Source organism: Pseudonocardia sediminis (genome assembly GCF_004217185.1).
GTDB lineage: Bacteria > Actinomycetota > Actinomycetes > Mycobacteriales > Pseudonocardiaceae > Pseudonocardia > Pseudonocardia sediminis.
In genome coordinates this window covers 2,025,576-2,083,246 of the sequence record NZ_SHKL01000001.1, presented here as the reverse complement: position 1 = coordinate 2,083,246, position 57,671 = coordinate 2,025,576, and the positions used below count along the sequence as shown (strand labels likewise).

Genomic DNA, 57,671 nt, shown 5'->3' with positions numbered 1-57,671 from the left:
GCGAGACGCCCGGCGAGCCCCGGCGGGGTGCCGACGGTGTGCCGGCGCGGGGTCATCGGCTCGCGCACCGGGTCGGCCGGGGCGAGCCGGGTCGGCTCGGCGAGGCCGTGGAGGTACCCGGCCCACGCCGTGCGTGCGCTGTCCCGGTCGCGCGCACCGAGCCAGGCCAGGTAGTCGCGGTAGGACGGTGCCGGTGCGAGCGCGGACGGGTCGCCGTCGTGGGCGTGCAGCGCGGAGAGGTCGGCCAGCAGTGGCGCGGTCGACCAGCCGTCGAGCAGCAGGTGGTGGTGCGAGACGAGCAGCCGGTGCCGCTGCGGGCCGAACCGGGCCAGCACCGCCCGGACGAGCGGGGCCGCGGCCGGGTCGATCCGGCGGCGCTCGGCCGCGGACTCGCGGTCCCAGCTCGCCTCCGGGTCCGGGTCGGCGGTCAGGTCCAGCTCCCGCCACGGCACCCCCACCGGCGGCCCGACGAGCGCCACCGGGCGACCGGAGGCGAGGAACCGGAACGCGCCGCGCAGCTGCGGGTGGCGCACCAGCAGCCCGTCGACGCTGCGGCGCAGCCGGTCCGGCGAGAGCGGGCCGTCCAGGTCGAGGGAGAACTGCACCGTGTAGACGTCGGTGTCGGCGCCGGTCTCGAGCAGGGCCTGGAACAGCAGACCGGCCTGCAGCGGCGCGAGCGGCAGCACGTCGGTCAGCTCGGGAGCGAGCGCGGCGACCTCGGCCGCCTCGCCCGGGTCCAGCCGCAGCGCGGTCAGCTCCACCGCGGCCGGGGTGTCCGGGACGATCCCGGCGACGGCGGCCAGCCCGGCCGCGCTGCGGTGCCGGAACACCTCCCGCGGCGTGATCACCAGGCCGGCCGCGCGGGCCCGCCCGACCAGCCGCATCGCGACGATGCTGTCCCCGCCGAGGGCGAAGAAGTCGTCGTCGACGCCGACGAGCTCCAGCCCGAGGACCTCGGCCAGCACCGCGCACAGGACACGCTCGCGCGGGGTGCGCCCGGCGCCGCCGGTCGTCGCCGCGGCGAGGTCCGGCGCGGGCAGCGCCGCCCGGTCGAGCTTGCCCGCGACCCCGCGCGGCAGCGCGGCGAGCACGACGACGACCGACGGCACCATCGCCGCGGGCAGGTGCGCCGCCGCGTGCCGGCGCACGGCCTCCGGGTCCGGCGCGGTCGATCCGGGGGGGCTCCCGGCAGGGCCCCGGCCAGGGGTGACGTAGCCGACCAGGCGACGCACACCGGGCACGTCCTCGCGCACCACCACCGCCGCCGAGCCGACACCCGGGACGTCGCCCAGCACGGCCTCCACCTCGCCCGGCTCTATCCGCACGCCGTGCAGGGAGAGCTGGTCGTCGGCGCGCCCGAGCAGGCGCAGCGACCCGTCGCGGTTCCAGGCGGCGAGGTCGCCGGTGCGGTACATGCGCTCCCCCGGCGCCGTCGGGTCGGCGACGAAGCGTTCCGCGGTGGCGCCGGGCCGGTCGCGGTAGCCGCGGGTCACGCCCGCGCCGCCGAGGTGGAGCTCGCCGGTGACGCCGGCGGGCACCGGCTGCAGGCGGTCGTCGAGGACCAGCACGCGGGTGCCGGGCAGGCGGTACGGCTCGCGCCCGCCGTCCGGAGTGGCGGTCCAGCCGTGGGAGTCGACCGTCGTCTCGGTCGGGCCGTAGAGGTCGAACAGCCGCACGCCGGTCGCTGCCAGCTGCGACCACAGCCGATCGTCGGTGGCCTCGCCGCCGAGCACGACCGTGCCCGGGCGGTGCCCGCCGGCGGCGAGCAGCCCGTGCCCGAGCAGCTCGCGCAGGTGCGTCGGGGTCATGTCCAGGACGTCGATCCGGCGCGCCGCGACCGCGGCGACGAACGCGACCGGGTCGGTGTGGTCGTCGAGCACGTGCAGCTCGTGCCCGGCGACGAGCCAGAGCAGCGGGTCCCAGGAGGCGTCGAACGTGAACGACGCGGCGTGCAGCACCCGCCGCGGCGTCGTGCCCGCCTCGGGGATCAGCCGCCCGCGGTGCGCGGCCAGCAGCGCGGCCAGCGCGCCGTGGGTGCCGGTGACGCCCTTCGGACGGCCGGTGGACCCGGATGTGTGGATCACGTACGCGGCCTGGGCGGGGTGGGGCGTCGGCGGTGCCGCGCCCGCGTGTCCGGCGGTATCGACGCCGGCCGGGTCGAGGCGTCCGGCGGTCGGCGGCATCCCGGCCGGGGCGGGCTCGCCGTCGGGTGCCAGCCACAGGACCGGGGCGACGTCGGAGAGCAGCCGGGCGGTGCGCTCCGGCGGGGCGGCCGGGTCCAGTGGCAGGTAGGCCGCCCCGGCGCGCAGCACGCCGAGGATCGCCGGCACCGTCGCGGACCGGGGCAGCGACAGCGCGACGACGGTCTCCGGCCCGGCGCCCCGGGCCCGCAGCGCCGCGGCCAGCGCGGCGGTGGACTCCTCCAGCTCGGCGAAGGTCCAGCTCCGGGCGCCGGTGACGAGCGCGGTCGCGGCGGGTGTCCGGGCGGCCGACGCCGCGAACGCCGTGGTCACCGGCTCGGGGGTCGTGGGGACGGGAGCGAGGGGCACGCCGCCCCACTCGTGCAGGACCCGCTCGCGCTCCCCGGGCGCGAACACGGGGATCGACCCGATCGGCGCGTCCGGGTCGGCGACGACGGCGGCCAGGATCCGGCGCAGCCGCTCGCCCAGCGACCGTGCGGTGGCCTCGTCGACCATGTCGGTGCGGTACTCCACGGCGCCGGTGAGCCCGTCCGGGCCCTCGACGACGTCGAAGGACAGGTCGAACTTCGCGGTCCGCTCGGACACCGGCTCGGGCCGGTCGGTGAGGCCGGGAAGGTCCAGCCGCGACACCGTCCCACCGGCCGGCAGGTGGACGACCATCACCTGGAACAGCGGGTGCCGGGCCAGCGACCGGGGCGGGTTCAGCGCCTCGACCACCTGCTCGAACGGGACCTCCTGGTGCGAGAACGCGGCCAGGTCGGTGTCGCGGACCCGGGCCAGCAGCGCGGCGAACGTCGGGTCACCGGAGGTGTCGGTGCGCAGCACCAGGGTGTTGAGGAAGAACCCGACGAGGTCGTCGACCCCGTCGCGCCCGCGCCCGGCGATCGGGCTGCCCAGCGGCAGGTCGGTCCCGGCACCCATGCGGGTGAGCAGGGTCGCCACCGCGGCCTGGACCAGCATGAACATGCTGACCCCGCGGTCACGGGCCAGTGCGGCCATCGCCGCGCCGAGCTCCGGTTCGAGCGTGAACCCGACGGTCGCGCCACGGTGGTCGGACTCGGCCGGGCGGGCCCGGTCGACCGGCAGCGCCAGCTCGGCCGGGGCGCCGGCGAGGGTCTCGCGCCAGAACGCGAGACCGCGCGCCAGCGGCGACGCCGCGTCCCGGGCGTCGCCGAGACGCTCCCGCTGCCACCGGGCGACGTCGGCGTACTGCACCGGCAACGGCGCGGCCGAGGGCGCCCGGCCGTCCCGGCGGGCGGTGTAGGCCTCGCGCAGGTCCCGGGTCAGCGGGCCGTCGGACCACTCGTCGGCGGCGATGTGGTGCACCAGCAGGAGCAGGACGTGGCTCGTGCCGGGCCTGCCGGTCGGCCTACTCGGCGGGCTGTCGGGCGGGCTGCCGGGCGAGCCGGTCCGGAGCAGGTGGGCCCGCACCGGGATCTCGGCGTCCAGGGCGAACGCGTACCCGGCCAGGTCGGCCAGGCGGGTGGGCAGCGCGGCGTCGGTGACGGTCTCGACGGCCAGTGGCACCGGGCCGGGCTCGCGCACGACCTGGTGCGCCTGTCCCTCGTGCTCGGCGATGACGGTGCGCAGCACCTCGTGCCGGGCGACGACGTCGGCCAGCGCGGCGGTCAGCGCGTCGACGTCGAGGTCGCCGTCGATCCGCCACGCCATCGGCACCGTGTAGGTCGCGCTCGGGCCCTCGACCCGGTGCAGCGCCCACAGCCGCTGCTGGGCGAACGAGAGCGGCGGGCGCTCCGGACGCGGGCCCGCGACCAGCGGCAGGCCCTCCGGGGCGGCACCGGCGGCGTCGACGGCCGCGGCGAGCCCGGCGACGGTCGGTGTGTCGAAGACCGCGCGCAGGCCCAGCTCCGCCCCGAGCACGGCGCGGATCCGCCCGACCAGGCGCATCACCAGCAGCGAGTGCCCGCCGAGGGCGAAGAAGTCGTCGCCGGCACCGACCCGCTCGCGCCCCAGGACGGCGGCGACGATCCCGGCCACCGCCCGCTCGGTGGCGGTCTCCGGTTCCCGCCCGGCCGTGCCGGACAGGGGGCCCGGCAGGGGGTCCGGCAGGGGGTCCGGCAGGGGGTCCGGCAGGGCGGCCCGGTCGAGCTTGCCCGCGGTAGTGCGCGGCAGCGCCGGCACGGCCACGACGACGCCGGGCACCAGGTGCCCGGGCAGAACCTCGGCCAGCGCGCGGCGGATGCCGGTGACCGGGGCGCCGTCGTCCGGCACGACGTGGGCGACGAGCCGGGTGCCGCGTACGAGCACCGCGGCGGCCACGACGCCCGGCAGCGCGAGCAGCGCCGCCTCCACCTCGCCCGGCTCGATCCGCAGGCCGCGCAGCGACACCTGGTCGTCGGTGCGGCCGAGGAGCTCGAGGGTGCCGTCGGCGAGGCGGCGGGCCCGGTCCCCGGTCCGGTAGAGACGCCCGCCCGGCGTCCACGGGTCGGCGACGAACCGCGCCGCGGTCTGCCCCGGGCGCCCGGCGTAGCCGCGGGCCAGGCCCGGGCCGGACAGGTACAGCTCGCCGGGCACCCCGACCCCGGCCGGGATCAGGGCGTCGTCGAGCACCGTGGCGCGGATCCCGGCGACCGGCCCCGGCCGGGCCGGGCGGCCCTCCGACGGGCCGTGCCATCCGTAGGCGTCGACCGCGCACTCGGTCGGCCCGTACAGGTCGTGCACGACCGTGCCGTCGCCCAGCGAGCACAGCCGCGCCCACAGCGACGGGGGGCACGCCTCGCCGCCGACCGCGACGACACCCGGACGGCGCCGTCCGTCGTCGAGGAAACCGAGCGACTCCAGCTCGGCGAGGTAGGTCGGGGTGAGGTCGACGAAGTCGATCGCGGCGTCGTCGAGCACGCGCAGCGCCGCCTCCGGGTCGAGTGCGGTCGTCTCGTCGGCGACGTGAAGCTCGTGCCCGGCGAGCAGCCACAGCAGCGGCTCCCAGGACCCGTCGAACGTGAACGGCGCCAGGTGCACCGCGCGCAGCCGCCCGCCACGTGACGACGCCGCGGCCCGGGAGGCGGCCGGTCCGATCAGGTCGCGCCGGTGCGAGGCGAGCAGGTTCGCCAGCCCGCGGTGGGTGCCGACGACGCCCTTGGGCGCCCCGGTGGAGCCGGAGGTGTAGATCAGGTAGGCGGCGCCGTCGGGGTGCACCGCGACCGGCCCGGCGGGGGCCGCCGGGGTGTCCACCGGGACCGACCGCGTGCCCGGCGACGTGCCCGGCGCGGTCAGCACCAGGACGGGCGCGGCGTCGTCGAGCAGCGCGGCGGTGCGGGCGGCCGGGCTGCGAGGGTCCAGCGGCAGGTAGGCCGCGCCCGCGGCGAGCACGCCGAGGATCGCCGGCACCATCGCCGCCCGCGGCAGCGCCAGGCCGACGACGTCGCCGGCACCGGCGCCGTGCGCGGCGACGAGACCGGCGATCCGGCCCACCTCGCGCTCCAGCTCGGCGAACGTGAGCGCGCCGGCGCCGGTGACCAGCGCCGTCCCGCCGGCGTGGGCGGCCGCGACGGCGGCGAACGCCTCCGGCACGCACGGCCCGGTGACCGGGTCCCCGGCCGGGGCCGGGTCGAGGTCGGACCCGGCGCGCACGTCGATCGTCCGCAGTGCGGCGTCCGGGTCGGCGGCGACGGCGTCGAGCAGCACGGCGAACCGCGCGGCCAGCCGGCGCGCGGTGGACCGGTCGGCGCGGTCGGCGGAGTACTCCAGGTGCAGCGTCAGCGAGCCGTCGTCGGCGCGGTCGACGACGGTGAAGTCCAGGTCGAACTTCGCCGTCGAGTGCGGCAGCGGGTACCAGCTCGCGTCCATCCCGAGCAGCGCGTCCTGCGCCCCGGTGCGGTGCTGGTAGCCGAGCATCACCTGGAACAGCGGGTTGCGCCCGGCCGCCCGCGGCGGCGCGACCGCCTCCACGACCTGCTCGAACGGCACGTCCTGGCGGGAGAACGCGGCCAGGTCCGCGGTCCGGACCCGGTCGAGCAGCGTGCGGAAGCCGGGCGTCCCGGACAGGTCGGTGCGCAGCACGACGGTGTTGACGAAGAACCCGACGAGGTCGTCGAGCGCCGGGTCGGTGCGCCCCGCGACCGGGGCGCCGAGCGGCATGTCGTCGCCCGCGCCGAGACGGTGCAGCAGTGCCGCCACCGCGGCCTGCACGACCATGAACATGCTGGTGCCGGTGGACGCGGCGAGCGCGCGCAGCCGGGTCACCGTGGCGGGGTCCAGCGCGGTCGTCACGATCCCGCCCCGCCCCGACGGGCGCGACGGCCGCGGACGGTCCAGCGGCAGCTCCACCTCCACCGGCAGCCCGGCCAGCGTCTCCCGCCAGTGGTCCAGCTGCTCCGGGGCCAGCGCGGTGAGCAGGTCGCGCTGCCACAGCGTGGCGTCGGCGTACTGCACCGGCAGCGGTGCGAGCTCGGGTGCGCGGCCGTGGCGTCGCGCGGTGTAGGCGGCGGTCAGGTCGGCCAGGAACGGCCGGTCCGACCACTCGTCGGTGGCGACGTGGTGCAGCACCAGGGCGAGGACGTGCTCGTCGGCACCCGTGCGCCAGACCGCGACCCGCAGCGGGATCTCCCGGGCCAGGTCGAACGGCGCCTCGATCAGCGCCGTCAGGTCACCGCCGGGCTCACCGTCGGCGACGGCGAAGGGCACCTGAGGCGCGTCGAGCACCAGCTGGTGGCGCTCCCCGCCGTCCTCCCCCGGGACCGCGCCGGACCACGGGAACACCGTGCGCAGCGACTCGTGGCGGGCGACGACATCGTGCACCGCCGCGCGCAGGGCGTCGACGTCGAACGCGCCGCGCAGCCGGTAGACCAGCGGGAACGTGTACGCGGTGCCGGGCGCGTCGATGCCCTCGACGAGCAGCAGCCGCTGCTGGGCGAACGAGAGCGGCAGCAGCGCCGGGCGCAGCGCCGGCACCAGCGGCGGGCGCACCGCGGCGCCCGGGGTGACCCGGCGGGCCAGCTGCTCCGGCGTCGGCGCCTCGAACAGGTCGCGGATGGCCAGCTCGGCGGCGAGCGCGGTCCGGGCCCGGCCGACGAGACGGGTGGCGAGCAGGGAGTGCCCGCCGAGGTCGAAGAAGTCGTCGGTCACGCCGACCCCGGGCACGCCCAGCACCTCGGAGAACAGCGCGCAGAGCACCTCCTCGGCCTCGCCCTCCGGCGGGCGGCTCGGGCCGCGGCGCAGCGCCGGCTCGGGGTCGGGCAGCGCGGCGGTGTCGAGCTTGCCGTTCGCGGTCAACGGCAGTCCGGGCAGCGCGACCAGCGACGACGGCACCATGTAGTCCGGGAGCCGCCGGGCCAGCTCCGCCCGCAGCGCGGCGACCAGCGCCCCGGCCGCGCGACCGGCCGACGGGTCGTTCGTGCGGGGCTCGCGCTCGGTCACCGGCCCGGCGGGCAGGTGCAGCGCCACCGGCGTCTCCGGTCCGCGGGTGAACACCGCATCCACCGCTCCGGGCACCGAGAACGTCACCGCGACCCGGTAGCCCAGCGACGCGCCCAGCTCGTGCAGCTCCTCCTGCTCCAGCGCCCCGGGCACGGGGGTGTCGAGCAGCCCGCGGGCGCGGGCGACCGGCTCACCGGCGTCCAGCGCCGCGGCGGCCGCGCACTCCCCGGCCAGGCGGGCGTCCGGGATCCGGGCGACGCGCAGCAGCGGCGGGCGCTGGGTGCCCAGGTGCTCGGCGAGGGCGTCCAGGTCGCCGACCGGCATCCCCCACAGCAGCGCGGGCGCGTCGTCGACGGCGACGGTGCCGTCTCCTCCCTTGCGGAACACCACGTCGTAGCGGTGCCGGGTCAGCTCGTCGTGCGAACGTCCGCGGCGGGTGCGCACCGACACCGTCACGTCGTCGCGCGCGGCGGCGAGGTCGGCGAAGAACTCGGGCGCGGCGAGGAGCTCCTTCTCCATCTCCACGGCCCGGGCGGCGGCGCGGGCGACCGCGTCCGGCCCGTCCGGGCCGGCGGCCCGGCGCAGCTCGATCGCGGCGCGGAAGGTGGGCAGCAGGCCCAGGTGCCGGACGTCGCCGACGAGCAGCGCTCCCCCGGGCACGAGCAGGTCCAGCGCGCCGTGCAGCACCCGGGCCAGGTAGTCCGCCCCCGGGAAGTACTGCACCACCGAGTTGATCACGACGGTGTCGAAGTAGTCCCGCGGCAGACCGTCGAGGTCGTGCGCGGGCCGCGCCAGCAGCTCGACGCCGGAGAACCGCTCCGGGTCCGCGGCGACGTCGGCGCGCAGCTTCGCGATCACCGGCGCGGCCAGGTCGGTGGCCCAGTAGGACTCGGCCTCCGGGGCGATCCGGCCCATCAGCAGGCCAGTGCCGACGCCGATCTCGAGCACCCGCCGCGGCGCGAGCTCGCGGATCCGGGCGACGGTCGCCTCCCGCCACTCCTGCATCTGCGCGAGCGGGATCGGGTCGCCGTCGTAGCTCGACGTCCACCCCGCGAAGTCGACGGCGGCGTCGCCGTCGGTGGCCGCCGCCGTCGGGATCCCGGTGTACTCCTCGGAGTAGACCTGTTCCCAATCCGCGACCTGCTCGGCCTCGAGGGCGGCGCGCGCGGCGTCGTCCGGCGGGACCGGGACGACGTAGCCGACCAGGCGCTTCGTGGCCGCGCCCGAGCGGGAGTCGTCGACGGCGACGACGGCGGAGCGGGCCACGCCGGGCTGGGCGTCGAGGACCGCGGCCACCTCGCCCGGCTCGACGCGGTAGCCGCGGATCTTCACCTGGTCGTCGGTGCGGCCCAGGAAGTCGATGATCCCGGCGTCCGGGCCGTCGGCCGGGCGGCGCCGGACCAGGTCGCCGGTGCGGTACATCCGCTGCCCCGGCGTCCACGGGTCGGCGACGAACCGCTCGGCGGTCGGGCCGGGGCGGCGCAGGTAGCCGCGCGCCAGGCCGGTGCCGGCGATGTAGAGCTCGCCGGGGACGCCGTCGGGGACCGGGCGCATCCAGGCGTCGAGCACGTGCGCGCGGGTGGCGCGGATCGGCCGTCCGACGGTCGGCGCGGCGCTGTCGGTGGTGCCGCCGCCGAGGGTGTTGATCGTGTACTCGGTCGGGCCGTAGAGGTTGTAGCCCAGGACGCCGTCGGTGTCGCGCAGCCGGTTCCACACCGCGTCGGAGACGGCCTCGCCGCCGAGCAGCACCAGCGGCGGGCGGTGCCGCCCCGGGCCGTCGTCGAGGAGACCGGCGTCGAACAGGTGGTGGGCGTAGGTCGGGGTCACGTTGACGACGTCGATCGCGTGGGCGTCGCAGTAGGCGACCAGCGCCTCGGCGTCGCGGCGCAGCTCCTCGTCGCAGACGTGCACCTCGTGGCCCTCGACGAGCCAGAGCAGCTCCTCCCAGGACATGTCGAACGCGAACGAGACGGTGTGCGCGATCCGCAGCCGCCGGTTCCCGGCCGCGGCGATCGCCGGGGCGAAGATCTCGGTGCGGTGGTTGATCTGCATGTTCGTCAGGCCCCGGTAGGGCGTGACGACGGCCTTGGGCCGCCCGGTCGAGCCGGAGGTGTAGATGACGTAGGCCGGGAACTCCAGACGGTCGGGGTTGCCCCGGGCGAAGCGGCCCAGCTCGTCGTCGGTGGGCGCGCCGGACGGCAGCGCGGCCAGCTCGGCGCGCACGTCCGCGTCGTCGAGGCACACGGCCGGGACCTGCGCCGCGGCGAGCGACGCCGCGGTCGCGGACACGGTGAGCAGGCAGGCCGGTTCGGCGTCGTCGAGCATCGAGACCAGGCGCGGGGCAGGGTGGTCGAGCTCCAGCGGCAGGTAGGCCGCGCCGGTGCGCAGCACCGCGAACAGCGCCACCACTATCTCCGCCGAGCGCGGCAGCGCCAGCGCCACCAGGCGCTCGGGCCCGGCGCCGCGGGCGAGCAGCAGCCGCGCGACGCGGTCGACGGCGGCGTCGAGCTCGGCGTAGGTCAAGACCGCGTCGCCGTCGACGAGCGCGGTCAGCTCCGGGGTGCGGGCGGCCTGCACGGCCAGCAGGTCGGCGACGGTGTCCGGGGTGGGCAACGCCGGCAGCGGCTCCGGGCGGGGGCGCTCACCGGGCAGCAGCGGGTCGAGGCGGGCGACCGGCCGGGTCACGTCGTCGAGGAGCTGCCCGACCAGCGCCACGGTGCGGGCGAGGTAGGCGTCGGCGACCGCGTCGCCGACGGCGTCCGGGCGGTGCCCGAGGGCCAGGGTGAACCGCTCGCCGGGGGTGACGACGAGGTTCAGCGGGTAGTGCGTGGCGTCGCGGTTGGCGGTGGCGGTGACGCCGAGGGCGCGCAGGGCCGCACGTTGCGGCTCGTCGGCGCCGCGCATCACGAACAGCGTGTCGAACAGGCGGCGGTGCCCGGACACGCGCTGGATCTCCCCCAGCCCGACGTACTCGTGCTCGGCCAGCGCGACGCGCTCGTCCTGCACCCGGGTCAGCAGCTCCAGCACGGTCTCGGCCGGGCGCGGGGTGACCCGGGCCGGCACGGTGTTGAGGAACAGCCCGATCGTGTCCTCGACGCCGGGGACCTGCGCCGGGCGCCCGGCCACGGCGGTGCCGAACACGACGTCGGTGCGCCCGAGCGCGGTGGCCAGGACCAGGCCCCACGCGGTGGAGAACACGGTGTTCGCGGTGAGCCCGTGCCGCTGCGCGAGGGTGCGCAGCCGGGCCCCGGTCGGGGCCGGCAGCGTCGCCTCGACCGTGCGGGTGGGGCGGATCGCGGGGACGGCGAGCGGGTCGACCAGCGTCGGCTCGGTGACCCCGGCCAGCGCGTCGCGCCAGGCGGCGGCCCCGGCCCCGGCCGGGCGCTCGGCCAGCCAGGCGAGGTAGCCGGTGTAGGAGCCGGGGACCTCCGACGCGGGCAGCTCGCCGTGGCGGTGGTGGGTGAGCAGGCCGATCAGGAACAGCCACGCCGACCAGCCGTCCCAGAGCAGCAGGTGCCGGTGCACCACCAGCCGGTCGGTCCCGCCCAGGTGCACGACGGTCAGGCGGAACAGCGGCGGCCGGTCCAGGTCGAAGCGGGTGGCGCGGTCGGTCGCCATCAGCTCCTCGAGACGCGCGTCGCGCTCGGGGGCGGGCAGCGTCGAGAGGTCGACCTCGGTGACCGGCGGCTCCAGCCGGGCCGGCACGAACTGGACGGGCCCGGGCAGGCCGTCGTCGGTGAACCCGGCGCGCACGCTCGGGTGCGCCGCCAGCACGGCCGCGCAGGCGGCGCGCAGCCGCTCGACGTCGATCCGGCCGTCGAGGTCGACGGCCTCCTGCACGGTGTAGGCGTCGGCCGCGCCCGTGGCGTCGAATCCGGCGTGGAAGAACAGTCCGTCCTGCAGCGGCGACAGCGGCCAGACGTGCGCGACCTCGCCGCCGGCGACGCGGGTGACCTGGGCCAGCACGGCCTCCGTCGGGGGCGCGAGCGCGGCCGGGGCCGCGGAGGCGGCGGTGCCGGTGTCGAGCGCGGCGTCGAGCAGGGCCGCCACCCCGGCCGGGGTGCGGCCGTCGAACACCTCGCGCACGCCGACCGCGAGACCGGCCCGCCGGGCCCGTCCGGACACCCCGATCGAGGTGATGCTGTCGCCGCCGAGGGCGAAGAAGTCGTCGTCGGGCCCGCAGCTCTCCCGGCCCAGGACCTCGGCGAACACCGTGCACAGGACGTGCTCGGCGGGCGAGGCCGGTTCCCGCGCCGGGGCTCCGGCGGTGTCGTGGCGCCCGGCGCGCGGCGCGGGCAGCGCGGCCCGGTCGAGCTTGCCCGACGACGTCACCGGCAGGTCGTCGAGGACGACGAACGCACCCGGCACCATCGCCGCAGGCAGGGTCGCCGACAGGTGCTCGGACAGCACCTCGGGCGACGGCTGCGACCCGGCCGCGGCGACCACGTAGGCCACCAGGACCGGGGCGGGCCCGTCGGTGCGCAGGACGACCGCGGCGCGCGCCAGGTCCGGGTGCGCGCCCAGCGTGGCCTCGATCTCGCCCGGCTCGACCCGGTTGCCGCGGATCTTGACCTGGAAGTCGCTGCGGCCCAGGTACTCCAGCTCCCCCGCGGCCGGGCCGTCCGGGATCGTGCGCACCAGGTCGCCGGTGCGGTACATCCGTTCCCCCGGCGACCACGGGTCGGCCACGAACCGGTCCGCGGTCAGCCCCGGGCGGGACAGGTAGCCGCGCGCGAGCTGGACCCCGGCCAGGTAGAGCTCGCCGGTGACGCCGTCGGGCACCGGGCGCAGGGCGCCGTCGAGCACGCGCAGCGTCGTGTTCCACACCGGGGCGCCGATCGGGACCGACGCGCCCGTCTCCCCGGCGCACCGGTGGGCGGTGACGTCGACGGCGGCCTCGGTCGGTCCGTAGAGGTTGTGCAGCGCGACGCCGGTGAGGGCGTCGAAGCGGCGGGCCGCTGAGGCGGGCAGCGCCTCGCCGCTGGAGAACACCCGGCGCAGGCTCGCCGACCAGCCCGGTTCCAGGCCGGGGGCCGCGTCGAGGAACGCGCCGAGCATCGACGGGACGAAGTGCAGCGTGGTGATCGCCCGTTCGCGGACGACCTCGGCCAGGTAGGCGGGGTCGCGGTGCCCGCCGGGGCGGGCCATCACGACCGCGGCGCCCTCGCACAGCGCCCAGAAGAACTCCCACACCGACACGTCAAACGTGGCCGGGGTCTTCTGCAGCACCCGGTCCCCCGGGCCGAGCGGGAACGTGTCCTGCATCCACGCCAGCCGGTTCACGATCGCGCGGTGGCCGACCACGACGCCCTTGGGCCGCCCGGTCGAGCCGGACGTGTAGATCACGTAGGCGGCGTCGTCCGGGCCGGCCGCGCGGACCGGGACCGGCGGAGCGGGCGGGTGCCCGCCGTCGGCCCCTCCGTCGACCCCTCCGTCGACCCCTCCGTCGACGTCGACGACGGTGACCCCGTCCAGACCGTCCGGGACCGGGCCGGACACGACCACGAGGTCGACGCCGGCGTCGGCGAGCACGGCCGCGGTGCGTTCGGCCGGGTGCTCGGGGTCCAGCGGCAGGTAGGCCGCGCCGGAGCCCAGCACGCCGAGCAGGGCGACCATCAGCCCGACCGAGCGCGGCACGGCCACCCCGACCACCCGGTCCGGCCCGGCGCCGAGCGCGGCGAGGCGCCCGGCCAGCAGGTCGGCGCGCCGGGACAGCGCAGCGTGGTCGAGCTCGGAGTGCTCGTCGGCGACGGCGAGGGCGTGCGGGTCGCGCGCGGCGCCGGCCCGGATCCGGTCGAGCAGCGTCTGCGCGGGCAGCTCGCGGGTCTCCCCGGACACGCCGGGCGCGGCGCCGAACCCGACCGAGGCCACGGTCGCGGCCGGGTCCGCCGCGACGGCGTCGAGCACCCGGACCAGGTCGTCGAGCACCAGGCGGGCGGCGGCGTCCGGGAGCAGCGCGGCGTCGTGCTTGAGGGTCAGCCCGAGGCGCGCGCCGGGGTCGGCGAGCACGGCGACCGGGTAGTGCACCGCGTCGAGGACCTCGACGTGGCGCACCCGCAGCCCGGTCCCGGGTCCACCGTCGCGCGGGTAGTTCTCCACCACCAGCAGCGTGTCGAACAGCTCGGCGCCACCCGCGTCGCGCTGGACGTCGGCGAGCGGGGCCTGCTGGTGGTCCAGCAGCGCGGTGCGGGCGTCCTGCAGCCGGCGGGCCACCGCGGCGAGCGTGTCGCCCGGCGCCCAGCGCGCCCGGACCGGCAGCGTGTTGATGAACAGCCCGACCGCGGACTCGATGCCGGTGACCGGCGCGTCGCGGCCGGAGACGCTGAGCCCGAACACGACGTCGTCGCGCCCGGTCATCCGGCCCAGCACCAGCCCCCACGCCGCCTGCAGCAGCGCGCTCACGGTGACCCCGGCCTCCCGGGCCGCCGCGTGCAGACCGGCGGTGCGGGCGTCGTCCAGCTCGGCGCGCAGCGCGGCGTGCACCTCGCCGGACCCCGAGGACACCGCGGGCCGAGCCCCCGCCACCGGGACGAGGGCGGGGACCAGCAGGGTCGGCTCGTCGAACCCGGCCAGCTCCGCCCGCCACGCCGCCCGGGCGGCATCGGTGTCGCGACCGTCGAGCCAGCCGAACCAGTCCCGCAGGGCCGCGGTGTCGGCGTCGGGTGCGACCGGGCCGGCGGTGCCGTCGCGGTGTGCCTCGTGGCGCTCGAGCAGCTCGTCGATCACCAGCACCACCGACCAGCCGTCCAGCACGATGTGCGGGAACGTCAGGACGAGCCGGTCGCCGTCGTCGAGACGCGCCAGCGTGACGCGCAGCAGCGGGGGCTCGGCGAGGTCGAATCGCCGCTCACGGTCGGCGCGCAGCAGCGCCGCCAGCCGCTCCGGGCCGTCCGCGCCGGTCAGGTCGTGCTCCGCCACGTCCGCACCGGAGGCGGCGAGGGGGCGCGGGGACCAGACGACGCGGCCGTCGTCGTGCGCGGTGAACGACGCCCGCAGCTGCGGGTGCGCGGACAGGACGTCGGTCACGGCGGCGCGCAGCGGCGCGGTACCCACCCGGTCCGGGCCCAGCGTGAGGACCTCCTGGAGCAGGTAGACATCCGGGCCGCCGGCGTCGAGCGCGGCGTGGAAGTAGAAGCCCTGCTGCAGCGGCGAGACCGGATGGGTCCCGGCGTCGCCGGTGGCCCGGCGCCGCCCCGATCTGCGGCCGGCCGCGCTCTCGGTCACGACCCCGGCCAGCTCCTGCACCGTCGGGTGCTCGAAGAGCCGGCGCGGGGTGAACCGCAGGCCCGACTCCCGGGCGCGCCGGGCGAGCGCGATCGAGCTGATCGAGTCGCCGCCGAGGGCGAAGAAGTCGTCGTCGACACCGATCCCCGGCAGGTCCAGCACCTCGGCGAACAGCGCCGTCAGCAGCTCCTCGCGCGGCGTCGACGGGCGGCGGCCGGAGACCTGCGCGGCCAGGTCGGGCGCGGGCAGCGCGGCGCGGTCGATCTTGCCCGAGGGCAGGACGGGCAGCGCGGGCAGCGCCACCAGCGCGGGCATCATGTAGTCGGGCAGGCGATGCGTCAGGTGGGCCCGCACGTCCGCGACGAGCCCCGCCCCGCCGGCGCCGGGGACCAGGTACGCGACGAGCGTGCGGCGGCCCGGCCGGTCCTCGCGCACCTGCACCGTCGCCTGGGCGACGCCCGGGTGGGCGCGCACCGCCGCCTCCACCTCGCCGGGCTCCACCCGGTACCCGCGGATCTTGACCTGGTCGTCGACCCGGCCGAGGAAGTGCAGGTCGCCGTGCTCGTCGCGGCGCACGACGTCACCGGTGCGGTAGAGCCGTCCGCCCCGGCCCCACGGGTCGGCGACGAACCGCTGCGCGGTCAGCCCGGGCAGCCCCAGGTAGCCGCGGGCCAGGCCGTCGCCGCCCAGGTACAGCTCCCCCGCCGTGCCGTCGGCGACCGGCTGCAGGCGGTCGTCGAGGACGTGGGCGGTGGTCATCGGGTCCGCGACGCCGATCGGGACCGACGAGCCGCGCAGCCGGTCCGGGTGCGCCTCGCCGAGGGTCGAGTTCACGGTCGCCTCGGTGGGCCCGTAGGCGTTGAACATCCGCCGCCCGCGGCCCCAGCGGCGCACCAGCTCCGGGTCCACCCGCTCGGTGCCGGCCAGCAGCGTCGCCGGGGGCAGGGTCAGCCCGGCCGGGATCGCCGCCAGCAGCGCCGGCGGCAGGATCATGAACGTGACCCCGTGCCGGTGCGCGTACTCGGTCAGCTCCGGCCCGGGGACCCGCCGCTCCGAGGGCACCACGACCAGGCGGCCACCCGAGAGCAGGCCCAGGCACAGGTCCCAGAACGCGACGTCGAACCCGGGCGAGGCGAACTGCAGGACCCGGCTGTGCGGGCCCACCCCGAACCGCTCGACCTGCGTGGCGATCAGCTTCGCCACGCCGGAGTGGGTGACGACGACGCCCTTGGGACGCCCGGTCGAGCCGGACGTGTAGATCACGTACGCGGCGTCGCGGACGTCCGGGCCCGGCTCCGGCGTCCCGGGGTCCGGCTCCCGGTCGGGCACGCCCGGCTCGTCGAGGGCCAGCACCGGGAGTCCCGCCGGCACGTGCCCGGCCAGCGCCGCGGTCTCCGCGGCGGTGGAGACGACCACGACGGGACGGGCGTCGTCGAGCATCGCCGCGATCCGCGGGCCCGGGTGGTCCAGGTCGACCGGCAGGTACGCCGCCCCCGACCGCAGCACCGCCACCTGCGCCACGATCATCTCCACCGAGCGCGGCAGCGCCAGCGCCACCACCCGGTCCGGGCCCGCGCCGCGCCCGCGCAGCACGTGCGCGAGCCGCGCCGACGCCGCGTCGAGCTCGGCGTAGGTGAGCTCGACGTCCTCCATCACCAGGGCGACAGCGCCGGGGTCGCGGCGCACCTGCTCGGCGAACAGGGCGGGCCAGGTGGCGGCGGACGAACGGTCGTGCGGCATGCGGGTACCCCGGGATGTCGTGGGAGGACGGCGTGGGTGGAGGTGGGCGGGGAGCGGGTCAGTCGACCGGGGCGGGCCCGTCGGCCGCCTCACCGCTGGCGACGACCAGGCTGCGCGGGCGCATGTCGGTCCAGTGGGTCTCGATGTGCTCCAGGCACTCCGCGCGCGGGGCGGGCCCGTGGGCGGTGGTCCAGCCCTCGGGGACCGGCACGAACTCCGGCCACAGCGAGTACTGGCCCTCGTCGTTGACCAGCGCGAGGAACGTGCCGTCCTCGTCGTCGAAGGGGTTGGTGGACATGGGTCGGCTCCTGTCGTCGAGGGGTGGTGCGGGGTGTCCGGGGAGGTCAGGCGGAGGCGGTGCTGTCGGCCAGCGGGGCGGGGTCGGCCCCGGGGCCCGCCGCGTGGCGGGCCAGCGCCGCGGCGATCCCGCCCGCCCGCACGGCCACGGTGGACAGACCCGTCGACGACGGTCCGTGGACGTGCTCGGTCGGGCCCTGCAGGTGGATCGCGGCCCGCAGGCCGGGCCCGGTGCGCAGCCGGTGGTCCGGCCCGATCACCCCGAGCCCCTCGGGGTCGCGCTCGCAGTGCGCGCCGAGGTCGCCGAGCAGGGCCCAGGGCGGTCCCGGCCGGTAGCCGGTGGCGTAGACGACCGCGTCCGCGGCGAGGACCTCGCACCGGCCGTCGCCCAGCGACTCCACCGACACCCGCAGCGGCCCGTCACCCGGGCCCCGGGCACCGTCGGGAGCCGGGGCGACGCCGGCGACGCGGCTCAGGTTGTGCAGCCGCAGACGCTCCCGCCCGGCGACCCGCTCGTGGTAGTGCCGCCGGTAGAGCCGCTCGATCAGCCCCGGGTCGACCACCGACCGGTGGGTGTTCGCGTGGTACCCGGTGATCATCTGCCGGACCTCGGGCGGGGCGAGCGTGAAGGCGTCCACACCGGACGGCGCGAACACCCCGTTCGAGAACGCGGTGGCGTCGGCCGGGCTGTAGCCGTAGCGGGTGAACACCGCGCAGACCTGGGCCGCGGGGAAGCGCCCGTGCAGGTACTCGGCCGCCTCCGCGGCGCTCTGACCGGCGCCCACCACGACGAGACGGCGCGGATCGGACAGCGTGTCCACCCGCTCGAGCAGCTCGTCGCTGTGCCAGACGCGGGGACCGGGGACGACACCGTCGGGCAGGTGCGGGACCGCGCCCGTCGCCAGCACGACCGCCCGCGTGCGCAGCGCGGCGCCCGTGGAGGTGTGCACGTCGAGCAGGCCCGGCTCGCCGGGCACCTCGGCCAGCGAGGTCACCGCGGTGCCGTAGTCGACCTGGTGCGCGAAGCGGGCCGCGGCCCACTCCAGGTAGTCGTGGAACTCGGCCCGGGTGGGGAACGCGGTGCCGTAGCGGACGAACTCCGCGAGCCGGCCCCGCTCCCCGAGATAGCTCAGGAACCCGAAGCGGCTCGCCGGGTCGCGCAGGGTGGCCAGGTCGTGGAAGTGCGAGACCTGCATGCGGGCGTCGTCGAGCAGCATCCCGCGATGCCACCCGAACCTCGCCTGGCGTTCCACGAACCGCACCGACAGGCCGTGCCCCTGCTCGTGCAACGCGACCGCCAGCGCCAGGTTCGACGGACCGAACCCGACCCCCACGACGTCGTGCACCGTGGACGAACCTCGCCCGGGCACACCGATGACACCCGATCCCGACCCCGACATCCCGACCCTCTCCGGGCTCGAGACCCGTGCTCGCGCCGTGCTTACCCTTACCCGAGGTAAGCCTCAGTTCAATACTGCGTTCGGCGTATCGATCTGCGGATCGGACCTGCGTAAGGTGAGGCGACCCTTCGGATGATCGTCGGCGTCGCACCACCCCGACGCAGTGAGCGGAGAACCCGGATGGCACGCGATCGGCCGGGTCGTCGCGTGCTGCGCGGTTCCGTTGCGGCGCAACGCGGGACGGTGTCCGCGGCCGCGGTGCTGTTCTGCGGCCACCAGGCCGGCGAGGCCCTGGTCCCGGTGCTGGTCGGCGTCGTGATCGACGAGGCGGTGACCACCGGCGACCCGGTGGCGCTGGCCCTGTGGCTGGGCGTGCTCGGCCTGGACTTCCTGATGCTCTCGTTCAGCTACCGGTGGGGCGCGCGACGGGCCTGGCTGGCCGACATCCGGGCCGACCAGCGTCTGCGCATGATGCTCACCGTCCGGGTCCTGGACCCGCGCGGCGGGGCCGAGGCCGGGCGCCCGCCGGGTGAGCTGGTCGCGATCGCGACGGCGGACGCCAAACGGGTCGGGGTGGTCAACTTCGTGCTGCCGCTGGGGATCGCATCGCTGGCCGCGCTCGGGGTGGCCGCGGTGTCGCTGCTGGTCATCTCGGTCCCGCTCGGGCTGTTGATCCTGCTCGGCACGCCGCCGCTGCTCTACCTGGTCGGGTTGCTCGGGCGACCGCTGGAGAGCCGGTCGGAGCGCGAGCAGGAGCGGGCCGCGGAGGCCTCCGGAGTGGCCGCGGACCTGGTCGCCGGGGTGCGGGTGCTGACCGGCCTGGGCGCCGGTCCGGCCGCCGTGGCCCGCTATTGCGCGACCAGCCGCGGCGCGCTGGCGGCGACGCTGCGCGCGACCCGGGCCCAGGCCGGCTACTCCGGTGCGGTGCTGGCCGCGAACGGGCTGTTCCTCGCCCTGGTCGCACTCGTCGGGGGCCGGCTGGCGCTCGACGGCGCGATCACCGTCGGCGGGCTGGTCGCCGCCGTCGGGCTGGCCCAGTTCCTGGTCGAGCCGATGGAGACCCTGGGCTGGGTGAACGCGAAGCTGGCCCAGGCCCGGGCCTCGGCCGGCCGGATCGCGGCCGTGCTCGCCGCCGAACCCGCCGTCGGCGACGGGGGCCGGCCCGTCCCGGCGGTGGTGCCCGGCGCGCTGACGGTGCGCGGGCTGACGCACGGACCGCTGCACGGGGTCGACCTCGACGTCGCCGCCGGCGAGCACGTGGGCGTGCTGGCGACGGACCCGGGCGACGCGGTGGCGCTGCTGGCCTGCCTGGGCCGGGAGGCCGACCCGGAGCACGGCACGGTCGAGCTGGACGGGACGGCCCTGGGCGAGCACCCGCCGCGGGCGGCCCGGGCCGCCGTCCTGGTGTGCGCGCACGACGCGGTCCTCTTCGCCGGCACGTTCGACGACAACGTCCGCGCCGCCGCCGCGCCGGGGGCCGACCCGGCACCGGCACTGGCCGCCGCGGCCGCCGACCAGGTCGCCGCCGCGCTGCCCGAGGGCGGGCACACCGCCGTCGCCGAGCAGGGGGCGTCGCTCTCGGGCGGGCAGCGCCAGCGGGTCGCGCTGGCCCGCGCGCTCGCCGCCGGCCCGCCGGTGCTGGTGCTGCACGACCCGACGACGGCGCTGGACCCGGTGACCGAGGCGCTGGTCGCCGACGGGGTCCGCGCGCTGCGGGACGGGCGCACGACCGTCGTCGTCACCAGCAGCCCGGCGCTGCTGGCCCGCACCGACCGGGTCGTGGTGCTCTCCGGGGGCCGGGTCACCGTCAGCGGCCGCCACGACGAGCTGATGGGCCGCGAGGACTACCGGACGGCGGTGACGACGTGAGCGCCCCCGCGCCCGGTACCCCCGCCCCGCGGGACTTGCTCCCGACCGCGGACCGCCGCCGGATCCTCGGCGTGCTGGGCGCGCTGCTGCGCACGCGGCGGGGCACCGCGGTCGCCGCCGTCGCCGCGCTCGTCGCCGACGCCGCGGTCAGCCTCGTCGTCGCGCCGCTGCTCGGGCGGATCGTCGACCTGGTCGCCGAGCGCGCCCCGGCGTCGGCGGTGACCGGGCCGGTGCTGCTCCTCGCCGCGGCCGCCCTGGTGCAGGGCGCGCTGGCGGTGCTGGGCCTGGCCCTGGTCGCCCGCGTCGGCGAGAGCATGCTCGCCGACCTGCGGGAGACCTTCGTGCAGCGCGCCCTGGGTCTGCCGCTGGAACGCGTCGAGCGGGCCGGGGCGGGCGACCTGACCTCGCGGGTCACCGAGGACGTCGCGGTGGTCGGCGAGGCGGCGCGCGAGGCGGTCCCGGAGATCGCCCGCGCCGGGCTGCTGATCTGCCTGACCCTCGTCGGCCTCGCCGCGCTGGACCGGCGGTTCCTGCTCGCCGCGCTGTGCGCGGCGCCGGTCCAGGTGCTGACCGCGCGCTGGTACCTGCGCCGGTCGACCTCGCTCTACGCCCGCGAGCGGACCGCCGCCGGCGCCCAGCAGCAGCAGCTGCTCGACACCGTCGGCGGGGTCGCCACGGTGCGCGCGCTCGGCCTCGACCCGGAGCACACCCGGCGGGTGCACGCCCGCTCCGAGGACGTCGTGCAGGTCGCGCTCGGGGTGGTGCGGCTGCAGACCGGTTTCTTCGGGCGGCTCAACGGGGCCGAGTTCATCGGGATCGCGGCCGTGCTCGGCGCGGGGTTCGCCCTCGTCGGGTCGGGGACGGTCACCGTCGGCACGGCCACCGCGGCGGCGCTGTACTTCGTCGGGCTGTTCGGACCGGTCAACCAGGTGCTGTTCCTGCTCGACACCGCGCAGTCCGCGGCGGCCGGGCTGGCCCGGATCGTCGGCGTCGCCGACCTGCCCGAGCCGCCGGCCCCGGAGCACCCGCGGCACCCCGACGGCGCGCGGATCGGGGCCGACGGGCTCGGGCACGCCTACCGCCCCGGGCACGACGTGCTCGACGGCGTCGACCTCGAGGTGCCCGACGGCTCCACGGTCGTCCTCGTCGGGGCCAGCGGCGCGGGCAAGACGACGCTGGCCCGGCTCGTGGCCGGTGTGCACACCCCCACCCGCGGGCGGGTCCGGATCGGTGGGGTCACCCCCGCCGAGCAGGGCCCCGACGTGCTGCGGGCCACCGTCGCGATGGTCACCCAGGACGTGCACGTGTTCGCCGGCACCCTGGCCCAGGACCTGCGCCTGGCCCGCCCCGCCGCGACCGACGACGAGCTCCTCGACGCACTCGACGCCGTCGGCGCCCGGGAGTGGGCGCTGGCCCTGCCCGACGGCACCGCGACCGTCGTCGGCGCGGGTGGGCAGACGCTGACCGCGCAGCAGTCCCAGCAGCTCGCCCTGGCCCGGCTGATCCTCACCGACGCGCCGGTCGTCGTCCTGGACGAGGCCACCGCCGAGGCCGGCAGCGCCGGCGCCCGGGTGCTCGACGCCGCCGCCCGCCGGGCCACCCGCGGGCGGACCGCCGTCGTGGTGGCGCACCGGCTGACCCAGGCGGTCGACGCGGACGCGGTCGTCGTCCTCGACGGCGGCCGGGTCGTCGAGCGGGGCACGCACGACGAGCTGGTCGCCGCGGGTGGCCGCTACGCGCAGCTGTGGTCGGCGTGGACCGGCGCCCGGGTGGCGCCGTGACCGCGGCCCCGCCCCGCCCTGCCGCACCGCGGACGGGGAGCCTGCGCGCGCGCCGGGTCGGGCTCGTCGCCGCGCTCGTGGTCGCGATCGTGGCGCTGTGCCTGCTCAGTCTCGCCGTGGGCGCGAACCCGATCCCGTTGCGGCTGGTCTGGACCGCGATCGTCTCCCCCACCGACTCCGACGCCGACACCGTCGTCCGGACGCTGCGGATGCCGCGGACGTTCCTCGGCGTGGTGGTCGGGATCGCGCTGGGCATGGCCGGGGCGCTGATCCAGGGCCACACCCGCAACCCGCTCGCCGACCCGGGCCTGCTCGGCGTCGAGGCGGGGGCGGCGTTCCTGGTCGTGCTCGGCATCTCCGTGCTGGGCGTCACGAACCTGTACGGCTACGTCTGGTTCTCCTTCGTCGGCGCGTTCGCCGCGAGCGCGGTCGTGTTCGCCGTCGGGGCGGCCGGCCGGGGCGGGGCGACGCCGGTGACGCTCGCCCTGGCCGGGGTCGCGATCAGCGCCCTGCTCGGCTCGTTCACCTCGGCGATGGTGCTCAGCGACGCCGCGACGCTGGACGCGTTCCGGTTCTGGGCGGTCGGCTCGCTGGCCGGGCGGGACGCCACGATCGCCGTCGACGTCGCGCCGTTCCTGGCCGCCGGGGTGCTGCTGGGGCTCATCAACGCGCCGGGGCTCAATCTGCTGGCGCTCGGCGAGGACGTCGCGCGCGGGCTCGGGACGAACCTCACCCGGGTCCGCTGGACCGGTCTGGCCGCGATCACGCTGCTCACCGGGTCGGCGGTCGCGGCGTGCGGGCCGATCGCGTTCGTCGGTCTGATCGTGCCGCACGTCTGCCGCGCCGTCACCGGGCCGGACCAGCGCTGGCTGGTGCCCGCGTCCGGGCTGGCGGGCGCGGTGCTGCTGCTGACCGCGGACGTCATCGGGCGGGTCGTGGTGCGCCCCGGAGAGCTGGAGGTCGGGATCGTGCTCGCTCTGGTCGGCGCGCCGTTCTTCGTCGCGCTGGTGCGGCGACGGCGGATGGCGTCGCTGTGAGCGCCCCGGCTCCCGCCGCGTCCGCCGTGACCGTGGCGGGACGCCCCGCGCTGCGCTGGCGCGGCCTGTCCGGGGTCTGGCGCCCGCGGATGCTGGCGGTGACCGCGGCCGGGCTCGTGCTGCTGGTGCTGGCCGTCGCGGTGAACGTCGGGCGCGGCGACTTCCCCATCCCGCTGGGCGACGTGCTGGCCGCGCTGGCCGGGGGCGGCACCCGCGGGCAGCAGTTCGTCGTCTGGCAGCTGCGGCTGCCCCGGTCGCTGACCGGGGCGCTGGTCGGGGCCGCGCTCGGGATCGGCGGGGCGATCACCCAGACCGTCGCCCGCAACCCGCTGGCCAGCCCGGACATCCTCGGCGTCACCGCAGGCGCCGGCACCGCGGCGGTGGTGGTGATCGTCCTCGGCGGCGGTTCGTCCACCGTCGCGCTGTCCGCGGCCGGGCTGCCGCTCGCCTCGCTGGCCGGCGGGCTGCTCACCGCCGGGCTGGTCTACGGCCTGGCGTGGCGGCGCGGCATCGACGGCTACCGCCTCGTGCTGGTCGGGGTGGGGGTGGGGGCGGCCGCGACGGCGGTGACGTCCTGGCTGCTCATCGCCGCCCGGATCGGTGACGCCGCCCGCGCCACGGTGTGGCTCACCGGCAGCCTCAACGCCCGCGGCTGGGAGAACGTCGTCCCGGTGTCGATCGCGCTGCTGGTGCTGGTGCCGGTCGCGCTGCTGCTGGCGTTCGGGCTCGGCGCGCTGCAGTTCGGCGACGACACCGCGACCGCCCTCGGCGTGCGGGTGAACGTGGCACGGTCCGCGCTGATCGTGCTGGCCGTCGCGCTGACGGCGGTGGCCACCGCCAGCGCCGGCCCGATCGCGTTCGTCGCGCTGGTCGTGCCGCAGATCTGCCTGCGGCTGGTCGGGGCGCCGCGCCCGCCGCTGCTCGCCTCCGCCGTCTACGGCGGGCTGCTGGTGGTGGTCTCCGACCTGATCGCGCGCACCGTGCTCCCCGCGGAGCTTCCGGTCGGGATCGTCACCGCCGCGATCGGCGCCCCGTACCTGATCTGGCTGCTGGTCCGCGGGCGGTCCGCCCGCGTCTGAGCGGGGTCAGGACCCGAGCGGCACCCGGCGCGGGGGCAGCAGCGCGACCGCGCCGGTGTCCCGGACCCGGATCCCGGGAGCCGTGTGCCGCAGGCCGTCCAGCGCGGCGGTCATGGCGGTGTCGGCGGACGGCGGCCCGGCCGTCACCAGCACCGCGACCCGCCCCGGGGCGCCGTCGAGCACCTCGGCGATCCGCCGTGCCGCCTCGCCCGGGCGGACCGGCTCGACCCGCCAGGCCTCGACGTAGAACAGCACCGTCGACTCGGGATCGGCGCCGGGCCCGGCCGGACCGGTGAACACGACGTCGGCCGCGGCGAGCAGGTCGGCGGCCCGCTCGGGGCCGGACGGCCCGGCGTCGGAGGATCCGCCGTCGGAGGATCCGGCCGGACCGGTCGCGCCGAGCACGACGAGCGTGCCCGCGCGGGCAGGGGTGGTAGCAGGACCGTCGCCGGTCATCGTGGCCTCCTCGAGGGTCCGCGCCCTCTGCCGTCGGATCCGCGGCTCCGCGGGCCTCGCGCCCACCGATACCGCGCGACGACGGCCAGTCTCCTGGCTTCCCGGATCCGCACGGCCCGGTCTTCCCACCGGTGGGTACCGGCAGTGACCGTCCACGACGTCCCGTCCCCGGAGGAACGGGGCCGCGGTGGGACGTGCTCCCCGATGACAGTGGCGGGACCGCGCCGGATTCGCACCGGCTTCCTGCACCGTCGTCGCCGACGACATCACCACGGCGGGGCGCGGTGGTCAACCCGGACCCGGTCCCGACCGGCCTACCGGCGCAACGTCACAGCGGGGTCGGTGCGACCGCCCACTCCGTCTCCGGGATCTCCCCGGCCGCGGCGGCGAACGACCGCAGGGCCTCCACGACGGCGAGACGGCCGCTCTCGGGCATCGCGCCGAGCAGGGTGCCGAGCTCCTTGCGGCGGCGGCCGGTGACGTCACGCACCAGGTCCTCCCCCGCCCTGGTCAGCGCGACCCCGACGGCCCGCCGGTCGTCGTCGGACCGCTCGCGGTCGATCAGGCCCTTCGCCACCAGGCGGTCGCACATCCGGGTCGCGGTGGACGGGGTCACCGACAGCGAGGCGGCCAGGTCCGCGGGACGGCGGGCCCCGTACTGGGCGAGCACGACCAGCGTCCGGTACTGCGGCAACGTGACGTCCTCGTCGACCGCCGCCACCGACCGCGCGGCGACCGCCAGCAGCGCACGGCTGGCCGTCATCACGGCGTCGACGAGGGCGTCCCCGTCGGGCGGGGCGGGCGATGGGCTCACCCGTCGATGGTCGCACTCGGTAATCGGCTTCGCACGACTCGCGTGCATGACCGGCCGCGGGCGGGGTAGGCGGGAAGTCCGACGGTCACGGCCGGACGACGTCCGTCCCGTGACCCGCCATCACTTCGAGAGGACACCACGTGTCGACCGACACCGTCCAGTACACCGTTCCCGGCATCGAGCGCGACCAGGCCGGTGAGGTCGTCCGCATCCTGCAGGACCGCCTCAACGCCCTCAACGACCTCGCGCTGACGCTCAAGCACGTCCACTGGAACGTCGTGGGCCCGCACTTCATCGCCGTGCACACCATGCTCGACCCGCAGGTCGACGGCGTGCGCGAGATGGTCGACGCCGTCGCCGAGCGCATCGCGACCCTCGGCGGCTCGCCGACCGGCACGCCCGGCGCCCTCGTCGCCGCCCGCAGCTGGGACGACTACTCGATCGGCCGCGGCGCCGCGATCAAGCACCTGGGCGCGCTCGACCTCGTCTACTCCGGCGTCGTCGGCGACCACCGGGCCGCGATCGACAGCACCGGCAAGATCGACCACGTGACCGAGGACATGCTGACCGGGCAGTCGGCGGACCTCGAGCAGTACCAGTGGTTCGTCCGCGCGCACCTGGAGAGCGCCGACGGCACGCTGAGCCAGGCCGGGGCCTCCACCGAGAACGACGCCGCCGCGGCGTCCTGACACCCGGCACCGCCACGCCGGGCCGGTGCGGCGCGGGGGCTACGCGGCTCCCGCACCGCCGGGCCCGGGCGCGTCCAGCCCGGCCACCGGCCCGATCACCACGATCGCGGGTGGGCTGACCTCCTCGTCCTTCGCGACGCGGCCGGCCGTGGCGAGGGTGGCCCGCACGGTGCGCTGTATGCGCGTCGTCCCGTCCTGGACGATCACGACGGGGGTGTCGGCCGGGCGCCCGTTCGCGACGAGCACGTCGGCGAACACCCCGATCCGCTCCACCGCCATCATCAGCACTACGGTGCCGGTCATCCGGCCCAGTGCCTCCCAGTCGGTGAGGCTGCGCGGGTCGTCCGGGGCGACGTGCCCGGAGACGACGACGATCTCGTGCGCCACCCCGCGGTGGCTCACCGGGACCCCGGCCAGCGCCGGGGCGGCGAACGCGCTGGTGATGCCGGGAACGACCGTCACCGGGACCCCGGCCTCGGCGCACGCCTGCACCTCCTCGAACCCGCGCCCGTAGACGAACGGGTCGCCGCCCTTGAGGCGCACCACGAACCGTCCCGCCTTCGCGTGCTCGACCAGCAGCTCGTTGATCCGCTGCTGGGCCATCGCGCGGCCGTAGGGGATCTTCGAGGCGTCGATCACCTCGACGTCCGGGGAGAGCTCGTCGATCAGGTCGCGCGGGCCGAGCCGGTCGGCCACGACGACCTGGGCGCGGGAGAGCAGCCGCCGCCCGCGCACGGTGATCAGCTCCGGGTCGCCGGGGCCGCCGCCGACCAGCGCGACGCCGGGCAGCGGGTCCTCCGCGGAGTCGTCGACGACGCCGGCCTGCAGCGCCTCGACCAGGGCGGTCCGGACCGCGGCCGAGCGCCGGTGCGCGCCGCGGGCCAGCACGCCGACGGTGAGCCCGTCGAACTCGCCGGTCGCGGGCGTGACCGCGGTGCCGGCCTGGCCGTCGTCGGCGCGGACGCAGAAGATGCGGTGACGGTCGGCCTCGGAGGTGACCTGCTGGTTCACGGCCGGGTCGTCGGTCGCCGCGATCGCGTACCAGGCGCCCTCGAGGTCGCCGTCGTCGAAGCGACGCGGCGTCCAGGCGATCTCGCGGGCCGCGGCCATGCCCTCGACGGCCGGGGTCACCTCGGGCGAGACGACCTCGACCACCGCTCCGGAGGCGATGAGCTTCGCGACCCGGCGCTGGGCGACCTGCCCTCCCCCGACCACGACGACCCGCCGTCCGGCCAGGTCGAGACCGACCAGGTACTGCTCGTGCGCGCGGTTCACGGCGCTCCTTCCCCGGGTGTCCACGCCCGGCAGCGGTGCGTACGCCGTGGGTGAGGTCTGGCTCCCGGTCGCGCCCGGTGAGGGGCGTGCCCGGTGACAGTGGCGGGACCGCCCCGGACTCGCACCGGGTTCCCACACGACGGCTGAAGGGGTGAGCATAACGACCGATGCATGCTCCGACCGAGCCCGCGAGGTACTCGACACACCTGCCCGGCCCCTCTTGTGCCGGTGTCGCCGCTGTTCAGGGACCGTTCCGGCGGTGTCGGCGGTAGCTCGCGACGGCGACCGTCACACCGTCGCCGGCGGTCTTGGGCACGACGAGCGTCACCACTGCCCCGTCCCCGGCCGACCGCCCCGCCGCGTGCAGCGCCGCCGCCTCGGCGACGCTCGGAGTGCCGACGGCCCGCTCGGCCCGATCATTCGGGTGCGGCACCGTGACGCCGGCCAGCACCTCGGCGGGGAGGCCGAGGAGCGTGGACCCCGTCACCGCGTCCCGCAGGCCCGGCTCGTCGAGCTTGGTCTCCAGGGTCGCGACCACCGCCCCGGCGAGGTCGAGCCCGTGCTCGGCGGCGACCCGGTCCAGCAGCGCGCGCACCGCCCCGGCCGTGACCCCGCGCCGCGCCCCGATCCCGACCACGAGGCCCGACCCGGGCTCCGGCCCCGGGCCCGGCTCCGGGTGCGGTCCGGTCACGCGGGGGCGGCCGCGTCCGCCCGGCTCGCGGCGGTGACGAACCGGGCGACCGCGTCCGGGTTGCCGGCCGGATGGGTGTGCAGGAACGAGGCGTGCACGCCGCCCTGCACGAAGCCCTCCGGCTCGGCCGCGCGCCAGGCCCAGGCCGGGCCTCCGTCCCCGGTCCCGTGCCCGGCCCGCGGCGTCACCGCGCACCGGTGGAACTCGTGCCCGGAGACCCGGCTCCCCTCGTCGAACACCGACGACCCCGTCACGGCGACGGCCTCGCGGTAGCCCAGCGTCAGCCGCTCGGTCATCGCGCCGGTCGCCGGCAGCACCCCGCACATCTCCACGCCGTCGAGCTCGCGACACAGGTAGAGAAGCCCGCCGCACTCGGCGTGCACCGGCGCGCCGGTCCCGGCCAGCGCCGCGATCGCGGTCCGCAACGGCGCGTTCGCCCCGAGCGCGGCGACGTGCTCCTCGGGGAACCCGCCGGGCAGGACCAGCCCGGCGGTGCCCTCGGGCAGCGACCCGTCGCGCAGCGGGTCGACGAGCGCCACCTCGGCACCGGCGGCACGCAGCAGCTCGGCGTGCTCGGTGTAACCGAACCCGAACGCCGGCCCCCCGGCGACAGCGATCACCGGTCCCCGGGCGGCCGGCCCGTCTCCGGAGGCGGCCCGCACCCGGGCGATCTCGGCACCGGGGTCCCAGACCGGGCCCTCCGGCAGCGGCCGCGCCGTCGCCACGACGGCGTCGAGGTCGACGTGGGTCGCGACGAGCTCGGCCATCGCGTCGACCGCCGCCCGCGCGGCCGCGCCGTGCTCGGCCGCGGTGACCAGACCGAGATGCCGCGACGGCACGACCAGCTCCGCGCGGCGCGGCACCGCCCCGAGCACCGGCAGCCCGGCCTCGTCGGCCGCCGCGGTCAGCACCTCGACGTGCCGCGGGCTGCCGACCCGGTTGAGGATCACCCCGGCCACGTCGATGTCGGCGTCGAACGAGCGGAAGCCGTGCAGCAGCGCCGCCAGGCTGCGCGACTGCCCGCGCACATCCACCACCAGCACGACCGGGGCCCCGAGCAGCGCCGCGACCTGCGCCGTCGACCCCGCCCCGTCGGCGATCCGGCCGTCGAACAGCCCCATCACGCCCTCGACGACGGCGACGTCCGCACCGGCGGACCCGTGCCGGGCCAGCGGCGCGATCCGGTCGGTGCCGACCAGCACCGGGTCGAGGTTCCGGCCGGGCAGCCCGGCGGCGAGGGTGTGGTAGCCGGGGTCGATGTAGTCGGGCCCGACCTTGAACGGCGCCACCCGGGTCCCGCGCCGCGCGAGCGCGGCCATCAGCCCCGTCGAGACGGTGGTCTTCCCGCTGCCCGACGACGGCGCCGCCAGCACGACGGTCCGTGCCGTACTCACGGCGTCACCACTCGATCCCCCGCTGACCCTTCTGACCGGCGTCCATCGGGTGCTTGACCTTGGAGGTCTCCATCACCAGGTCCGCGGCCTCGACCAGCTCCGGGGCGGCGTCGCGGCCGGTGACGATCACGTGCTGGCGTCCCTCGCGGGCGGCGAGCACCTCGACGACCTCGTGCACGTCGACCCAGCCCCACTTGATCGGGTAGGTGAACTCGTCGAGGACGTAGACCTGGTGGGTCTGGGCCTCGATCCGGCGCCGGATCTCGGCCCAGCCCTCGGCGGCGGCCGCGGCGTGGTCGTCCTCGGTGCCGGACTTGCGCGACCAGCTCCAGCCGGCGCCCATCTTGTGCCACTCGACGGGCCCGCCCTCGCCGGTCTGCTCGTGCACCCGGCCCAGCGCGCGGAACGCCTCCTCCTCGCCGACCTTCCACTTCGCCGACTTCACGAACTGGAACACCCCGATCGACCAGCCCTGCGTCCAGCCGCGCAGCGCGAGGCCGAACGCGGCCGTCGACTTCCCCTTCATGACGCCGGTGTGCACCACCAGCAACGGACGGTTGCGGCGCTGGCGGGTGGTCAGCCCGTCGGCGGGAACCGACGTCACCTGTCCCTGGGGCATGGTCGCTCCTCCTCGTGGTCGCGGGCGGCGGTGTACGGCGTGGCGGTGTGCTGGGTGGCGGTGTGCGGCGGGATCACGCGGCGCGCCCGGTCCCGTCGGGGCCAGAGCGGGCCGCCCGGACGACGTCGCCGACCCCGTCCGCGGACAGCTCGTCGAGCGTGACGACCGTGCCCCCGGCCGCGGCCGCGAGCGGTCCGGCGAGCCCGAGCCGCACGTGCCCGGACTCGCAGTCGACGACGACGGTGTGCGTCCCGTCCGCGCCGAGCAGTGCGGCGGCGCGGCGGGCGTCGGCGACCGGGTCCCCACCGGGACGGGCGGGCACGGTGGCCCGGCCGTCGGTGAGCAGCACCAGCAGCGGGCGACGCCGGGGGTCGCGCAGGCGTTCCGTGGCGAGCACCGTGCGTGCCTTGAGCAGACCCTCGGCCAGCGGGGTCCGGCCCCCGGTGCGCAGCCGCGCGAGGCGGGCCTGCGCGGTCGGCACGGACGAGGTCGGCGGCAGCGCCAGCTCGGCGGTGCGAGCCCGGAACGTCACCAGCCCGACCTTGTCCCGGCGCTGGTAGGCGTCGCGCAGCAGGCCCAGGACGGCACCGGAGACGGCCTCCATCCGGCGCCGTGCGGCCATCGACCCGGACGCGTCGACGACGAAGAGCACCAGGTTGCCCTCGCGGCCCTCCCGCTCGGCGCGGCGCAGGTCGTCGCGGGCCAGGAGCAGGCCGGGGCCGCTGCGCCCGCGGGCGCGCTGGTGCGGGGCAGCGGCCAGCACGGTCGCGGGGACGTGCAGGTCGGCGGCCCGGGTGGTGGCGGCGTCGGAGGGACGGACCACGCGGCCGGTGTCGGTCCGGGCCCGGGAGCGACGCCCGGGTGCTCCGGCGCCGAGGCCGGGGACCTGGAACCGGCGCGCGGTGGACGGCCTGAGGCGGGACGCGGCGCCGAGGGTCACGGCGCGGCCGTCCCCGTCGCCGCCGGGGCGGGGGTCGCCGTCCTCGCCGGGGCCGGGCTCCCCGTCGGGCCGGGCGTCGGGCTCGGCGGGTCCGTCCGTGGCCGGCTCCGGCGGTGTCCCGAGGGGACCACTCGCGTCGTCGGCGGTCCCGGACGGCCCGTTCGAGGCGTCGTTCCGCGGCTTCTGCGGCCCGGGCGGGGTTGCGTCGGTGCCGGGGTCGGGCTCCCCCGCGTCGGCCTCGGGGTCCCCGTCCTCCGGCTTCCCACCCTCCGGCGGCTCCGGGTCCGGTTCGGGGTCGTCGTCGAGCTGGTCGGCGGCGTCGCGCAGGGCGTCGTCGAGGTCGGACTCGTCGATGCCGGGCTCGTCGAACGGGTCCCGGCGACGGCGGTGCGGCAGCGCGAGCCGGGCCGCGACACGCACGTCGTCCTCGGTCACCGCGTCCGCGCCGCGCCAGGCCGCGTGCGCCGCGGCCGCGCGGGTGATCACCAGGTCGGCGCGCATGCCGTCGACGTCGAAGGAGGCGCAGACCGAGGCGATCCGGCGCAGCTCCCGGTCGTCGACGACCACGTCCGCGACCCTCGCGCGTGCCTCGACCAGACGCTGCGCGGTCTCCGCCTCGGCGTCGGCCCAGTGGTCGGCGAACCCGGCCGGGTCGTCCTCGAACGCGATCCGGCGGCGCATCACCTCGACCCGGGTGTCCACCTCCCGCGACGCGCGGACCTCGACGGTCAGCCCGAACCGGTCCAGCAGCTGGGGCCGGAGCTCGCCCTCCTCCGGGTTCATCGTCCCGACCAGCAGGAACCGCGCCGCGTGCGAGATCGACACCCCGTCGCGCTCGACGTGCGCGCGGCCCATGGCGGCGGCGTCGAGGAGCAGGTCGACGAGGTGGTCGTGCAGGAGGTTGACCTCGTCGACGTAGAGCACCCCGCGGTGGGCGTCGGCGAGCAGGCCGGGCTGGTAGGCGCGGGTGCCCTCGGACAGCGCCTTCTCCAGGTCCAGCGAGCCGATCAGCCGGTCCTCGGTCGCGCCGACCGGGAGCTCGACCAGGCGCGCGGGCCGGGTCGCGCGGGCGGAGCCGGTGGTGTGCGGGCCGTCCGGGCAGGCCGGGTCGGGGACGTCCGGGTCACAGCCGAACCGGCACCCGGTCACCACCACCAGATCCGGCAGCAGCGCCGCGAGCGCGCGCACCGCCGTCGACTTCGCGGTGCCCTTCTCCCCCCGTACCAGCACGCCGCCGACGCCCGGGTGCACGGCGTTGAGCAGCAGCGCCAGGCGCAGGTCGTCGTGCCCGACGACGGCCGAGAACGGGAACCGGGGCGCTGACGGGGGCGTGACGGGGACGGCGGGGGCACTCACGCCCGCGACACTGCCATGCCGGAGGCCAGCACCGGGAGATCACGCGGCGCCCCATCTCGGATCACCTGTTCAAGTGCGGCGGTGTCCGTGTGCTGTTCCACCAGGTCACCGAGCAGGTCCAGCTGCCGGGTGCGCTCGTACGCGAACGACGTGTCGTCGGCCACCGCGAAGCCGTCGCGGCCGGCGTGCGCGGCGAGGCGGGTCAGCAGCAGGCGACGGAACGCGTCGTTCTCGGCCAGGCCGTGCCAGTGCGAGCCGAGGACGCATCCGGCGTCGGTGCCCTCCCCCGGGTCGTCGAGCAGCGGGGTCCCCGGACCCGCGACGACGCGCCCGTGGTGGATCTCGTAGCCGGTCACCGGCGCTCCCCAGGCGTTGCCGGTCGGTGTGCCCAGGTGCTTGTCGGCGTCGAAGGCGATCTCCAGGCCGAGCAGGCCGAGGCCGTCGACCTCGGTGCCGGGGGCGGCCTCGACACCGTGCGGGTCGCGGATCCGGCGGCCGAGCATCTGGTAGCCGCCGCAGATCCCGAGCACCGGCTTCCCGGCCGCGGCGTGCGCGGTGATCGCGTCGGCGAGGCCCTGCGCGCGCAGCCAGGCCAGGTCCGAGACGGTCGCCTTCGACCCCGGCAGCACGACGACGTCGGCGTCGAGGATCCGGGACGGCTCGGTCACGTACCGGACGGCGACGCCGGGCTCGCAGGCCAGCGCCTCGGCGTCGGTGGCGTTGGAGATGCGCGGGAAGCGCACGACCGCGACCCGGAGCCACTGCTCACCGCGCGGCGCGGCCGGGCGTCCGAGGATCCCGTCGGCGACGGCGGACAGCGAGTCCTCGGCGTCGAGCCAGAGCCCGTCGGCCCAGGGCAGCACCCCGAACGTCGGACGTCCGGTGAGCGCGCGCAGCTGGTCGAGGCCGGGCTCGAGCAGGCGCGGGTCGCCGCGGAACTTGTTGATCACGAATCCGGCGATCCGGGCCTGGTCGGCCGGGTCCAGCACGGCGACGGTGCCGTAGAGGTGGGCCAGCACGCCGCCGCGGTCGATGTCGCCGACGACGATCACCGGCAGGTCCGCGCGCTGGGCCAGGCCCATGTTGGCCAGGTCGGTGGCCCGCAGGTTGATCTCGGCCGGGGACCCCGCGCCCTCGCAGACGACGACGTCGTAGCGCGAGCGCAGGTCGGTCAGCGAGGCGGCGACGACGTCGGCGAGCGCCGCCGTGCGCGTGCGGTAGGACAGCGCGCTGACCTGGCCGTCGGCCTTTCCGCGGACCACGACCTGCGACGTCCGGTCACTGCCCGGCTTGAGCAGCACCGGGTTCAGGTCGACGCTCGGGGCGATCCCGCAGGCGTGCGCCTGCATGGCCTGGGCGCGGCCGATCTCGCCGCCGTCCGGGGTGACGATCGAGTTGTTGCTCATGTTCTGGGCCTTGAACGGCGCGACCGACACCCCGCGCCGCACCAGCCACCGGCAGATCCCGGCGACGACGGCACTCTTCCCGGCGTCCGACGTCGTCCCCGCCACCAGCAGTGCGCCGTTCACGTCCACGCCCAGCAGTATCGACCCCGGTCCGGCGCGCGACCCGTCGGCGGGTGGCACCGGTCCGGTGGGAGCCCCCGTGCGCGGATATCGCCGCCCCGGCGACGATGTCCGCGCACGACCCCGGCCGCCGCGCACGGGCGCCCGTGCCGGGCGCCTAGGCTGGCGGCATGCGTTTCCTGCTGCGACCGGGGTGGATCGCGTTCGTCGTGGCGGTGCTGGCCTTCGTCGTGGCCTGCTACACGCTGCTGGCGCCGTGGCAGTTCGGCCGCGAGTCCGAGCGCGACGCCACGCAGCGGGCGATCGACACCGCGAACGAGACGCCGCCGGTGCCGTTCGCGCAGCTCGTGCCCGGCGACGAGATCGACCCGGACGCCGTCTGGCGGCAGGTGGCGCTGACCGGCGAGTTCCTGCCCGGCACCGAGACCCTCGTCCGGCTGCGGACGCTCGACGCGGCCCCGGCGTTCGACGTCCTGACCGCGATGCGCCTGACCGACGGCCGGGTCGTCACGATCGACCGCGGCTCCGTCCCGGCCGGTCCGAACCTGACGCTGCCGACCTATCCCCCGGCCCCGGCCGGGCCGGTGACCGTCGAGGGACGGCTGCGCGTCGACGAGACCGACCCGAACGCCCGGCCCCCGCTCGTCGAGAACGGGGTGCGGCAGGTCTACGCGGTCGACTCGCGCTCCTTCGCCGAGGTCACCGGCACGACCCCGGTGACGGGCGTGGTGACGCTGGCCGAGAACACCCCCGGCGTGCTGCGGGCGATCCCGATCGTGGTGCCCTCGGGCGGGGCGCCGTTCACGAACTTCTCCTACGGCCTGCAGTGGATCACCTTCGGCGCGGTCGCCCTGGTCGCACTGGTGATCTTCATCCGCCTGGAGCTCCTGCAGCGCCGTGGCAAGCGGGAGTCCAAGGGCTCCCTGCGCGACGCCCTGTCGGGCCGCGACCAGGACGACGACCGCACCCCCACCCCGCACTCCTGACCCGACGTCACACGGGTTCGATCCTCCTCACATGCCGTGCACGGTGTGTGCGGCGGAGCGAACTCGTGTGTGGACGACGGCGGTCGTCGCGGCGAGGACCGTCGCGGCCACGGTGATCAGGCGGGACAGGCGGGCGGCGCGGTGCAGGTCGGCCGGGGCCGGTGCCCGGCCGTCGCCGAGCGTCGCGCGGTCCTCGGCGCCGTAGGCGTACTCGGTCCGCCCGCCCAGGCGCAGGCCCAGCGCACCGGCGGCGGTGGCCTCGACCGGTCCGGCGTTGGGGCTCGGGTGCCCCGACGCGTCGCGGCGCCAGGCCCGCAGCGCGTCGGCCGGCGATCCCCCGACGACCGGGGCGAGCAGCACCGTCACCGCGGCCGTGACCCGGGCCGGGGCGAGGTTGACCAGGTCGTCCAGGCGCGCCGAGGCCCACCCGAAGCGGGCGTACCGGGGCGAGCGGTAGCCGACCATCGCGTCCAGGGTGTTCACCGCGCGGTAGCCGAGGAGGCCGGGCACGCCCGCGACCGCTCCCCAGAACAACGGCCCGACGACGGCGTCGGAGGTGTTCTCGGCCAGCGACTCCACCCCGGCACGGGCCATCCCGTCCGCGTCGAGCAGCTCCGGGTCGCGGGCGCACAGGTGCGGGATCCGCGCCCGCGCCGCCGTCAGGTCGCCCCCGTCGAGGGATCGGGCCAGCAGCTCCCCCTCCCGGACCAGCGACGTCCCCCCGAGAACGGCCCACGTCGCGGCCCCGGTCACGAGCATCTGCGCCAGCTCCCGCCGGCGGCTCCGCGAGTGGCGCGCAGCATCTCCCCGGTGCCCCGGCGAGTGACGCGCCGTTGCGCCGGAACCTCCCGGGGCGGACCACCACGCGTCACCCGGCAGCGGACCGGCTCCGGCGATCCGACCTCGTGCCACCGAGGGACGCACCATCGCTGCGGACGGGACCCGCGACCGCCATGACGCGTCGCCCGGCCCGGTCGAACGCGCCCCGCCGGCGCTCCGGCGTGGCCGTGGACCCGTCGCGGACCATTCGGCGAGTGCGCCGAGCCCGACCGTCCCGCCGACCAGCAGGGCCGTGTAGCCGGCCCCGGCCGCCCGCGAGTCGCGCCACGCCCGCCGCTCCAGGGCTCCGGCGACCGTGCCGAACGCCGCCACCGGATGGCCACGCCTCGGGTCCCCGAACACCGCGTCCGCGACGACGCCGATCAGAAGTCCCGCCGCCCTCGCCCCGATCCGCACGTCGGGCACCGTACGGGCAGACGGGAGAGGATCAGGGCATGCGTACCGACCTGACCCCGGACGAGATGGGCGTGGGCCCGTTCTACAAGCTCCTGACCAGCGTCGTCGTGCCGCGACCGATCGCGTGGGTCTCGACCCGCTCGGCCGACGGCGTCGACAACCTCGCCCCGCACTCGTTCTTCACGGTGTCCTGCGTCGACCCGCCCATGATCCAGTTCACGTCGGTAGGCAAGAAGGACTCGCTGCGCAACGCGACCGAGACCGGCGAGTTCGTGGTCTGCCTGGCCAACGAGTCGATGTTCGAGAAGATCAACGCGACGGCGACGGACTTCCCGTCCGAGATCAGCGAGTTCGCCGAGGTCGGGCTGACCGCCGAGAAGAGCGCGACGGTGACGCCGTCACGGGTCCTGGAGTCCCCCGTCGCGCTGGAGTGCACGCTGCACACCGCGCTCGAGCTCGGGAACTCGACGGTCGTGATCGGCCGGGTCACCCACGCCGCGATCGACGACGACGTGTTCGTGACCGACAGCCACGACAACACGCTGCCCGACATCGGAAAGCTCGCCCCGCTCGCGCGCCTGGGCAAGAACGAGTGGTCGCGGATGGGCGAGATCATCGAGATCAGCCGGATCCCCTACGACAACTGGCCGGGCCACTTCGAGAAGAAGTGACCCGGCCGGCACGTCACAGGGTGTACTCGCCCGAGGGCGTGGCCGACGAGTCGGCGTGCAGCTCGCCCTCGCGGCCGCGCAGCTCCACCCGGCGGATCTTCCCGGAGATCGTCTTGGGCAGCTCGAAGAACTCCAGGCGGCGGACCCGCTTGTACGGGGCCAGGTTGTCGTAGGCGAACTGCAGGATCTGCTTCGCCGTCTCCTCGGTGGGCTCGTAGCCCTTCGTGAGCACGACGTAGGCCTTCGGCACCGCCAGGCGGACGGGGTCCGGCGACGGGACGACGGCGGCCTCGGCGACGGCCGGGTGCTCGATCAGCACGCTCTCCAGCTCGAACGGGCTGATCCGGTAGTCGCTGGCCTTGAACACGTCGTCGGAACGGCCGACGTAGGTGATGTAGCCGTTCTCGTCGCGGGAGCCGACGTCACCGGTGTGGTAGTAGCCACCGGCCATCGCCTCGGCGTTGCGCTCCGGGTCGTCGGCGTAGCCGACCATCAGCCCGACCGGGCGGTGGTTGAGGTCGAGGCAGATCTCGCCCTCGTCGGCGACCTCGCCCGTCGCCGGGTCCACCAGCGTCACGACGAACCCGGGGATCGGGCGGCCCATCGAGCCGGGCTTGACCGCCTGCCCGGGCGGGTTGCCGATCTGGACGCTGGACTCGGTCTGGCCGAACCCGTCGCGGATCCGCAGACCCCAGGCCTTTTCGATCTGCTCGATGACCTCGGGGTTGAGCGGCTCACCGGCGCCGACGACCTTCTGCGGCGGCGTCTTCAGCGTCGACAGGTCGGCCTGGATGAGCATCCGCCAGACCGTCGGCGGGGCGCAGAAGCTGTTCACGCCGCACTCATCGAGCACCGAGAAGACCGACTCGGCGTCGAACTTGGAGTAGTTCATCACCAGCACGGTCGCCTCGGCGATCCACGGCGCGAACACGTTCGACCAGGCGTGCTTGGCCCAGCCCGGCGAGGAGATGTTGAGGTGCACGTCGCCGGGCTCGATGCCGATCCAGTACATGGTCGACATGTGCCCGACGGGGTAGGAGACGTGCGTGTGCTCGACGAGCTTCGGCTTGGCCGTGGTGCCCGAGGTGAAGTAGAGCAGCAGCGTGTCGGTGGCCTTGGTCGGGCCGTCGGCGGTGAAGTCCGGGTCGCTGGAGTAGGCCTCGCCGGAGTAGTCCAGCCAGCCCTCGGGGGCGCCGCGCACCGCGACCTTCGTGTAGTCGCCGTCGACGCCGTCGAACTTCTCGGTGTCCGCCGCACCGACGACGACGTGCTTCGCGCGTCCGCGGTCCACCCGGTCCTGCAGGTCGGCGGCGGTGAGCAGCGTGGTGGCCGGGATGACGACCGCGCCCAGCTTCATGGCCGCGAGCAGCGTCTCCCACAGCTCGAGCTGGTTGCCCAGCATGAGGATGATCCGGTCGCCCCGGGCGACACCCTGGGCGCGCAGCCAGTTCGCGACCTTGTTCGAGCGCTCCGCGAGCTCCGCGTAGGTCCAGTGCGCCTGCGACCCGTCCTGCTCGACGATCCACAGTGCCCGCCGCGCACCGCGCTCCGGGTCGGCCGCGACGAGGTCGAAGTGGTCGAGCGCGAAGTTGAACTCGGTCAGCTCCGGCCAGCGGAAGTCGCGGTAGGCGGTGTCGTAGTCCTCACGGTGGGCGAGCAGGAAGTCCCGCGCCTCGTAGAAAGCCGTGCTCGCCTGGGACGCCATAGTGGTGCACCTCGTCGTGATCTCGCCTGCGTGTCGATCGCACCCTAATCACCCGGATGCGCACCCGACAGCCCCCTCGCCCCACACACCCACCCGGACGTGTGGCCGTGAATGCGCCCGCCGCCCGCGGAGCGGCAATACGGTGATCCGGTGAGCGCGTCGCACCTCCCGGGAGCCCCCTTCCGCCCCCGTTCCTCCCGCCGGCCGGGAGCTCTGACGGCCCGGGTGGCGCCCCGGGTGGCGCTGCGCGCCTGCCTGGTCGCCCTGGCCCTGGTCCTGCTGGTCGCGGCCCTGTCCGCCTGCGGCAACGCGGAGCTGCCCGCGGCACCGGCCGTCGCCACTCCGCCCCCGACCACGACGACGTCACCGGCCCCGACGACGACCGCGCCCCCCACGACCACCGCCGCCCCGACCACGGAGCCGACGACGGACTCCGCGACGCCGACCACCGAGGGGCGCGCCGCCGGACCGCGCGCCACCACCCCGGCGCCGCGCGCGGGCGGCGACGGCGGCGGCACCGGGAACGGCGGCGGAACCGGCGGGGGCGGGACGACCGGCGGACGGGGCACCCCGATCTGGCCGGCGACCGACGCCGCGTCCGCGCGGACGCTGCAGAAGCAGGTCGACGGCGGCCGCGACCCCTGGCTGCTCGACCCGGCCGAGGTCGCGACCTCGTACTCCGGGGTGGCGCTGAAGTACCGCGATCCCTCGATCTTCACGATCAGGCCCGGCGTCGTCGACGTCCAGGACGGCGCCACCCGGGCCAAGGCGACGATCACGCTGGCGCAGACCGTCCGACAGGGTGACGGTGGCATCTGGCTCGTCACCGGAGCGCGTCGTCGGTAGTTGTGTGTACGTAGGGTGTGCGCCGCTGGATCGAACGGGTGAAAACCGGGCGAGAATGCAGCGTTCGTCAGGGTTCCGACGATGTTCCGGGTGAGTCCGTCGCACACCCCGCGCACGGCATTCAGGCTCAGGAGGGCACCACCGCCATGACCAGCGACTCGATCCAGCAGGACGTCTTCACCGTGCTGCACGGGCAGGCCGCCCCGATCGTCTCCCGCTGGACGTACCGCGCCGACGATCCGTTCGCGATCTCCTTCGCGGTCCGTCGCTCCACGGAGCGCTGGGTCGAGTGGCTCGTGTCGCGCGACCTGGTGATCGAGGGCCTGACCACGCCCTGCGGCATCGGCGACATCCGGATGGGCCCGCAGCGGGTCGACGGCTACGACGTCGTCGAGATCGAGATCCGCTCCGACGGCGGCTCGGCCGTCCTCGAGGTCGACCGGGACCTGCTGGCGCACTTCGTGCACGCCACGCTGGAGATCGTCGACCTCGGCGAGGAGGCCGAGCACATGGCCCTCGACGACGCCATCGCGCACCTGATCGCCGGCGCCGCCTGATACCCGACCACGACGAGGGCCCCCGGACCGTCGGTCCGGGGGCCCTCGTGTGTCGGGGGTACTAGCGGTCGGCGTCCGGGCCGAAGTCCGGGTCGTCGGAGGCGTCCAGGGCCGCGTCCGCGGCGGCCTCCTCCGGGTCGCCGAGGTCGGCCTCCAGCGATGCGGTGACGCCCGGGTCCTCGGCCGGGGTCTCGTCGACGACCGGCTCGATGCCGTTGTCGACGTCGTGCATCGCGGCCTCCTCGGAGCTGGCCGCTCCCCCGTCGATCCCGACCTCGTGCCCGGCTCCGTCGACGGTGGCCTCACCGTCCGCGCCGACGTTGTCGTCGACGAGCCGGCCGGAGCGCGACTCGTCGAGTCCGGGCTCGACGTCCGGGGTCTCCTGGCGGAGGCGCTCGTCGAGGGACTCGCCCTCACGCTCGCCGTTCGCGGTGACGGCGTTGTCGTCGACACCGTACGGACGGTCCGGCGGGACGTACCCCGAGTCGAGCGGGTCGGAGTCGGACGGGCCGGTCAGGGCCTCGTCCGTGTCCAGCTGCAGCGCCGAGGCCATGTCGGGGGCTTCGGGCTGGGTCTCGTCTCGTTGCGGCATACCCGGCCCGTACCCCGCAGGGGCTCACCGCACACGCCCGTCACGCCCAACGGCTACCGTCCGGCGACGACAGGACGAGGGCCCGGCACACCCGGGCCCGGGACGGGCGGGAGCAGCAGTGTCGGAGAACCAAGCGGGGACCGGAACCGGGGACGCGGCGGGGAACGGGACCGAGCCGGTGACCGTCGACCGCGTCGGTGAGCACGTCGCGCTGGTGACGTTGCGGCGCCCGCCGCACAACTACTTCGACGTGACGATGATCCGCCGGGTCGCCGACCTCTACGCCGACGCCGACGCCGACCCGTCGGTCCGGGTGATCGTGCTCGCCAGTGAGGGGCGCAACTTCTGCGCCGGGGCGAACTTCGGCGGCGACGGCAACCGCACCACCGCGATCGGCTTCGACGACGCCCCGGACGGCGCCACCGCCCTCTACGCCGAGGCCATCCGCGTGTTCTCGGTCGGCACGCCGGTGGTGGCCGCGGTGCAGGGCATCGCGATCGGTGGCGGGCTCGGGCTCGCGGTGTCCGCGGACTTCCGGGTCGCCGGGCCGTCGACCCGGTTCTGCGCGAACTTCTCCCGGCTCGGCCTGCACCAGGGCTTCGGGCTGTCGGTGTCGCTGCCGCGGGTCGTCGGGCAGCAGCACGCGCTGGACATGCTGCTCACCGGACGGCGGGTCGGCGCCGAGGAGGCGCTCCGGTTCGCCCTCGCCGACCGGCTCGTCCCGGTCGAGGGCGGCGCCGACGAGCCGGCCGCGATCCGCGACGGCGCCCTGGCGCTGGCGGCCGAGCTGGCCGAGGCCGCGCCGCTGGCCGTGCGCAGCATCCGCGCCACACAGCGCGCGGGCCTGGCCGAGGAGGTCGCCCGGATCACCGCGCACGAGGCCGTCGAGCAGGCGACGCTCCGCGCCACCGCCGACGTCGACGAGGGGATCGCGGCGTCGCTGGAGCGACGGGCCCCGCGGTTCGCCGGACGGTGAGCACCACGGGGAGCAGCACGGGTGGCCCCACCGCGAACGCCCCCGGAAGCACCACCGGCGGCACCGCCCGGGGCGCCGAGGAGACGCGGCGGGCGCTGCTCACCGCGGCCGAGGAGCTGTTCACCTCCGCCGGCTACGACCGGACGTCGGTCCGGGCGATCGCCGACCGGGCGGGGGTGAACCAGGCGCTGCTGTTCCGCTACTTCGGCAACAAGGAGGCGCTGTTCGCGCAGGTCGTCGCCGCGCAGGGGCTCGACGTGCTGCACGGCGGCCCGCCGGAGGAGCTGCTCGAACGGACGTTGCGCTCGATCCTGTTGCGCGCCGAGGGCGGTGGCGAGTCGGGCGGGCTGTTCGACTCGGCGCTGCGCTCCGCGGCGAGCTCGGAAGCGGTGAACGCGGTGCGCGACGAGCTCGGGACCGCCTACACGAAGGCGTTCGCCGCCCTGGCCGACGGTGGTCGGGCCCCGGGCTCGGGCACCGAGGGCACTGTGGCTACCGGGGGCACCGGTCCGGCGGACGCGGCGCTCCGGGCCGAGCTGCTGCTCGGCTGGATGCTGGGCATCAACCTGCTGCGCAACGTGTTCCGCAGCGAGGCCGTGGCCTCGGCGGACCCGGACGTCGTCGTCGGGCACGTGTCGCGGGCGGCCGCGGCGCTGCTGCACGACGGGGGCACTCCGGTTGACAGCGATCGTTGCGATTCCTAACGTCGAGGGTAAGCGATTGCTTACATCGACGTTGGGGAGCCGATGACCGCCACCGTCCGCGACTATCCGTTCAGCCGGGCGCACGCCCTCGACATGGACCCGACCTACGCCGGGCTGCAGCGCGACGAGCCGATGAGCCGGATCCAGGCCCCCTTCGGCGGTGAGTGCTGGCTGGCCGTGCGGCACGCCGACGTCCGCACGGTGCTCGGTGACCCGCGGTTCAGCCGCCGCGAGACCGTCGGGCGCGACGTCGCCCGTCCCCGCCCGGAGATCGACCACCAGACCAGCTCGATCCTGAACATGGACCCGCCCGAGCACACCCGCCTGCGCAAGCTGGTGGCCCGCGCGTTCACCACCCGCCGGGTCGCCGACCTCAAGCCCCGCACGATCGAGCTGACCCGGGAGCTGCTGGCCGACCTGCGCGGCGCCGGCTCCCCCGCCGACCTGATGACCCACCTGTCGATGCCGCTGCCGGTGACGATCATCTGCGAGATGCTCGGCGTGCCGGTCTCCGAGCGCACGGTGTTCCGCCGGGGCGCCGACGCCGCGCTGTCGACGACGTCGATGACGCCCGACGAGCGTGTGGCGGCCCGCGAGGAGATGCTCGCGTTCATGGCGCGGCTGATCGCGGCGCGGCGCGCGGAACCGGCCGACGACCTGCTCAGCGCCCTGGTCGCGGCGCGCGACGACGAGGACCGGCTCAGCGAGGACGAGCTGCTCGCGCTCGGCGTCGGGATCCTGATCGCCGGGCACGAGACGACGATGAACCACCTGGCCAACTTCACGTTCACGATCCTGAGCACGCCGGGACTGGCCGACTCGCTGCGCGCCGACCCGGACGCGGTCGCCCCCGCCGTCGAGGAGCTGCTGCGGTTCGTCCCGCTCGGCGCCGGGGCCGGGTTCCCGCGCGTCGCGCTGGAGGACGTCGAGATGGGCGGGGTGACGGTGCGGGCGGGTGACGCCGTCATGGTCGCCATCCACGCCGCGAACCGGGACGCCGAGCTGTTCGAGGACCCGCAGGAGCTGCACACCGACCGGGAGTCCAACCCGCACATGGCGTTCGGGCACGGCCCGCACCACTGCCTGGGCGCGCAGCTGGCCCGGATGGAGCTGCAGGTCGCACTCGGCGAGCTGCTCCGCGAGTTCCCGGACCTGCGCCTGGCCGGCGCACCGGACGACGTCGAGTGGAAGTCCGGCGCCCTGGTCCGCGGCCCGCGCGAGCTGCTGGTCGCCTGGGACTCCTGACCCCCGGCCCCCGGGGCGCTCGGGGTGGGGTGGCGTGGGTCAGGGGGTGGCCGGTGCCAAAGCGGTGACCTTCTCCCAGAAGAGCTCCTGGTCGGCGCCGGTCTCGCGGGTCCACGGGAAGTAGTGCGCGGGGCGCGGGGCGCGGTCATGCCAGAAGCGTCCGGTGCCCACGGCGCGGGACGGTGCGGTGGCGAGCCACACGGCCGTGTCGGCGCCCTGCTCCGGAGTCCGCAGGAGCGGGCCGACCACCTTGTCGAACCCGGGCATGGAACCGGTGACGCCCGGCGTCGCGGCCCATCCCGGGTGCAGCGCGTGCACCGTGACGCCGGTGCCGGCCAGCTCGCGTGCCCACAGCCCGGCCAGCACGACCTGCATCCGCTTGGTCCGGGCGTAGGCCGACGTGCCGCCGTAGTTCCCCTGCTCGTACTGCAGGTCGTCGACCTTGAGCGGCTGGGCGTACATGCCGCCCGAGGCGACGATCAGCACCCGGCTGTCGGTGCCCGAACGCTCCGCCCCGGCTTTCAGGACGCCGGTGAGAAGCTCGGTCATCAGATGCGGGCCCAGGACGTGGACGGCGAGGGTGAGCTCGTTGCCCTCGGAGGTCTCGGAGCGCTCCGGCGGCATCAGCCCGGCGTTGTGCACCAGGACGTCGAGCGCCGGGACGCGGGTGACGAAGTCGGCGCAGAACCGGCGGACGTCGGCCAGCTCGCCGACGTCGCAGACCTCCAGCGTCAGCCGGGCGTCGGGCACCTGCGCCTGGATCCGGGCCCGGGACTGCTGCCCCTTGTCCTCGTTGCGCACCAGCAGGTGCACGCTCGCGCCGAGCCGGGCCAGGCCGGCCGCGGTGGCCTCCCCGAGCCCGGAGCTCGCCCCGGTGACCAGCGCGACCCGGTCCACGAGGGACCCGAGCGCCGGGTCGGCCCGGTCACCGGTCCAGCCGGCGTGCCGGGCCAGGTACCCCAGCTTGGAGTAGCCGCCCACGATCGTGCGGTCGAGCAGGGTGTCCACTGCGGAAGCCATGCTCCCGATCCGACCACAGTGCCCGCCCGCCCGCGCGTCGCCGCGCGTGTCGATCAGCCCTGCAGGCCGGGACCCGAGACGTAGGGGACCTTCGGCAGGTTCGTCGTCGGCAGCTTCGGCACCGCGTTCGTCGCCGCGTCCGCGGTGGAGACGCGGTTGACGTCGCCGCAGCTCGCCAGCGAGTAGCTGGCCGGGTTCACCGGCAGCGCGGTGGACTTGTCGAAGCCGTGCTCGACCTTGCGGATCGACATCGTGCCGGCCTGCAGCTTGTACATGTTGCCGAGCGGGTTGTCGGCCGACAGCGTGCCGTTGCCGTTCTCGTCGACGTCCCAGGTACCGACGGTCTGACCCGCCGGGAGCGGGTTGGTGCCGTCGACGATGCACGGGTTCTGGTTGGTCGCGCTGCTGGTGGCGCCGTAGAAGAAGCTGACGTACTCGGCGTTCGGGTCCATCCCGGTCGCGGTGCCGGTGACCCGGTTCTCGTCCATCGTGGCCGTGCCGTTGATGCCGTCGGGGCTCTTCGACGACAGCGTCGTCGTGGTCGGGCCGTTGCTCGGACCGCCGGCCACACCGGCGATGTCGGGCAGGCCACCGAGACCGGAGTAGTCCGGCAGACCGGCGGCCTTCGCCAGCGGCGACAGGTCGGGGGCCAGGCCGTCCTTGCCCGTGACGCCGGAGACGTCGGGCAGGCTCGTGCTGTCGGCCAGGCCCTTCAGCGGGCCGTTGCCGGTGGTCAGCAGCGGGACGTCGGGCAGGCCCTGACCGGCGCCGGTGCCGCTGAGGCCGGGGACGGCCGGGGCCTTCGGCAGTGCCGCGTCCTTGCCGCCGAGCCCGCCGAGACCGGGGAGCTGGGCCAGACCGGCGATGCCGTCCACGTCGGCCGGCGCGCCGGGCGCGGAGATCGGGGAGGTGGCGGAGGCGGGGGCCTCGTCGTCGGTGCCGATCGCGGTGCCGGTCAGGTTGCCGACGGCGTTCACGGCCGAGTTCGCCGCGTCGCCGCCGGGGGCGGCGGAGCCCAGGCCGGTGGTCACCTTCGTCGGGTCGGGCAGCGACTTCAGGCCGGACGTCGCCGACACCAGGTCGGGGGCCTTGCCGATGCCCGAGGTCACGCCGGCGAGCCCGGCCAGGGGGCCGCCGTCGGACGACGGGGCGGAGGGAGCGGGCGCGGTCGCGGAGCCCGACGCCGAACCGGACGCCGAGGTGCCCTTCGCGCCGGAGTCCTTCGCCGCAGCGCCCTTCGCGCCGGAGTCCTTCGCCGCAGCGCCCTTCGCGCCGGAGTCCTTCGCCGCAGCGCCCTTCGCGCCGGAGTCCGTAGCGCCCGGGTCCTTGACGCCCGAGTCCTTCGCGCCCGAGCCCTGCGATCCCGTCGACGTCGAGCCCTGGGCGGAGGCGTCCGCACCCGTGGCGTTGCCGGACGCCTGACCGGAGGCGGCGCCGGTGAGACCACCCGCACCCTTCGTCAGCGAGCCGAGCACGTCGGTGCCGGGCACGGCCGAGCCGAGCAGGTCGGTACCGGGCAGCGACGAACCGCCGGACGCCGAGGACGAGCCGGAGGCGGACGCGCCGTCCTTCGAGCCCGAGCCCGCGGATCCGGAGTCCTGGGAGGACGAGCCCTTCGCGCCGGAGTCCTTTGTCGCGGAGTCCTCCGTGTCCGAGTCGTCCGAGTCGTCCGAGGACGCGTCCTGCGAACGCGAGTCCTGGTCGCCGGAGTCCTTACCACCCGACTCAGAGCCGCCGGAGTCCTTCGACCCGCCCGGGTCCATCACGGACCCGACGAGGTCGGACCCGGTCACGGCCTTCACCGGCGAACCGGAGTCGTCGCAGTCCGCGCCGCCGGAGGCGTCCTGCGCGTCGGTGTCGCAGTCGTCGGAGGTGGAGCCCGACGCGGAACCGGAGGACGACGACATCGAGCCCGACACCGAGCCCGACATCGAGCCCGACGAGGATCCCGAGTCGGAGGAGCTGCTCGATCCGGAGTCGCCGCCCGAGTCGCTCCCCTCCCCCGCGAACGCGGTGCCGGCCGTCCCACCGGAGGCCAGCAGCAGCGCGGTCAGCGCGGCGGGCGCGGCCAGGCGCCGCCCGGCGCCGGTCGAGGGCGCGGCGTGGCGGGCCCGGGCGGAGGGCCGGTCGAGGAGGGGCTGGCGCTTTCCGGGGAGGGTGTGCTTACCCATCTCTGCAGGTCCTTCCGGTCGCCGATCGGCGACGTGCGGGGAGCATCGGCGGAGAACCTGATCGACGCGGCGCGGCCGGGGAGCGGGGGCACCCCTGGGGAGGGGCCGCACGGTCGATTTCGCTCGGTTCGTCCGGGACGTGACGCTACGAAACGTCACCCGCGGGAGGTTGCTTTCCTGAGAGGGGCAATGCGATCCGCGCGTTCGTCGGTGCCCTGACGCGACGAGTGCCGGGTCCACTGGACCGAACGGCTGCATGATCTACGACGAACACCGGGAGAGTTCTCAGGTTGGTCGTCGTCCTGACCGTTCAACGAGCGCGACGGCGCGGGGATACGGGTCGGCGCAGAAAAAGATCCGCTCACCCCCGCCGCGGGGCGGCGCCCGGGTCGGGACGGGAGGTCCGGCGTCTACTCCGGACCTCGTGCCGCCGGTCCGTCGGAGCTCACGAGCCGCTCTCGGCCCGCTCCTTGAACGCGGCCAGGTTGGCCTCCATGGCCGAGCGCCACTCGTCGAGCCGGACGGCCACCATCCGCTCCTCCTTGTCCGGCCGGCGCTCGATCGCCGGGGTCAGGCCGGACGGGCCGGGCCCGAGACGGGCCCACTGGCGTACCCGGGTACCGCCGCCGGCCGGAGCCAGCTCGAACAGCCACGACGCGGCCGGGCCCCCGGGCTGGTCCCGCTCGACCTCCCAGCCGAAGCGGCGGCCCGGCTCCCAGACCGTCACCGTCGAGACGGTGCTCCACTCCCCGATCGCGGAGTGCGCGCTGTGGCCGCGGAAGCGGACGTCGGAGGCCGGGCCGTCCGCGCCGTCGAGCCAGTCCACGCGCTGCAGCTCCGAGGAGAGCTCGGCCATCAGCGACAGGTCCGTGACCAGCGGCCACAGGGCCTCGGCCGGGGCGTCGACGACGATCTCGGACTCGGCGGTGGGTCCGTCGGCGTAGCGCATTGCTCTCCTACTGCGGTGTGGCCCCGGTCACCAGCGGACGGGCAGCGTCTCCATACCGAACACGATCGAGAACGACCGCAGCTCGAGGTCGTCCTCGTCGTCGATCTGCGGGGTCAGGCCCGGGAAGCGGGAGAACAGCGCCGGCAGCGCGGCACGCAGCTCCATCCGGCCCAGCTCGGCACCGACGCAGCGGTGGATGCCGTAGCCGAAGGCGAGGTGCCCGGACCCGGTCGCGGCCGGGTCGGTGTTCGCCGCGGACAGCGAGCAGATCATCGCGTCGCCCTTGCCGATCGCCCGTCCGGCGACCTCGGTGTCCTCCCGCGCGAAACGGGGGAACGCCACCTGCACCACCGACATCGAGCGCAGCAGGTCCTCGACGACGTCGTGCGGGTTGCGGTGCAGCGCCTCCACCTGCTCGGGGTGGCGCATCAGCTCCAGTGCGCCGAGCGCGACCATGCTGGCCGTCGTCTCGTGGCCGCCGGTGAGCACGCCGTCGGCGAGCGCCGCGAGGTCCTCGTCGGACACCGCGTCGCCGTGCTCGCGCACCAGCGCCCCGAGCAGGCCCTCGCCCGGGTTCGCACGCTCCCGGGCGGCCAGGCCGCGCAGGTAGTCCATCGACTCGTTGACCACGTCGAGGGCGTTGTCGAACTGGGCGATCATGTCGAAGCGCGCCGTGCTGCGACGCTCGAACTCGGCCCGGTCGGAGTCCGGGACACCGAGCAGCTCGCAGATCACCTGGGAGGGCAGCGGCACGGCGAAGCGCTCCACCAGGTCCGCGCCCGGGCCCGCGGCCTCGACGTCGTCGAGCAGCTCGGTGACCAGTGCGTCGATCCGGGGCTGGAGGCGGGAGAGCCGGCGCACGGTGAACTCGCGGGTCAGCAGGCGGCGCAGGCGGGTGTGCTCGGGCGGGTCGCGGAAGCCGAGACCACCCGGGTCCTGCTCGGCCAGTGCCTCGATCCCGGTCCCGGCCAGGTGCGACAGGTCGTTGGAGAACCGGCCCGGGTCACCGAGCACCTCGCGCACCTGGGCGTAGCCGCTGACCAGCCACGCCTTCACCCCGATCTCGTCCGGGATCTCCATCCCGGCCACCGGCAGCCGTCCGCGCAGCTCGGTGAGCTCCTCCGCCGGCGCGAGCCCCTCCCGCAGCAGGGGCAGCATCATCGACGCCTCGCCCATCAGTTCGTCCCCTCCGCAAGCGGCGTCATCGCTGTCCTTCACCTCGGCGCAGCAGATAGGTGTCCATGATCCAGCCTCGCCGACCGCGGGCGTCCTCCCGGACGCGCACGATCTCGTCACACACCTCGTCCAGCGGGCCGGAGACCAGGAGCTCGTAGGAGGTGCCCAGGTAGGCACCCCAGTAGATGTGGATGTCCTTGCTCTGCTCGGGGGGCAGCGTCGCGAACGCCGTCCGCCCGTCGAGCATCACGACGACGTCGTCGGCGTCGTCGGGCAGGCCGCCCTCGATGCGGCGGCCGGTCGTGATGAGCACGGGGCGCCCGACCCGGTTCAGGATCAGCCGGTGCGCCGCGGCCAGGGCGGCGACGCTGGAGATCCCGGCGATCGACTCCACCCGCCAGTCCGCCCGGTCCGGCATGCCGTCGAGCACCCGGTCGAGCAGCCGCAGCGTGCCGTCGTAGAGCGACGGGTCCCCCCAGACCAGGAACGCGCCGGTCGCGCCGTCGGGCAGCTCGTCGGTCAGCATCGTCCGGTAGAGCGCGGCACGGCGGTCCTGCCAGTCGACGACGACGTCGCGGTAGTCGGCGTCGGCCAGCTCGCCCCGGTCGCGCGGCGGGTCCGTGGCCGGGACCAGCCGGAAGTCGCCGTCGGGCCGGTGCCGGCGCAGGATCTCGGTGCGCAGGGCCAGGAGGTCGTCCTTGTCCCCGCCCTTGTCGATGACGAAGAAGACCCCGGCCCGCCGGAGGGCGTCGACGGCCTGCAGCGTCAGGTGGTCCGGGTCACCGGCCCCGATCCCGATCACCAGCACGGTCCGCATGCCGCCGACGGTAATGGACCAGGTCCGTGCACCGGGCGGCGGCATGCGCCACACCCCCGGCGAACGGCGGCCGCCGGACGGGGACGGCGATCACCTCACCGGCGTAGGCGGCCGCGTCCGGGTGTCCCCCGATCCGCGCAGCGCCACGACCCGCCACCGGTGAGGGACGGTCGGTAGGGTCGTCTTCCCGAACGAGGTACCCACCTCCGGGAGGCATACGGACGTGAAGATCGGACATCTGGTCGAGTCGCTGGACCCGCGCGGCGTCGCGGCAGCGCTGGTCGACCTCGCCGCGGCCGGAGGGCCGGAGGAGATCGAGATGGTGGTCGTCGCGCTGACGCCGACCGCGCACCCGGGCGTCGCCGCGGCCCTGGCCCGGCACGGCGCGCAGACCGTCGAGCTCAACGTGGCCCCGTGGGACCCCCGTGCCGTGCTCAAGGTGGCCGAGGCCCTGCGCGAGCACGGCGTGGACATCGTGCACACCCACGAGGTGCGCCCGGACGTCGTCGGCTCGGCCGCGGCCGCCCGGCTGAAGCTGCCGGCGGTGTCGACGCTGCACCACGTCCACGACCTGCCCGCCGACCGCGGCGACCGGATCCGGCGCACGGCCAAGGTGCTGGCCCGCAAGCGCTTCATGACCCGCACGATCGCGACGTCACGGCTGCAGCGGGACTGGTACCGCCGGGTCGCCGGGTCCACCGCGGGCCTGTCGATCGTCCCGGACGGCGCGGCCGACCCCGGCGTCGGCACGCCGGAGGAGCGGGCACGGCTGCGGCGCGGGCTCGGCATCGGCGACGACGACGTGGTGGCCGTCTCGGTGGCCCCGATGCGCCGTGGCCAGGGCCAGGACATGCTGCTCGATGCGCTGGCCGAGCTGCCCTCCGGCGAGCCGGTGACCGTCGTACTCAGCGGCGACGGGCCGTTGCGCCCGTGGCTGGAGTCGCGCGTCGCGGGCGACGACATGCTCTCCGCGCACGTGCGGTTCCGCCGCCACGCCGACCCGGTCGACCTGCTGCGCGCCGCCGACGTCCAGCTCCACACCACCCGGCACGACACGATGCCGCGGGTGCTGGTGCAGGGCCAGGGCGCGGGCGTGCCCGCGATCGCGACCCGGGTGGGCGGCATCCCGGAGATCGTCACCCGGGACACCGGCGCGCTGGTGCCGGTCGCGGCGTCGCGGATCGCCGACGAGCTGGTCCGCCTGGTCCGCGACCCGCAGCTGCGCCGGCGCCAGGGCGAGGCGGCCCGGGCGCGGTTCCTGGAGCGGTTCGAGGCCGGGGGGTGGGCGCGGTCGCTGGGTGCGATCTACCGCAGCGCCCTGGGTCGCGCCGACGCCCCCGCGCCGGAGGAGCTCGACGCCCCGGAGACCGACCGCCGCCCGATCGGGGCCTGACGCCGTTCAGGGGTGCATCCGGGACCCCTTGACGACCTTGTCGACGCCGTTGCGCGGCCCGTGCACGGCGATCCCGACCAGGTCGAGCTCCTCGCCCGGGACGGCGGCGACCACGGCGCGGTTGTCGTGGTCGTTGCCGGTGACGAACATGTCCGCGGTGAACACCGCGACCGGCAGACCCCGCCCGACGGCCCTGCTCCGGGCGGCGCGCAGCGTGTCCCGGTCACCGGTGAGCACGAGCACGGGCTGACCGAACGTCGCGAGGTAGGCGGTGCCGTCGGCGTCGGCGTAGGGCCCGCCGAGGATCTCCGGGACGGCCGCGGACACCGCGGCGGACAGGAACGCGGTCACGTTCAGGGCCTGCCAGGGCTCCAGGTCCTCGCGGACGACGACGGCGATCTTGGTCGGGAAGCGGACCGGTGTGGTGGTCGCGGACGGGGCGGTCATGAGGCCCGAGCGTGCCCCGCGGGGGCGCGGCGGTCTTGTACGTTCCTGACATGGCTGCGCCGCGCCGGCCGGAGCCCGCCGACCGGGTCACCGCATGGCGGCCGGACGTGCCCGGGATCGCCGAGGTGCTGCACGCCCGGTTCGTCCGCCACGCCTACCCGGTGCTGCGGGACCGCCTGGACACGCTGCACCGCGCGCTGACCGACCCGGACGGGGCGCTGCACGCGCAGAGCCGCTTCGCGTTCGTCGCCGAGCGGCTGGCCGGGCACCTGGGCGGTCGCCCCGTCGCGCCGGCGGCCCCGGGCCCCACGCTGGCCGACCGCCTGCGGCAGCTGCTCGACACCAGGGTGCGCTCCGGGATGACGCTCGACGAGGCCGCACGGGTCCTGCACGCGCACCCGACGCACCTCGTCCGGGCGTTCTCCCGGGAGTTCGGCATCCCGCCGCACCGCTACCTCGACGGACGCCGGGTCGACCTCGCCCGCCGCCTGCTGCTCGACGGCGCGTCCCCGGCCGACGCCGCGCAGGCCGCCGGCTTCTACGACCAGGCCCACCTGACCCGGCGTTTCGCCCGCACGCTGGGCGTCACCCCGGGCCGCTACGCCGCCGGGGGCCGGTCCGCGGGCGGGCCTGCGGGCGGGTCGGCGACGTCCGGGGACCGCTCCGGGACGTCCGCGGCCGGCCGGTCGACCGGGAAGGTCATCGGCGGCGCGGAGCCGTCGGAGTCGCGGACCCGGCGGCGGGCCCGCACGTAGAGCACGGGCCCGCTGAGCAGGCCGCGCAGCTTGCGCCGTCCCGCACCGGAGGGCAGCGCGTCGCGGGCGGCGTCGGAGCCACCCCCGGCGTCCTCGCCGGACTCGCGGCGGATGACGTGGCGCAGGCGCGCCAGCGCGGCCGGGGCCCGGCGCAGGGCGACGGCGCGGGCCCGCGGGTCGAGCGCGACCTTGCCGAGGAACGCCCCGAGCCCCAGCGCGTAGCCGCGCATCTGGGCGCGGAGCTCGTCGTCGCCGGGGCGGTGGTGGTGCCAGACGAACGCCGAGGGCACGTAGCCGAGCACCTGCCCGTCCAGCACGATCCGCACCAGCAGCTCGATGTCCTCGCCGCCACGGGTCTCCGCGCCCGGGCCGAGCGCCTCGTCGAAGCTGCCCAGGCGCAGCACGGCGTCGCGGCGGACCGCCATGTTCGCCCCGATCCCGAACAGCCCCGGGGAGAACGGGAACACCGCCGAGTCCTCCGGCGGCTCGTCGAGGGAGAAGCGGCGCGGCTCGTAGCCCTTGTTCCAGGCCAGGGCGGTGTCGGCGGCCTGCTCCTGGGGCGTGCCCAGCCGCGCGGCCAGCACCGGGCCGCTGATCCCGGTCAGCTCCGGGTCGGCGGCGAACGCGCCGGAGATGCGCGAGGCCCAGGACCGGTCGGGCTCGGTGTCGTCGTCGGTGAACGCGACCACGGGGGTCCGGGCGTCGAGCAGGCCCCGGTTGCGCCCGGCCGACGCCCCGCGGCGCATCTCGCGGACGTAGTGCACCGGGGACGGGCGCCCCGCGTACATCTCCGTGTCGATCCGGCGCACCACCTGCTCGGTCCGGTCGTCCGGCGGGTCGTTGTCCACCACCAGCACCGTCACCGCCGGGTGGTCGCCGGCCAGGATCGCGCGGACGCAGCGGTCCACGCTGCCCGGACGGTCCCTCGTGGCGACGACGACCGTCAGCGGCTCGTCCGAGACCGGCGGCGGGGCCGGGTCGGGCGTGGCCCCCGTTCCCGCGGCGACGGCGGCCGCGACCGCGGCCGGGGACGCGGCACCGGCCCTCAGCGGCACGTCCACCTGGCCGACCGGGACGCCACCGGCGGTGACGAGGAGCCGGGCGGCGACGAAGTGCCGCGCCACCATGACGCCGGGCGGGAGGACACCGGCCGGACGGCGGCGCTCGGTCTGGCCGACCCAGATCGCTCCGGGCCCAGGGACGGTCACGGCGGTGGCCTCCGGTCGGGGTTCGGCGGGGGTCGGCGGGTGGGGACGGCGGGCGTTCCCCCACGATGTTTACAGAACCCCGTCCGACGACTCCGATCGGTCCCGGCTACCGCTCGTCGCGTCGCTGATCCTCTCCGGCGCAGCCGAGCACCCCCGCAGACAACCATTCGGCGGAGGGACCGCACGCGGGTCGCTCACAGGACGCCGTTCGTCGCAACCGACGCGAGGCGGTCCGGCGGCGTCGTCACGGACCGGTTACGGTTTCTGACGTCGCCCGACGAGAAGTCGGGTGGTGCGCCTGGTCGGTCACCGCTCCCCGCCTGCCGACACTCCCCCTGGCGCCCATCAGTACGAGGTGGGGACGAGTCTGCGCCGGTCCCCCGACCGGAACCCACGCAGCCCGTCGCGGCTGAGGACACACACGCATGACCACTGCGCTGCGCCCCGAGTCCGACCGCTCCCCCGAGACGGTCACCCGGTCCCGGCACGACTCCGACTCCGACGAGGGCATCTCGGCCGCCGAGCTGCTCTCGCGCTACGCGGAGGCCGGTTTCGACCGCCCGACCCGCGCGAGCCGTCGTGAGGCCGAGGCCTCCGGCACCGTCGTGACCCAGGACGTCCCGGCCGGGCTCTCGCCCGTCGGCATGATCCGCGGGGGCACCTCCGACTCCGGCGTGTTCGGGCGCAACCCCCGCGCCGTCGTCGCCACGATGGGCGCCACCATGATCGGCGCGACCGCCGTCATGGGCGTGGTCGCCGCCGTCGACGCCCCCTCCGACGACACCACCGACACGCAGAACCGTCCGGTCGACCTCGCCGGCGCCGAGTCGGCGACGATGAAGTTGCAGGTCCCGGCGACGAAGGCCGGTCAGGCCGCGTCCGGCGGCCAGAGCGCCGCGGGTGCCTCCTTCGCGAAGGACCTCTCGCAGGCCGCGAGCATGGTCCCGGCCGCGTTCGACCAGGCCGACGCCGCGCGCATCGCCTCGACCAACCTCGCCGCCGCCAAGAAGGCCTCCGCCGACCAGGCCGCCGCGGCCGGTCGCGCCGCGGCCGCCCGTGCCGCCGCCCAGGGTGGCGGTGGCGACGACGGCGACGACAACGGCGGCGGTTCGTCCGTCTCCGAGGACGCCGGCTCCGGCCTCGGCGCCCAGGCCCTGGCCGCGGCGAAGACCAAGCTGGGCAAGCCCTACGTCTGGGGCGCCGACGGCCCGAACGCCTTCGACTGCTCCGGCCTGATGAAGTGGGCCTTCGAGCAGGTCGGCAAGGACCTCCCGCGCAACTCCTCCGCGCAGTCGCAGGAGGGCGAGTCGGTCAGCAAGGACGAGCTCAAGCCCGGCGACGTCGTGTTCTTCTACTCCCCGGTCAGCCACGTGGGCATCTACGCCGGCAACGGCAAGATCCTGCACGCCAGCACCGAGGGCGAGCCGGTGAAGTACTCCGACATCGACGCGATGCCGTTCCACAACGCGAAGCGGATGTGACCGCTCCCTAGGGAGCCGGCCGCCGCCGGCCGTGTCCGGTGGCGGTCTCGAACGCGGCGGCGACCTCGAGGACCTTCCGGTCCGCGCGGGGTGCCCCCACGATCTGCAGCCCGACCGGTGACCCCGCGGCGGTGAACCCCGCCGGCACCGACACCGCCGGGCAGCCGGTCGCGCTGATCAGCGTGCACGACCGCATCCAGCCCAGGTAGTCGGGCTGGCGGACACCCGCGACGGACGTCGGGTACTCGAGTCCCACATCGAACGGTTCGACCTGCACGGTCGGGGAGACCAGCACGTCGTACCGTTCGAAGAACTCGACGACGACCTCGTGCAGCGCGCTCTGCCGCTGCGCCGCCAGCCCCAGGTCGGAGACGGTCAGGGCCCGCCCGACGTCCACGTTGGCCCGGATCGTCGCCTTGACCCGGTCCGGGTCGCGGTCGACGAGCGGCCCGAAGCCCAGCAGGAACTGCCAGGCCCGCAGCGTGGTGAAGACCGGGTCGGCGAGGTCGAGGTCCGGGCAGTCCGGCTCGACCCGGGCGCCGAGCCCCTCCAGCACCGTCACCGCGTCCGCGACCACCCGCGCGACCGGCGCGTCGACCGGGACCCGTCCGCCGAGGTCGGGAGCCCACGCCACCCGGAGCCCGTCCACCCCGGCGTCCAGCGGCGGGGCGAAGGCCGACCCGGGCTCGGACAGCGACAGCGGCGCCCGCGGGTCGGGCCCGGCCAGCACCGACAGCAGCAGCGCGACGTCGGCGACGGTCCGCCCGAGCGGGCCCTGCACGGCCAGGGTCTGGCGCGAGAGCTGCGCGGGGTGGCTCGGGACCCGTCCTGGGGTCGGGCGGAACCCGACGACGTTGCAGAACGCGGCCGGGTTGCGCAGCGAGCCGCCCATGTCGCTGCCCTCGGCGAGCGGGACCATGCCGGTGGCCAGCGCGGCCGCCGCTCCCCCGCTGGACCCGCCGGCGCTGCGCCCGTGCCGGTAGGGGTTGTGCGTCGCGCCGAACACCGGGTTCACGGTGTGCGACCCGGCCGCCCACTCCGGGACGTTCGTCTTGCCCACCCGGATCGCGCCGGCCGCGGCCGCGCGGGCGACGACGAGCTCGTCGGAGTCCGGGACGTGGTCGGCCATCAGCGGCGAGCCGAACGTCGTGCGCATGCCGCCGGTGAGGTGGGTGTCCTTGTGCGCCATCGGCAGGCCGTGCAGCGGCCCGTCCGGGCCCCGGCGGGCGAAGCGCTCGTCGGCGGCGGCCGCGGCGGCGCCCGCACCTTCCAGGTCGAGCGTGACGATCGCGTTGACGCGCCCGTTGGTCCGCCCGATCCGCTCCGCGCAGGCGGCCATCAGCTCCCGCGCGGACAGCTCGCCACGGCCGATCAGCCCGGCGAGCTCGACGGCGGTCAGGTCGGCCGGGTCGCTCACGCGAGCTCCCGCAGACGCGCCGCGATCGCCTCGGGCATGACGTCGCTGATGAACGCCCCCGCCCCGGACTCCGACCCGGCCAGGTACTTGATCTTCCCCGGGCCGCGGCGGACGGTGTGCACGCGCAGGTGCAGCCGGGCCAGGTCGCGGCCGTCCTCCGGGCGCACCGGGGCCTGCTGCCAGGCCGCGACGTAGGGCAGCTCGTCGTCGTAGAGCGCGTCCAGGCGCCGCAGCAGCTCCAGGTAGACGACCGGGAACTCGGCGCGCTGGGCCTCGTCGAGCGCCGGCAGGTCGGTGGTGGCGCGGTGCGGGTAGAGGTGCACCTCGACCGGCCAGCGGGCCGCGCGCGGCACGAACGCCGTCCAGTGCTCGCCGGCGACGACGACGCGCTCCCCCGCCCGTTCCGCGGCCAGCTCGGCGTCGAACAGGTTCTCGCCGGTGCGCTCGAGGTGCTCGGCGGCGTGGGCGAGCATGCGCTGCGGGAACGGCGGGACGTAGGGGTAGGCGTAGACCTGCCCGTGCGGGTGCGCCAGCGTCACGCCGATCTCGGCACCGCGGTTCTCGAACGGGAACACGTAGCGCACGCCCGGGCGCGCGCCCAGCTCCGCCGTCCGGTCCGCCCAGACCTCCAGCACGGTCCGCACCCGCTCCGGCGTCAGCCTCCCGAACGAGCGGTCGTGGTCGGAGGTGAAGCAGACGACCTCGCAGCGCCCGGCCGCGGCCACCGGGTCCGGCCCGGACACGTCCGGCGGCGGTGACCCCGGCTCGCTGCCGAAGGAGGGGAACCGGTTCTCGAACGCGACGACGTCGTAGGTCGGCGCCGGCACCTCGGTGGCCCGGCCGTCGCGGCTCGGGCATAGCGGGCACTGGTCGGCCGGGGGCTGGTAGGTCCGGTCCTGGCGGTGCGCGGCGATCGTGACCCACTCACCCGCCAGCGCGTCGTAGCGCAGCTGCGAGGCCGGCACCACGCGGGGCAGGTCACGGGTGTCGTGGGTGGTCTCGGCGTTCCGGACGACCCCGTCGCGGTCGGGGTGCTCGTCGTACCAGAGGATCTCCCGCCCGTCCGCGAGCCGCGTGGACGTCTTCTTCACGTACTTCCTCCTGTGGTGCCGGCACCGGGGTGTCCCGGTTGCGCGACGATCAAGCGGTCGACCTCGCCCTCGAGCACGGCACGGTCGGCCTCGGCGAGGCCCTCGTCGGTGACCAGCACGTCGGCCTCACCGAGCTCGGCGATCGTGGAGATGCCGACCGTGCCCCACTTGGTGTGGTCGGCGACGACCACCAGCTTCTGCCCGGCGTCGACGAGCGCCCGGTTGGTGTCGCGTTCGGTCATGTTCGGGGTGGTGAACCCGGCCGCCGCGGTCATGCCGTGCACGCCCAGGAACACCAGGTCCAGGTTCAGTGACTCGAGCGCGGCGACCGCGACCGGCCCGACCAGCGCCTCGGACGGGGTCCGCACGCCTCCGGTCAGGATCACCGTCGTGCCGCGGGACTCCGCGCCCTGGGCGTGCAGCACGTCGGCCACCGCGAGCGAGTTCGTGACGACGGTGAGCCG

General features: G+C 76.0%; 38 protein-coding genes, 1 pseudogene and 1 riboswitch (2 of these 40 cut by a window edge). Of the genes and pseudogenes, 15 read left to right on the top strand and 24 right to left on the bottom strand.

Going from position 1 to position 57,671, the window contains the following annotated elements; translation table 11 throughout:
- The 3 genes in view from EV383_RS09745 to EV383_RS09735 are tightly spaced (at most 58 nt apart) and all read right to left on the bottom strand, a layout consistent with a single transcriptional unit that may run on beyond the window.
- On the bottom strand, positions 1 to 16,541 hold the 5' portion of the coding sequence (locus EV383_RS09745; protein ID WP_130289619.1) for a non-ribosomal peptide synthetase. 3,991 nt of this gene lie to the left of the window's left edge; 16,541 of the gene's 20,532 nt are visible here — the first part of the coding sequence; the start codon lies at positions 16,539 to 16,541; its stop codon lies beyond the left edge, outside the window.
- Positions 16,542 to 16,599: 58 nt separating this feature from the next.
- On the bottom strand, positions 16,600 to 16,839 hold the full coding sequence (locus EV383_RS09740) for an MbtH family protein (RefSeq protein ID WP_130289618.1): 240 nt from the start codon (positions 16,837 to 16,839) through the stop codon (positions 16,600 to 16,602).
- Between the two features lie 46 nt (positions 16,840 to 16,885).
- Positions 16,886 to 18,184 (bottom strand): lysine N(6)-hydroxylase/L-ornithine N(5)-oxygenase family protein, encoded by a 1,299-nt coding sequence (locus EV383_RS09735; protein WP_242622993.1) that lies wholly within the window; start codon positions 18,182 to 18,184, stop codon positions 16,886 to 16,888.
- Positions 18,185 to 18,418: 234 nt separating this feature from the next.
- On the opposite strand from EV383_RS09735, the gene EV383_RS09730 reads away from it, so the two are divergent.
- From EV383_RS09730 to EV383_RS09715, 4 genes are read left to right on the top strand one after another with little or no spacing between them, the layout of a single operon-like run.
- Complete coding sequence (locus tag EV383_RS09730; protein WP_130289616.1) at positions 18,419 to 20,107, top strand: ABC transporter ATP-binding protein; 1,689 nt, start codon at positions 18,419 to 18,421, stop codon at positions 20,105 to 20,107.
- Positions 20,104 to 21,888, top strand: coding sequence for an ABC transporter ATP-binding protein (locus EV383_RS09725; RefSeq protein WP_130289615.1), 1,785 nt, complete (start codon positions 20,104 to 20,106; stop codon positions 21,886 to 21,888). Before EV383_RS09730 ends, EV383_RS09725 begins: the two co-directional genes overlap by 4 nt.
- Complete coding sequence (locus EV383_RS09720) at positions 21,885 to 22,925, top strand: FecCD family ABC transporter permease (RefSeq protein ID WP_130289614.1); 1,041 nt, start codon at positions 21,885 to 21,887, stop codon at positions 22,923 to 22,925. Before EV383_RS09725 ends, EV383_RS09720 begins: the two co-directional genes overlap by 4 nt.
- The gene (locus EV383_RS09715) at positions 22,922 to 24,004 is read left to right on the top strand and encodes a FecCD family ABC transporter permease (protein ID WP_242622992.1); all 1,083 of its coding nucleotides are present in this window, start codon (positions 22,922 to 22,924) and stop codon (positions 24,002 to 24,004) included. Before EV383_RS09720 ends, EV383_RS09715 begins: the two co-directional genes overlap by 4 nt.
- Before the next feature lie 6 nt (positions 24,005 to 24,010).
- Here EV383_RS09715 and EV383_RS09710 read toward each other — a convergent pair whose 3' ends face one another.
- Positions 24,011 to 24,460 carry a hypothetical protein gene (locus EV383_RS09710; RefSeq protein ID WP_130289613.1) on the bottom strand — a complete coding sequence of 150 codons (450 nt, stop codon included), beginning with the start codon at positions 24,458 to 24,460 and terminating at the stop codon, positions 24,011 to 24,013.
- A 66-nt stretch (positions 24,461 to 24,526) separates the two neighbouring features.
- Positions 24,527 to 24,728, bottom strand: a riboswitch (cobalamin riboswitch).
- 60 nt (positions 24,729 to 24,788) lie between these two features.
- On the bottom strand, positions 24,789 to 25,274 hold the full coding sequence (locus EV383_RS09705) for a MarR family winged helix-turn-helix transcriptional regulator (protein WP_242622991.1): 486 nt from the start codon (positions 25,272 to 25,274) through the stop codon (positions 24,789 to 24,791).
- Positions 25,275 to 25,414: 140 nt separating this feature from the next.
- On the opposite strand from EV383_RS09705, the gene EV383_RS09700 reads away from it, so the two are divergent.
- Positions 25,415 to 25,963 carry a Dps family protein gene (locus EV383_RS09700; protein ID WP_130289611.1) on the top strand — a complete coding sequence of 183 codons (549 nt, stop codon included), beginning with the start codon at positions 25,415 to 25,417 and terminating at the stop codon, positions 25,961 to 25,963.
- A 39-nt stretch (positions 25,964 to 26,002) separates the two neighbouring features.
- Here the strand turns inward: EV383_RS09700 and cobA are convergent, their stop codons facing one another.
- From cobA to EV383_RS09670, 6 genes are all read right to left on the bottom strand, one after another.
- The gene (cobA, locus tag EV383_RS09695; RefSeq protein WP_130289610.1) at positions 26,003 to 27,238 is read right to left on the bottom strand and encodes a uroporphyrinogen-III C-methyltransferase; all 1,236 of its coding nucleotides are present in this window, start codon (positions 27,236 to 27,238) and stop codon (positions 26,003 to 26,005) included.
- Positions 27,239 to 27,479: 241 nt separating this feature from the next.
- On the bottom strand, positions 27,480 to 27,929 hold the full coding sequence (locus tag EV383_RS09690; RefSeq protein WP_130289609.1) for a cobalamin biosynthesis protein: 450 nt from the start codon (positions 27,927 to 27,929) through the stop codon (positions 27,480 to 27,482).
- Positions 27,926 to 29,323: a cobyrinic acid a,c-diamide synthase CobB gene (locus EV383_RS09685; RefSeq protein WP_130289608.1), complete on the bottom strand. Its 1,398-nt coding sequence runs from the start codon at positions 29,321 to 29,323 to the stop codon at positions 27,926 to 27,928. Before EV383_RS09685 ends, EV383_RS09690 begins: the two co-directional genes overlap by 4 nt.
- A gap of 4 nt (positions 29,324 to 29,327) precedes the next feature.
- Positions 29,328 to 29,942: a cob(I)yrinic acid a,c-diamide adenosyltransferase gene (gene cobO / locus EV383_RS09680; protein ID WP_130289607.1), complete on the bottom strand. Its 615-nt coding sequence runs from the start codon at positions 29,940 to 29,942 to the stop codon at positions 29,328 to 29,330.
- A 73-nt stretch (positions 29,943 to 30,015) separates the two neighbouring features.
- Complete coding sequence (locus EV383_RS09675; protein ID WP_130289606.1) at positions 30,016 to 32,238, bottom strand: putative cobaltochelatase; 2,223 nt, start codon at positions 32,236 to 32,238, stop codon at positions 30,016 to 30,018.
- Positions 32,235 to 33,767 (bottom strand): cobyric acid synthase, encoded by a 1,533-nt coding sequence (locus EV383_RS09670; RefSeq protein WP_130294153.1) that lies wholly within the window; start codon positions 33,765 to 33,767, stop codon positions 32,235 to 32,237. The genes EV383_RS09675 and EV383_RS09670 overlap by 4 nt, the downstream gene beginning before the upstream one ends.
- Before the next feature lie 167 nt (positions 33,768 to 33,934).
- Here EV383_RS09670 and EV383_RS09665 point away from each other — a divergent pair, with 167 nt between their 5' ends.
- The gene (locus tag EV383_RS09665; protein WP_130289605.1) at positions 33,935 to 34,750 is read left to right on the top strand and encodes an SURF1 family cytochrome oxidase biogenesis protein; all 816 of its coding nucleotides are present in this window, start codon (positions 33,935 to 33,937) and stop codon (positions 34,748 to 34,750) included.
- Positions 34,751 to 34,777: 27 nt separating this feature from the next.
- Here the strand turns inward: EV383_RS09665 and EV383_RS09660 are convergent, their stop codons facing one another.
- Complete coding sequence (locus EV383_RS09660; RefSeq protein ID WP_242622990.1) at positions 34,778 to 35,986, bottom strand: CobD/CbiB family cobalamin biosynthesis protein; 1,209 nt, start codon at positions 35,984 to 35,986, stop codon at positions 34,778 to 34,780.
- A gap of 38 nt (positions 35,987 to 36,024) precedes the next feature.
- Here EV383_RS09660 and EV383_RS09650 point away from each other — a divergent pair, with 38 nt between their 5' ends.
- Positions 36,025 to 36,657, top strand: a complete 633-nt coding sequence (locus tag EV383_RS09650; RefSeq protein ID WP_130289604.1) for a flavin reductase family protein — start codon at positions 36,025 to 36,027, stop codon at positions 36,655 to 36,657.
- A 13-nt stretch (positions 36,658 to 36,670) separates the two neighbouring features.
- Here the strand turns inward: EV383_RS09650 and EV383_RS09645 are convergent, their stop codons facing one another.
- Complete coding sequence (locus EV383_RS09645) at positions 36,671 to 38,362, bottom strand: AMP-binding protein (protein WP_130289603.1); 1,692 nt, start codon at positions 38,360 to 38,362, stop codon at positions 36,671 to 36,673.
- A 150-nt stretch (positions 38,363 to 38,512) separates the two neighbouring features.
- Between EV383_RS09645 and EV383_RS32595 the strand changes: the two genes are divergently transcribed.
- Positions 38,513 to 39,208, top strand: a complete 696-nt coding sequence (locus tag EV383_RS32595) for a hypothetical protein (protein WP_130289602.1) — start codon at positions 38,513 to 38,515, stop codon at positions 39,206 to 39,208.
- Positions 39,209 to 39,354: 146 nt separating this feature from the next.
- Entirely contained in the window at positions 39,355 to 39,765 is a 411-nt protein-coding gene (locus tag EV383_RS09635; protein WP_130289601.1) for an SsgA family sporulation/cell division regulator, read from the top strand.
- A 61-nt stretch (positions 39,766 to 39,826) separates the two neighbouring features.
- On the opposite strand, the gene EV383_RS09630 is transcribed toward EV383_RS09635, so the two are convergent.
- Positions 39,827 to 40,357: a DUF5709 domain-containing protein gene (locus EV383_RS09630; protein WP_130289600.1), complete on the bottom strand. Its 531-nt coding sequence runs from the start codon at positions 40,355 to 40,357 to the stop codon at positions 39,827 to 39,829.
- Positions 40,358 to 40,535: 178 nt separating this feature from the next.
- Between EV383_RS09630 and EV383_RS09625 the strand changes: the two genes are divergently transcribed.
- Genes EV383_RS09625 through EV383_RS09615 form a run of 3 tightly spaced genes read left to right on the top strand, consistent with a single transcriptional unit; the run spans position 40,536 to position 43,282 of the window.
- A complete protein-coding gene (locus EV383_RS09625) occupies positions 40,536 to 41,333 on the top strand; it encodes an enoyl-CoA hydratase/isomerase family protein (RefSeq protein ID WP_242622989.1) in 798 nt (265 codons plus the stop codon).
- On the top strand, positions 41,330 to 42,037 hold the full coding sequence (locus EV383_RS09620) for a TetR/AcrR family transcriptional regulator (RefSeq protein WP_130289598.1): 708 nt from the start codon (positions 41,330 to 41,332) through the stop codon (positions 42,035 to 42,037). Before EV383_RS09625 ends, EV383_RS09620 begins: the two co-directional genes overlap by 4 nt.
- A gap of 42 nt (positions 42,038 to 42,079) precedes the next feature.
- A complete protein-coding gene (locus EV383_RS09615; protein WP_130289597.1) occupies positions 42,080 to 43,282 on the top strand; it encodes a cytochrome P450 in 1,203 nt (400 codons plus the stop codon).
- 39 nt (positions 43,283 to 43,321) lie between these two features.
- Here the strand turns inward: EV383_RS09615 and EV383_RS09610 are convergent, their stop codons facing one another.
- The 5 genes from EV383_RS09610 to cobF form a co-directional block, all read right to left on the bottom strand.
- On the bottom strand, positions 43,322 to 44,302 hold the full coding sequence (locus EV383_RS09610; protein ID WP_130289596.1) for an SDR family NAD(P)-dependent oxidoreductase: 981 nt from the start codon (positions 44,300 to 44,302) through the stop codon (positions 43,322 to 43,324).
- 53 nt (positions 44,303 to 44,355) lie between these two features.
- Positions 44,356 to 46,473: a hypothetical protein gene (locus EV383_RS09605; RefSeq protein WP_130289595.1), complete on the bottom strand. Its 2,118-nt coding sequence runs from the start codon at positions 46,471 to 46,473 to the stop codon at positions 44,356 to 44,358.
- Positions 46,474 to 46,918: 445 nt separating this feature from the next.
- Positions 46,919 to 47,422: an SRPBCC family protein gene (locus EV383_RS09600; RefSeq protein WP_130289594.1), complete on the bottom strand. Its 504-nt coding sequence runs from the start codon at positions 47,420 to 47,422 to the stop codon at positions 46,919 to 46,921.
- A 27-nt stretch (positions 47,423 to 47,449) separates the two neighbouring features.
- On the bottom strand, positions 47,450 to 48,598 hold the full coding sequence (locus EV383_RS09595; RefSeq protein WP_207223475.1) for a cytochrome P450: 1,149 nt from the start codon (positions 48,596 to 48,598) through the stop codon (positions 47,450 to 47,452).
- A gap of 25 nt (positions 48,599 to 48,623) precedes the next feature.
- Positions 48,624 to 49,415 carry a precorrin-6A synthase (deacetylating) gene (gene cobF / locus EV383_RS09590; RefSeq protein WP_130289593.1) on the bottom strand — a complete coding sequence of 264 codons (792 nt, stop codon included), beginning with the start codon at positions 49,413 to 49,415 and terminating at the stop codon, positions 48,624 to 48,626.
- 223 nt (positions 49,416 to 49,638) lie between these two features.
- Here cobF and EV383_RS09585 point away from each other — a divergent pair, with 223 nt between their 5' ends.
- Complete coding sequence (locus EV383_RS09585) at positions 49,639 to 50,808, top strand: glycosyltransferase family 4 protein (RefSeq protein ID WP_130289592.1); 1,170 nt, start codon at positions 49,639 to 49,641, stop codon at positions 50,806 to 50,808.
- 6 nt (positions 50,809 to 50,814) lie between these two features.
- Here EV383_RS09585 and EV383_RS09580 read toward each other — a convergent pair whose 3' ends face one another.
- Positions 50,815 to 51,255 (bottom strand): DUF2000 domain-containing protein, encoded by a 441-nt coding sequence (locus EV383_RS09580; protein ID WP_130289591.1) that lies wholly within the window; start codon positions 51,253 to 51,255, stop codon positions 50,815 to 50,817.
- A 50-nt stretch (positions 51,256 to 51,305) separates the two neighbouring features.
- Here EV383_RS09580 and EV383_RS09575 point away from each other — a divergent pair, with 50 nt between their 5' ends.
- Positions 51,306 to 52,010 carry a helix-turn-helix domain-containing protein gene (locus tag EV383_RS09575; RefSeq protein ID WP_130289590.1) on the top strand — a complete coding sequence of 235 codons (705 nt, stop codon included), beginning with the start codon at positions 51,306 to 51,308 and terminating at the stop codon, positions 52,008 to 52,010.
- A gap of 251 nt (positions 52,011 to 52,261) precedes the next feature.
- Here the strand turns inward: EV383_RS09575 and EV383_RS32060 are convergent.
- A pseudogene (locus EV383_RS32060) lies at positions 52,262 to 53,137 on the bottom strand (glycosyltransferase family 2 protein); the annotation flags it as partial.
- Between the two features lie 506 nt (positions 53,138 to 53,643).
- On the opposite strand from EV383_RS32060, the gene EV383_RS31660 reads away from it, so the two are divergent.
- A complete protein-coding gene (locus tag EV383_RS31660; RefSeq protein ID WP_207223474.1) occupies positions 53,644 to 54,699 on the top strand; it encodes a C40 family peptidase in 1,056 nt (351 codons plus the stop codon).
- A gap of 7 nt (positions 54,700 to 54,706) precedes the next feature.
- Here the strand turns inward: EV383_RS31660 and EV383_RS09560 are convergent, their stop codons facing one another.
- The 3 genes in view from EV383_RS09560 to EV383_RS09550 are tightly spaced (each overlapping or abutting the next) and all read right to left on the bottom strand, a layout consistent with a single transcriptional unit that may run on beyond the window.
- A complete protein-coding gene (locus EV383_RS09560) occupies positions 54,707 to 56,116 on the bottom strand; it encodes an amidase (RefSeq protein ID WP_130289588.1) in 1,410 nt (469 codons plus the stop codon).
- Positions 56,113 to 57,207, bottom strand: coding sequence for a galactose-1-phosphate uridylyltransferase (gene galT / locus EV383_RS09555; protein ID WP_130289587.1), 1,095 nt, complete (start codon positions 57,205 to 57,207; stop codon positions 56,113 to 56,115). Before galT ends, EV383_RS09560 begins: the two co-directional genes overlap by 4 nt.
- Positions 57,204 to 57,671: the 3' portion of a DeoR/GlpR family DNA-binding transcription regulator gene (locus EV383_RS09550; protein ID WP_130294145.1), read on the bottom strand. 354 nt of this gene lie beyond the right edge of the window; the window shows 468 of its 822 coding nt (coding positions 355-822); its start codon lies off the right edge, out of view; its stop codon occupies positions 57,204 to 57,206. The genes galT and EV383_RS09550 overlap by 4 nt, the downstream gene beginning before the upstream one ends.

Coding starts and splice junctions, on each gene's coding strand:
- EV383_RS09605 (WP_130289595.1), bottom strand. CDS start 46,473: ATGGGTAAGCACACCCTCCCCGGAAAGCGCCAGCCCCTCCTCGACCGG.
- EV383_RS09730 (WP_130289616.1), top strand. CDS start 18,419: ATGGCACGCGATCGGCCGGGTCGTCGCGTGCTGCGCGGTTCCGTTGCG.
- EV383_RS09575 (WP_130289590.1), top strand. CDS start 51,306: ATGGCTGCGCCGCGCCGGCCGGAGCCCGCCGACCGGGTCACCGCATGG.
- cobF (WP_130289593.1), bottom strand. CDS start 49,415: ATGCGGACCGTGCTGGTGATCGGGATCGGGGCCGGTGACCCGGACCAC.
- EV383_RS09595 (WP_207223475.1), bottom strand. CDS start 48,598: ATGGGCGAGGCGTCGATGATGCTGCCCCTGCTGCGGGAGGGGCTCGCG.
- EV383_RS09740 (WP_130289618.1), bottom strand. CDS start 16,839: ATGTCCACCAACCCCTTCGACGACGAGGACGGCACGTTCCTCGCGCTG.
- EV383_RS09630 (WP_130289600.1), bottom strand. CDS start 40,357: ATGCCGCAACGAGACGAGACCCAGCCCGAAGCCCCCGACATGGCCTCG.
- EV383_RS09635 (WP_130289601.1), top strand. CDS start 39,355: ATGACCAGCGACTCGATCCAGCAGGACGTCTTCACCGTGCTGCACGGG.
- EV383_RS09665 (WP_130289605.1), top strand. CDS start 33,935: ATGCGTTTCCTGCTGCGACCGGGGTGGATCGCGTTCGTCGTGGCGGTG.
- EV383_RS09580 (WP_130289591.1), bottom strand. CDS start 51,255: ATGACCGCCCCGTCCGCGACCACCACACCGGTCCGCTTCCCGACCAAG.
- EV383_RS09615 (WP_130289597.1), top strand. CDS start 42,080: ATGACCGCCACCGTCCGCGACTATCCGTTCAGCCGGGCGCACGCCCTC.
- EV383_RS31660 (WP_207223474.1), top strand. CDS start 53,644: ATGACCACTGCGCTGCGCCCCGAGTCCGACCGCTCCCCCGAGACGGTC.
- EV383_RS09650 (WP_130289604.1), top strand. CDS start 36,025: ATGCGTACCGACCTGACCCCGGACGAGATGGGCGTGGGCCCGTTCTAC.
- EV383_RS09610 (WP_130289596.1), bottom strand. CDS start 44,302: ATGGCTTCCGCAGTGGACACCCTGCTCGACCGCACGATCGTGGGCGGC.
- EV383_RS09645 (WP_130289603.1), bottom strand. CDS start 38,362: ATGGCGTCCCAGGCGAGCACGGCTTTCTACGAGGCGCGGGACTTCCTG.
- EV383_RS09600 (WP_130289594.1), bottom strand. CDS start 47,422: ATGCGCTACGCCGACGGACCCACCGCCGAGTCCGAGATCGTCGTCGAC.
- EV383_RS09710 (WP_130289613.1), bottom strand. CDS start 24,460: ATGACCGGCGACGGTCCTGCTACCACCCCTGCCCGCGCGGGCACGCTC.
- cobO (WP_130289607.1), bottom strand. CDS start 29,942: ATGCCCCAGGGACAGGTGACGTCGGTTCCCGCCGACGGGCTGACCACC.